The sequence below is a fragment of the Aureimonas ureilytica DSM 18598 = NBRC 106430 genome (genome assembly GCF_000382705.1).
GTDB lineage: Bacteria > Pseudomonadota > Alphaproteobacteria > Rhizobiales > Rhizobiaceae > Aureimonas > Aureimonas ureilytica.
The window spans coordinates 57,052-114,098 of the sequence record NZ_ARQE01000005.1 but is presented as its reverse complement, the minus strand read 5'-3'; the positions used below and the strand labels follow the sequence as shown (position 1 = coordinate 114,098).

Genomic DNA, 57,047 nt, shown 5'->3' with positions numbered 1-57,047 from the left:
GCCCAGATACGCCGCGCTGGCGACGCGCCCGTCCAGACGGTCGGGCCGGGGTTCGCCCAGCGTAATGGCGTTCGGGCGGATCGCAAGCTGGGCCGCGCCCTCGCGGGCCGTTGCCGCGCGGATCGGGTGGCGCAGGCCCCCGAGCCGCGCTTCCAGCCCGCCATCGCCGGCCCGCGCGACCTCGCAGGGCACGACATTGGCCTCGCCGATGAAGTCGGCGATAAAGGAGGAGGCGGGCGTCTCATACAATTCGCGCGGCGAGCCGGCCTGCGCGATCTCGCCGCTTTTCATCACCACGATCCGATCGGACACGGCCAGCGCCTCCTCCTGATCGTGCGTCACGTAAACGGCGGTGAAGCCGAGGCGCTGCTGCAATTCGCGGATTTCGGTGCGCACATGGCGGCGCAGCCGCGCGTCGAGATTGGAGAGCGGCTCGTCCAGAAGCAGGACCTGCGGCTCCAGGACGAGCGCGCGCGCGACGGCCACGCGCTGCTGCTGGCCGCCCGACAGTTCGCTCGGCAGGCGCTCGGCGAAGCCTTCGAGGCCGACCAGCGCCAGACCATCCTTCGCCCGCTCCAGCGCCTCGCGCTTGGAGCTTCCGCCCGAGCGCAAGCCATAGGCGACGTTCTCGCCGACGCTCATATGCGGAAACAGCGCGTAAGACTGGAACACCATCGAGACGTCGCGCTCGTTGGCGGGCAGGTTGGTGACGTCCCGCCCGCCGATCAGGATGCGCCCGGCGGTCGGCTGTTCGAGCCCCGCCAGCATCCGCAGCGTCGTGGTCTTGCCGCAGCCCGAGGGGCCGAGCAGCGTCACCAGCGTTCCCGGCTCGATGTCGAAGGACAGGGAGCGGATGGCGACGACGGAGCCGAAGCGCTTTTCGACGGCTTCGAAACGGACGGAGCCCTTGGCGGCGGTCTGGGTCATGCGACCTTCTCCTGCGAAAGCGTGGCGGCACTCGTGGGGGCTGCGGCGGCCGGCGCGGTGTTGCGCGTTTCGCGCCGCAGCGTTCGCTTGCCGACCAGAAGCTGGAACAGGCCGATGACGACGACCATCACCGCGATCAGCATGGTGGAATAGGCGATGGCGACGCCGTATTCGCCGTTTTCCGTCAGGCCGACGATATAGGAGGTCGCCATGTTGTACTGCGCGCTGACGAGGAAGATCACGGCGCTGATCGAGGTGATCGAGCGCACGAAGGAATAGACGAGCGCCGCCACGATGGCGGGCTTCAGGAGCGGCAGCACGACGCGCCGAAGCGTGGTGAAGGAATTGGCGCCCAGCGTCAGCGAGGCCTCGTCGAGGCTCCGGTCGAGCTGGCTCATGGCCGCGATGCCGCCGCGCACGCCCACCGGCATGTTGCGGAAGACGAAGCAGATCACGAGGATCATCGCCGTGCCCGTCATCTCGATCGGCGGCAGGTTGAAGGCGAGCACATAGGACACGCCGATCACCGTGCCGGGAATGGCGAAGGAGAGCATCAGCACGAATTCCAGCATCTCGCGGCCCGCAAAGCGCTGGCGCACCAGAAGATAGGCCGAGAGAAGGCCGACAAGGGCGGTGAGTGGCGCGGCGATCAGCGCGATCTCCATCGTCGTCCAGAACGAGTTCCAGGCGACGCCCGTCCAGCGCAAGCCGCTTTCGCCCGAGGAGACCGAGAAGGCCTTGGCGTAGTGGTCGAGCGTCAGCGTGTTGTCGAGGCCGAGCGTGCGCACGAAACTGCCGAAGACGATCATGGCATAGACGGTGAGCGTGAAGACGACCCAGACCGAAACCGCGCTGACGACGATGGCGCGCAATTTGGGGTCGAGCGGCACATGGCGGCCGGAATCGCCCTTGCCGGTGACGGTCGTGTAGGAGCGCCCGCGCAGCCAGAGGCGCTGGAGGAAGAAGGCCGAGAGCGTGAAGGCGAGAAGCACGAGGGCGAGCACCGCCGCGCGGGCCGGGTCGTTCTGCGCGCCGACGACCGCGAAGAAGATTTCCGTCGAAAGGACGCCATGGCTGCCGCCGAGCACGAGCGGATTGCCGAAATCGGCCATGCTTTCGATGAAGCCGACGAGGAAGGCGTTGGCGAGGCCGGGGCGCATGAGGGGGAAGGTCACGGTCCAGAAGGTGCGCCAGCGGTTGGCGCGCATGGTCTGCGCGGCCTCTTCCATGGCGGGGCTGATGCCTTCCATGACGCCGATCAGCACCATGAAGGCGATCGGCGTGAAGCTCAGCATCTGCGCGATCCAGATGCCGGGCAGGCCATAGAGCCAGCGCCCGCCATCAAGGCCGGTCAGGGTCAGGATCGCTTGCGTGACGACGCCCGAGCGCCCGAACAGGAGGATGAGCGCCAAGCCGATCACGAAGGGCGGCGTGATGATCGGCAGGATCGTCAGTAGCCGCAGGAGGCGCTTGAAGGGAAAGCCTGTGCGCGTCGCCACCAGCGCGAAGGCAAGGCCGAGGATCGTCGTGCCGAGGCCCGTGCAGATCGCGAGCGTCACCGTGCGCCAGGCGAGGCCGCAATTGCCCGAGCCCGTCAGGCAGCTGAGCGACCAGATCGACGGGTCCTGAATGTTGGTGAGGAAGCTCGTGGCGTCGAACGAGCCGTCGAGCGCCTGGAACGCGCCCGCAAACAGGCTCGCCAGAGGATACAGAACGAAGGCCGTGACCAGCGCGACGACGAGCGCGATGGCCGAGAGCACGAAGGCGTCGCCCCGCAGGCGACCGCGCTCGGCAAGGCCGAAGGAGAGAAACAGGAGAAAGGCGAGCGCGAGGGCGAAGGCGCCGAGGCCGAAGGGCGGCTGTCCGTCCTCCAGCGGGCCGAAAAGGGATTCCCAGCCGCTCCAGTTCCAGCCGCCATAGCCGATCGAAAGGCCTTCCACGACGAGACAGGCAAGGCCGATGCCGCCCACAGTTGCGAGCCACCGGCCGCGCCGCTCGCCGGGCGGCGTGAAGCGCAGGGCGAGCGCGGCACCGATCGTGAGCGCCAGCGGCACGAGCCAGAACGCCGAGCGCACGCCGATCTGCGCGAGGCCGGGCGCGGCCTCCGGCGCGAGCGGCCAGGAGGCGAGCCAGCGTCCGTTCCAGATGCCGCCTTCCAGCCCGTACCAGGGCAGGAGCGCGAAGGCGACGAGAGCGAGGATGAGGGCGCCGTCGAGCCGGCGAACGCGCGAATCCATGGAGCCGAATCCTCCCGAACGATGGAGCCGGCGCGCGCCACGGCGACGCGCGCCAGGACGGGATCAGTTGGCGGAGGCGCCGATTTCGCGGTCCCAGCGCTCCAGAAGCGCCTTGCGGGTGTCGGCATTGCCGTATTTGGCGAAGTCGTAGTCGATCAGCTTGATCTCGCCGAGCTTGGGTGCCTCGGGCGGCACGGTGGCGCTCTTGTTGGAGGGCAGCTGGAAGCTGTCGGCCTCGGCGGCCTTGGACTGCACCTCGGCCGAGAGCGCCCAGTCGTAGAAGATCTTGGCGTTCTCGAGATTCTTGGCGCCCTTGACGATCGACATGGAGCCGACCTCGAAGCCGGTTCCCTCGCACGGGGCGACGGTCTTCACCGGGAAGCCCTGCTTGGTCATGGCCACCGCGTCATGCATGAAGACGATGCCGATGCCGGTTTCGCCGCGCGCTGCCGCCTTCACCGGGGCCGAGCCGGACTTGGTGTATTGCGTGACATTGGCGTTCAGCGCCTTCTGATAGGCGAAGGCTTCGTCCTCGCCCATCAGCTGCACGAGCGTCGCGAGCGCCGTATAGGCGGTGCCCGACGAGTTCGGGTTGGCGATCTGGATCTCGCCCTTGTACTTCGCGTCCGTCAGGTCCTTCCAGCAGGCCGGGGCGTCCAGGCCCTTCTTGGCGAGGATGTCGGTGTTGTAGCCCCAGCCGAGCGCGCCGGAATAGATGCCCACCGTGCGGTAGCCCGAAACCTCGGCCTGTTTCTGCGCCCAGGGCTGGAGCTGGTCCAGCATGGGCGACTTGTATTCCACCGTCAGCTTGTCGTCGGCCGCCTGAAGATGCGGGTCGCCCGTGCCCGCCCACCAGAGGTCGGTCTTGGGGTTGCGCGCTTCGGCGCGAAGGCGGGCATAGGCCTCGCCCGAACTCATGCGCACCATGTTGACGTCGATGTCGTGGCTGGCCTCGAACTCCCGCTCCATCAGCTCGCACCATTTCACGTCGGCGGCGCAGATGAGGTTCAGCGTCCCGGCCGCCTGGGCGGGAAGGGGAGCGAAGGCCGCTCCCAAGAGCATGGCGGCGGTCAGAAGTTTGGTGCGCATTGTCGAGCCTCCCAGCATCGTTGGTACTTTGCACTCCTGTGCAAGCTCGACGTTTGCAGGATGATTGTCAACTGTCGGGCAGCCTGCCATTGTTGCGCGGGTAAGGGTGCACGGCTTTGCAGAGCGAAACATGACGGAACACAAGGGAAGGCCGGAGGCCGGGCGGCCGGTCGCCTTTGCGAGCGCGCAGGAAGTGGCGCGGCTGGCGGGCGTCTCGCGCTCGGCGGTGTCGCGCGCCTTCACGCCGGGCGCCAGCATCTCTCCCGACACGCGCGCCAAGGTCGAGGCCGCCGCGGCCGAGCTCGGCTACCATGTCAACCATCTGGCGCGGGGCCTGATGCGCCAGCAGACGGGCATCGTCTGCCTCATCGTGGCCGACATCCACACGCCCTACCTGTCGAGTCTCATCGAAACCCTGTCGCGCGTCCTGCAGGAAGCCGGCAAGGTCGTCATGGTGCTGAACGCGGGGCGGGCCTCCGGCAATGTGGAAGCGGCGCTCCGCCAGACGCTGAACTACCGGGCCGACGCCACGATCGTGCTTTCGGGCACGCCCTATCGCTCGATCGCGCAAAGCTGCCTCGACAGCGGCCAGCGGCTGATCCTCCTCAACCGCGACGATCACCTGCCCGGCACGATCAACCTGTCGGTGGACAATGCGCGCGCCGCCCGCACCGCCGCCAACCTGTTTCTGCGCGCGGGCTATCGGCGCCTCGCGCTCGTCACCTCCGCGATCGGAACCCCCAGTCTGAAGGCCCGGCGGGACTGTTTCCTCGCCGCCGCGCGCGAGGCGGGGCAGGAGGTCGCCGTCTGGGAAGGCGGGGCCACGGCCTATGAAAGCGGCCTACAGGGCGGAACCGAGCTTTTCGCGTCCGACGATCCGCCCGACGCCGTCTTCGCCGTGACCGATCTTCTGGCCTGCGGCGTTCTCGACGCCGCGCGCCATCGCTTCGGCCGCAGCGTGCCGCGCGAGGTCGGGGTGATCGGGTTCGACGACATCGAGCAGGCGGGCTGGGCCTCCTATGATCTCACGACCTTCGCGCAGCCCGTTTCCGCCATCACCGACTGGATGGTGCGCCTCGTCGCCGATGGCGTCGTCGAGGAGCCGGCGGACCGGGTGTTCGACGTCTCGCTCGTCTGGCGATCGTCGGTTGCACGCGCTCCCTGACGAAGCATCGACAGCCGGCCTGTGCGTCCGCGTTTCGCGGATCGACCGCGCAACGCTGCCTCAGCTGTAGAAGATACCTCCGTCGACATTCAGCGCCTGTCCCGTGACGAATGCGGAATCGTCGGAGGCGAAGAAGGCGACGGGGCCGACCACGTCTTCCGGCTGGCCGAGGCGATGAACGTCGGTGATCTTCTCGAAATAGGCGACGCGCTCGGGATCGCGCAGGTTGTTCTTGCCCATCTCGGTGAGGATGATCCCCGGGCACACCGCGTTCACGGTGATGCCGTGTCCGGCGAACTCCATCGACGAGACGCGGGTGAAGCCGACAACGGCCGATTTCGAGGCCGAGTAATGGGCCTGACCGGGGCCGCCGGTGCGCGCGGCGAGCGAAGCGATGTTGACGATGCGGCCGTAGCGGCGCTCCTTCATGTGGCCGATCACGGCCTGCGTCATCTGGAAGACGCCCCGCGTGTTGACCGCGAAGGTCTGATCCCAGGTCTCGGGCGTCATCTCCTCGATCATCGCCAGGCGCAGGATGCCCGCATTGTTGACGAGGACGTCGATATGGCCGAGCCCTTCGACGGCTTCCCGAACCGCCCGGCGGCAGTCCTCCAGCTGGCTGACATCGGCGAGGACGCGCACGCAGCGTCGGCCGAGCGCTTCGATCATCGCTGCGGTTTCGCCGAGATCGCCGTCCTGCGCCGCGATGTCGTTGAGCGCGAGATCGTAGCCGCGCTCCGCAAGGCCGAGGGCGATGGCGCGGCCGATGCCGCGGCTGGCGCCCGTCACGATGGCATGTCTGGTCATGGCTGTTGCTTTCGGTTGGATGGCTCGACGGGGTGAAGGGCCTGTCTCAGGCGCCCTTCACCGGCAGCGTGTTCATGGCGTGGACGGTTTCTTCGAAGGACACGAGATTGGCGCCCGAGCCGACGCCCGTCGCCACGATCGCCGAGGTCGCGGTGGCAAGTCGGGCGCAGTCGAGAAGATCCCAGCCGCGCACGAGGCCGGCGATGAAGCCGCCCGTGTAGGAATCGCCGCAGCCCGACGTGTCGCGAACCGTGATGTCGAAGGCGGGCACGGTGAAGCTTCGCCCCTCGCGCGTCTGGATGTAGGAGCCGTCGGCTCCCAGCGAGATCGCGCAGGCGCCGGCCCCCTTGCCGATGAAGAACTCTGCGCAGGCTCGCGGATCGGGGCTTCCCACCATCACCGCCGCCTCGTCGATGCTCGGCATGAAGAAGTCGGTGAAGGGCAGGAGCGGCTCCACGAGCGACAGCGTCTCGTCGCGCGCCGAGATGAGGTCGAGCGTCGTGACGCAACCCTTGGCCTTTGCCATCTCCAGAAGCGCGCGGGAGGGCTCGCCATCCATCGCCAGGATCGAGCCGACACCACCGAGATGCAGCACCTGGGCTTGGCAGGCCGCCTCCTGCACCTCGGGGGAGATGCGCCAGCGGGCCGAGGCGCCGCGCGCGTGCAGCGCCGGGCGTGAGCCGTCGGGGCGGATCGGCAGGATCGTCGCCGAGGTCGGCACGCCCGCCATGCGCTCCATCCGGGACACGTCGATCCCGTCGCGGCGCATCGCATCCAGCACCCAATCGGCCTTTTCGTCCGATCCGACCGCGCCCACCGCCAGCGCCTGGAGGCCGAGGCGCGCGCAGGGAACCACCGTGCCGCCGGCCGTTCCCGCCACCGACAGGCGGATTTCCTCGATCAGGGCGCGCCCGCCGCCCGCCGGCGTTTCCGTGACCGGAAACCCGCAGATGTCGAGAATGTAGCTGCCGCAAACGCTGACGTCGTGGGTGTGCGCCATGAAGGCCGCTCCTGCTGGATGAAGGGGGAGGGGAAAGGGTCGCCGTCAGGCGGCCTCGATGGCGGGCCTGTCGCGCAACCCGTACTGGCCCCAGCGTTCGAGGATGCTGTCGATCTCGGCATCGGGCAGAAGCGGCGGTTCGCCGATCTGGAGGCAGCCGTGATACTGGCGCGCGAGCGTCTCGACCTCGACCGCCAGCCACAGCGCCTTGCGCAGATGCGGGCCGGTCGCGATCAGGCCGTGATGGGCCAGGAGGCAGGCCCGCCGTTCGGTCAAGGCTGCGACGGCCGCATCGGAAAGCTCCGACGTGCCGTATTGGGCGTAGGGCGCGCAGGGGATGTCGTTTCCCCCGCCGACCGCGATCATGTAGTGGATCGCGGGGATCGGCCGGTTGAGAATGGCGAGGATCGTGCAATAGGTCGGATGGGCGTGAACCACCGCGTTCACCTCGGGCTTGGCCCTGAGGATGTCGAGGTGAAAGCGCCATTCGCTGGAGGGAACGTTGCCGGGCGTCGCATCCCAGGAGCCGTCCCATCGCATGAACACGATATCCTCGGGCTCCATCTCGTCATAGGCGCGGCCGGACGGGGTGACGAAGAGGCCCCCCTCGACCCGGACGCTGATATTGCCGGATGTGCCCTGGTTGATGCCGAGCGCCGTCATCTGGCGGCAGGCCGCGACGATGTCCCGTCGGTGCTGGAGGTCCGTTTCGCTCACCCCGGTCATGCGGGCTCCCTTTGCGTCAGGAGGGCGGACAGCTTTTCCCCATAGATGTCGATCGCGTCGCCGGCGTCTCCCGCGAAGGGCTCCACGTGAACGAGACAGGTATGGGCCGAGCAGCCCTGGCCGAAGCGCGAGGTGCCGACATCGAGCGTCAGAACGTTCGGGTTGCCGGCGATCTCGAGGCCGCTATTGCCGGTCGGGGTGAACCAGGCGCCGGTCGGCAGAACCACGACGCCCTCGCGAACCGTATCGGACAGGTCGGCGGTGGCGAGACACGCGCCGCGCTCGTTCCACAGGCGGATCGCCTGCCCGTCGCCGATGCCGCGCCTTCGCGCGTCGTCCGGATGAAGGCGCGCCGTTTCGCGGCCGTCGCGCTTCTGCGCCATGCTGGCCGCGCCGGTTTCGAGCTGGCTGTGAAGGCGGCCGGGCGGCTGGTGCGAAATGAGATGCAGCCGGTCGTCCTCGGACCCGGACCGCAGCCACTCGGCCGGTTCGATCCAAGCGGCATGGGCGCGGCAATCCTCGTAGCCGAGACGCTCCAGCGTCTGGCTGCCCAGAACGATCCGACCGCTTTCGGTGGCGAGCGGATGCTCGTCCGGCCGGGCGCGGAATTCCTGAAGATAGACATTGTGCGACTTCACCGGGCAGCGGGCGTAGCCCTGTTCCCAGAACGTGTCGAAGTCCGGCATGTCGAAGTCGAGGCGCTCGCGCGCATCGGTGCGGCTCGCCTCGTAGAGATGGCGCAGCCAGCCCATCTCGTCGCGGCCCTCGTTGAAGGCCGCGCCGACGCCGAGCTTTCCGGCGATCTCGTCGAAAATGTCGAAGTCGGAGCGCGACTGGCCGAGCGAGGGGATCGCCCGGTGCATGGCGATCACGAAATCCGAGCGCTTGTTGCCGGCCAGATCGTTGCGCTCGATCGACGTGTTGGCGGGCAGCACGATGTCGGCGCGCTGGGCGGTCGCGGTGAACATCGGGTCCTGGACGATGATCGTCTCGGGCCGGGTCCAGGCCTCCGACAAGCGGTTCAGATCCTGGTGGTGGTGGAAGGGATTGCCGCCCGCCCAATAAACGAGGCGCGCATCGGGATAGGTGCGCGTCTGCCCCTCGTAGGTGAACTCGGCGCCGGGATGAAGCAGCATGTCGCTGATGCGGGCGACGGGAATGAAGCTGTCGATGGGCTTGCGAAGCTGCGAGATGGCGGGCGACTTGCCGAGATTGATGGGCGCGCCGTTGCCGCCGAGCGATGCGTAGCCGAAGCCCATTCCGCCGCCCGGCAGCCCGATCTGCCCGACGATCGAGGCGAGGCTCAGCGCGGCCCAGAAGGGCTGCTCGCCATGGTGCGCCCGCTGCAGGCTCCAGCTGACCGTCAGCATGGAGCGCGTTTCGACGAGTTGCCGGGCAAGGCCCGCGATCTTCCCGGCGTCGAGCCCGGTGATGCGCGCGGCCCAGGCCGCGTCCTTGCACTCGCCGTCGGTCGAGCCGTCGAGATAGGCGAGGAGCTTGTCCGCCCCGCTGGTGCAGCGATCCAGAAACGCCGTGTCGTGGCGATCGGCCTTCACGATCTCGCCGGCCAGACCCAGCATGAGCGCGGTATCGGTGTTGGGGCGGATCGGCCACCATTCGGCGTCCACGAAATCGGGCAGATCGTCGCGCAGGGGCGACACGAGAACCACCTTCACGCCGCGCTGGGTGAGCTGCTTGAGATAGATTTCGAGGGAATGGGTGGCGATGCCGCCCGCTTCGCTCTGGGCCGTGCGCGGCGAGAGCGAGCCGAAAACCACCAGTGTCTCGGTGTTCTCGGCCACCGTGTCGAGCGTGTTGGCCTGACCACCGCAGGCGCGATCGTCGCCGAGCGTGTGCCGCAGGATCACCGGTCCGGCGGCGATCGAATAGGTGTCGACATGGCCCGTATAGCCGCCCGACAGGTTCATCATGCGCTTCAGGAGCGACGAGGCGTGGTGGAAGCGCCCGCAGCTCGTCCAGCCGTAGGAGCCGGCGAAGATCGATGCGTTGCCGAACGTCCCCGCGACCCGCCGGATCTCGTCGGCGACGAGCGTCGTCGCCTCGTCCCAGCTCACCGGCACGAAGCTCTCGGTGCCGCGTCCGCGCCGGTCGCTGCCTTCGCGCTTCGCCAGCCAGCCGGCGCGCACCATCGGCTGGAGCACGCGGCGTTCGGGGCGGGCCCATTCGCGCACGGAGTGGATGATGGGCGAGGGCGCGGGATCGAACGCGAAGGGCTCGACGCCGGCGATCGTCTCGCCGTCCATCAGGATGGTGTAGGCGCCCCAATGGCTGCAATGGGGGACGCGCTTGATCGTGGCCATGGTTCCGCCTCCTGTCAGATCGCCGCTTCGATAAGGAACGGGCCGGGCCGCGAAAAGGCGATTTTCAGAAGATCCTCGAAGGTCTCGACCGTTTCGGCCCGCGCGGCTTCGACGCCCATGCTTTGGGCCAGCGACACCCAGTCGATCGCGGGATCGTCGAGATCGAGCATCCGGCTGGCGTTGCGGCCCGGTGCGCCCGCGCCGACATTCGCCAACTCGCCCAGGAGAATCTGATAGCGCCGGTTGGAGAAGACGATGGTGCAGATGTCGAGCCGCTCCCGGGCATGGGTCCAGAGCGCCTGCACCGTGTACATGCCGCTCCCGTCCGCCTGCAGCACCACGACCTTGCGATCGGGGCAGGCGATCGCGGCGCCCGCCGCCAGGGGCAGGCCGATGCCGATGGCCCCGCCCGTCAGCTGCAGGAAGTCGTGGGGCTCGGCCCCGTGCGTGACGTTGAAGAAATCCCGCCCCGAACTCACCGACTCGTCGCAGACGATGCTGTCGGGGGGCATGTGATGCGCCAGAACGGCGGCGATCGCATCCGGGGTCAGCTTGCCCTGCGGCACGGGCGGGCGGTGGCGGACCCCCAAGCGCGGCGCGATGCCGGAAATGCCGACTTCGTCCGCGAGCGCCCGGATCGCGGCGGAGAGATCGGCGCCCTCATCCGTGAGATCGAGAACCACGCAGCCTTCCGGCAGCATGCTGCTCGGCTTGCCGGGATAGGCGAAGAAGCCGACCGGGGTCCTGGCGCCCACCAGAACGACCTGCTCGGTTTCGCGGAAGGCCGCCAGCGCCTTGTCGATGACATAGGGAACCCGGTCCACCGACACGCGGCCCGCGCCGCGATGCATGCGGCCGTTGGACTGCTGGGCCATCAGCCGGGCGCCGGTTCGCGACGCGATCCGGTCGAGAAGCGCCAGTTCCTCCTCGCGGAGCGCCCGGCCGCTCGCCAGGATCGTGGTGTTGCGGCCGAGCGCCAGGGCGCGGGCGGCGGCCGCGATGCGCGCGCCGTCGGGAGCGGCGGGGGAGGGAGGCGCCGAGGGCGTCGGCACGCTCGCCCGGGTCTCGGTCCAGGCCGCGTCGGCATGGAGGATCAGCGTCGAGATGTGGCCGGGCGCGGAGCGCGCGGCGCGGATCGCCTCCTGCGTGCGCTGGCCGATGCCGTCCGCCGTCTCGGCGCGGCCGACCCAATGCGACATGGGCTTTGCTAGCGACTCGATGTCGGAGGTCAGCGGCGCATCAAAGGGCAGGTGATCGACCGCGTGGTCCCCCACGACGTTGACGATGGGCGAGCGGGCCCGGCGCGCGTTGTGCAGGTTCGCCAGACCGTTGGCGAGCCCGGGCCCGAGATGCAGGAGCGTGGCCGCCGGCTTGTCCGCCATGCGGGCGTAGCCGTCGGCCGCTCCGGTCACGACCCCCTCGAAGAGGCCGAGAATGCAGCGCATGCGCGGCTGGCGGTCGAGCGCCGCCACGAAATGCATTTCGGACGTGCCCGGATTGGCGAAGCAGATGTCGATACCGTCGGCGAGAAGCGTCTCGCATAAAAGGTCGGCGCCATTCATGGTGGCTGGTCCCCAAAAGAGCTGACACGGTCGCGAGTGGGCGCCCCATCCTCGCGGGCGGTACGGAAACGTCAGGCGATCCGGGCGCGGGGCTTGTGCGCAAGGCCCGGCAGCACCGCTCGGTAGCCCTCCGCGTCGATCGACGCTTCCGCGAGGATCGCATCCGTGTGCTCGGCGAATTGCGGCGGCGCGCGGCGATAGGAAGCCGGGGTCCGCGCCATCTTGATGGGCGTTCCGGTGCCGCGATAGGCGTCGATGTCGACCACCATCTCGCGATGGATCGTGTGGGGATCGGCCAAAACCTGGTCGATCGTGCGCACCGCCCCGCAGGGAACGCCCGCCTTGATGAGGCGATCGGCCAGCGGCGCGCATTCGAACGCGCTCAGGGCGCTTTCCAGCTCGATCTTCAGGGCGTCCCGGTGGACGTTGCGCGTGCCGTTGGTGGCAAAGCGCGCGTCGTCCGGCAGGTCGGGCCGCCCCAGGACCGCGCAGAGGCTCGCGAACTGCCGGTTGTTTCCGACCGCCAGGAAGATCTTGGCGTCGGCCGTCGCGAACGTGTCGTAGGGGCAGATGTTGGGATGGGCGTTGCCGGTGGGCTTGGCGACCTTGCCGGAAAGGTAGTGATTGGGCAGATGGGGATGGAGCAGCGAGATGGCGCAGTCGTAGAGCGCCGCCTCGACGAACTGGCCCCGTCCGCTGGTCTGGCGCTCGTTCAGCGCCATCAGGATGCCGATCGCGGCGTTGAGGCCGGTGACCATGTCCACCACCGGCAGACCGACGCGCAAGGGCTCGCCCCCGACCTCGCCGTTGACGCTCATGATGCCGGCCGAGGCCTGGATGGCCGCATCATAGCCGGGCATGCCGCCCATCGGTCCGTCGGAGCCGAAGCCGGACACGCGGCAATGCACGAGGCGAGGAAAGCGGCGCTCCAGTTCCTCGCGCGTCAGGCCCCAGCGCTCCAGCGTGCCGGTCTTGAAGTTCTCGATGAAGACATCGGCCGTTTCGAGCAGGGTCAGAAGGAGCTCCTGACCGGCGGGCTGCGACATGTCGAGCGCCATGCCTCGCTTGTTGCGGTTGAGCCCGAGGAAGTAGCTTGCCGTGCTGTCCAGAAAGGGAGGGCCCCAGCCGCGCGTCTCGTCGCCGGCCGGCGGCTCGATCTTGACGACGTCGGCGCCATGGTCGGCGAGGATCTGTCCACAATAGGGGCCGCCGAGCACGCGACTGGCGTCAATGACCCGGATGTTGGCGAGCGAGCCGTGGTTCGACATGGATCGGTTGTCCTCTCAGGAGGCGAGCGAGCGGGACGCCGCAAGAGCGTCGATGTCTCGCGACATCTGGCCGGCGAACTCGGGATAGGTTTCGGAAAGCTCGTCGAGCACGCGTGTGCGAAGCAGCGCGAGCGTCGGCGCGTCGGGCCGTTCGGTCTCCCGGGGCGTTTCGTCATGGGCGAAGCGAAAGCCGGTGGCCGCCCGGATGTCGGCGAGGCTGTGGCCGGGATGCGTGCTTTCCAGCGCGAAGCGGCCTTCGCTCCGGTCGAAGCGGAACAGGCCCATGCCGGTGAGAAGGGCATGCGGGCCGCCGGTCCGGGGCACGTTGGCGGGGCTGACGCCCGGCGCGCTCACGAAATCGACCGCCTCCACGAGGACGCGGGGGCTGTGTTCCTCGCGGAACAGGATGACGCGCGGCACCACGAAATAAAGATAGGCCGATCCGAAGGAGCCGGGCCAGCGCACCTTGGAGCGCGGATAGTCGCCGACGCCGACGAGATTGATGTTGCCCTGGCCGTCGATCTGCCCGCCGCCGAGGAAGAAGGCGTCGATGCGTCCCTGGCCGGCACAGTCGAACAGCTCGGCCGAACCGTTGGTGAAGAAGTTGTGCTCCACCGAACCGAGGATCGACAGGCGCACGGGCGGGGCGCCGGACGTCTCGTTCAGGGCGCGGCGCAGCATGGCGCCGGCGGCGGGAATGGGCGAGGACGCCCCGACCGCGACGTGGCGCACGCCCTCCAGCAGCCGGGCGATGGAGACGATCAGGATTTCGCGCGGCAGGATCAGCATGACAGGGCAGGCTCCGTGCCGGGCCGATCCGCGACGGGGCGATCCGCCGGGGAGCGATCCACCCCGGGGCGATCCACGATGGAGCGATCCATGTAGCGGGCAAAACCCTCCGGCGTGCGCGCGGCGGCGGCATAGGCGGCGAGCTCCGCCGCGTCGGGCGCATATTCGCCCCACAATCCGTAGGGCCAGGCGCCCTTGGGGGCCTCGGCCACCGCGTCGACATAGAGCGACGGCAGCACGCCGGCGGCCGTCGTCTCCTGCGCGAGGAGGTTCGTTTCCACGACGCGCTCGACGGTGACGAGGGTGCGGCGGGCGGCATAGGCCATGGCGGCCAGTTCGCGCCGCCGTCCGATCCAGACATTGCCGAAGCGGTCGGCCATCGGCGCATGGAAGATGGCGACATCCGGCAGGATCGCGGGGATGAGGACGATCGGCTCGGGCGTCGGCGCGAACGGATCGTCGATCACGCGCCAATCCGGCCGGTGTTTCAGGATGTCCGTGCCGATCAGGCCGCGAATGGGGATGAACGGCACGCCCTTCTGGGCGGCCATCAGGCCGGCATGAATGGCGGGACAGGTCGCGTCCATCACCTGGACCGTTCCGTCCTTGACCGCCTGGTTGAAGCACGGCGCGCCGCCGGCCTCTCCCAGCGACACGGCGCTCGTCTCCACGGTACGCACCAGGCCGGCGCCGATCAGCTGATCGACCTGCAGGCCGCCGGTCGGCACGCACACGAGATGCAGGTCTCGCGCGCCGGTCTCGATCAGGGGGCGGGTGAGGGCCATGGAGACGCCGGCATAGTCCACCGGCAGCGCCACCTGCATGCCCGAACGCACGAAACTGGCCATCGATCGCAGATCCGTCAGCACTCGCACCTCCCTGCAAGACTTTCGAGCTGTCGCCACAATGTTCCACAATTTGGAACACTATTCTGAATTGCAGAATATCGGCGGGGGAATGGCTTGACAAGAGAAATTCGCAAGTAGAACATAAATTCGAAAAGCTGTTCTAAATAATAGAACATCGGGAGGAGAGACATGGCTGACGGTTCCGCTTGGCGCAGCGAGCGCCAGGAAGGCACGTCCGATCGGACGGCGCCTTCTCGCCAGGTCATAGGCAGCAGCATCGCGGTGCGCGACGTCGTCAAGACCTACGGGAGCTTTCGGGCCGCCGACAACATCAGCCTGGACGTGCAGCCCGGCGAGTTCATCACGCTGCTCGGGCCGTCCGGCAGCGGCAAGACCACGCTTCTCAACCTCGTGGCCGGCTTCCAGAAGATCAATGGCGGCGAAATCCTCGTCGACGGCAGGCCCATCCACAACGTGCCGACCCATCGGCGCGGCTTCGGCATGGTGTTCCAGAGCTACGCTCTCTTCCCGAACATGACGGTGACGCAGAACGTCGCCTTCCCCATGCGCATGGCGGGGCTCGACCGCCAGACGACCGAACGGCGCGTGGCCGAGACGCTGGAGATGATGCGTCTCTCCGAACACGCGGCCAAGCTGCCGACGCAGATGTCCGGCGGCCAGCAGCAGCGGGTGGCGATCGCCCGCGCCATCGTCATGCGGCCCAAGGTCGTTCTGATGGACGAGCCGCTCAGCGCCCTGGATCGGCGCCTTCGCGAGTCCATCCAGATCGAACTGCGCGATCTGCATCAGCGGCTCGGCAGCACCATCCTGTTCGTCACGCACGACCAGGGCGAGGCGCTCACCATGAGCGACCGGATCGCGGTCCTCGACGGGGGTCGCATCGTTCAGGTCGGCAATCCCGTGGACATCTACCGCCACCCCGCCAATCGCTTCGTGGCCTCCTTCGTCGGCGAGAGCAATCTGATCGACGCCGAGATCATGCAGAAGCGCGGGTCGACGATGACCCTCAGGACGAGGGGCGGATACGTGTTCGCGGCCGAAAGCGCGAGCGGGATCGACGTCGGCCGCGCGACCGTCCTGGTGCGGCCCGAGCGGATCGTCGTCGGCGACGCGCCGCTCGCCAACACGATGCCGGTCACGGTGACCTCGGCTCTGTTTCTGGGCGAAATCCTGCGCATCGAGGCGCGCACGGCGAGCGGCGAGACGCTTCTCATCCGCAGCGCCGACGGCGCCGACCGGCGCCTGCCCTCCGTCGGCGAGACGCTCCACGTGGGCTGGCGCGCCGAAGACTGCTGGGTGCTGGCATGAGCAGCCTGACCCGCACGTCCGAACGGCGCGGCATCGACCTGTCCGACTGGCGCCAAAGGGTGAAGAGCCCCGCCTGGCTGCTTCTGCCGGCCGCCTTGTTCCTCGGTTCGATCTACCTTCTGCCGTTGATCGATCTCGTTCGCATCAGCTTCGCCGGCGCGACGCCCTGGGGCTATTTCGAGCGCATCTTCGCGACCTCGCTCTACTGGGACGCGCTGGTTCGCACGATGCAGATCGCGCTCACCGTTTCGGGGCTCTGCCTCCTGTTCGGCTATCCCGCCGCCTTCCTGATCCACCGCACCCGGGGCCTCACGCAGCTTCTCGTCGCGACGGCGGTGGTTCTTCCCTATTTCATCGCGATCCTCATCCGGACCTATGCCTGGATGGTGCTGCTCGGCCGCAACGGGCCGATCAACAAGCTCCTCGTCCAGATCGGCATTCTCGGCGAGCCGGCCCAGCTTCTGTTCAATCGCGGCACGGTGCTTCTCGGCATGACGGCCGTGCTCCTGCCCATCATGGTCCTGTCGATCTATTCCAGCGTGTCGCGGCTGGACCCCGCCCTCACGCGGGCCGCGCAGGCCTCGGGCGCGGGCCCGCTCGCGACCTTCTGGCGTGTGCTCCTGCCCTTGACGCTGCCGGGCGCGGGCGCTGGCTTCCTTCTCGTCTTCGTGTCGGCGATCGGCTTCTTCATCACGCCGACGCTGCTGGGCGGTCCGGGCGACATGATGTTCGCCATGCACATCACCCAGCAGGCGGACTTCGCGACGAGCGAGGGCTTTCTTCAGGCGCTGGCCGTGGTGCTCCTGACCATCACGCTCATTGTGGTGGCGATCGCCGGCCGCATCCTCGGATTCGAGTTCATCTGGGGCGGCGCCAAGCTGGAGGAGGCGGCGTCCAAACCCGTCGCCTCAGCCAGGACGGCGGAGCGAACGCGGACCTCCGCGCGCTCCCGGCTCGGCATGGCCCTTGCGGACCGCCTGGGCTGGCCGATCCTGCGCGCCCTGTCGGCGCTGCCCGGCTGGGTCGGATCGCTGACCATCCGTGGCATGGGCGGTCTCGTGATCGCGACCCTCGTCCTGCCGATCGTCATCGTGGGGATCATCTCCTTCTCGAGCGCCATCTATCTCACCTTTCCGCCGCCCGGGTTCTCGGTCCGGTGGTACGCCAAGTTCTTTTCCGATCCGCAATGGATGGCGGCCTTCCGCAACTCGGCGATGATCGCCTTCCTGTCGGCGGCGATCGCGGTCACGCTCGGAACGGCGGCGGCGATGGGCGTGGTGCGCAGCCGCATCCCGGGAAAATCGGTCGTCATGCTGCTTCTGGTCAGCCCGGTGATCGTCCCCCCCGTGGTGCTCGGCCTGTCGCTCTACTCTCTCTTCGTGCGCTGGGACCTGGTCGGCTCGGTCTGGGGCCTGGCGGGCGCGCACGCGATCGGCGGCCTGCCCATCGTCGTGGTGATCCTGTGCGCCTCGCTGCAGGGCGTCGACACGCGCCTGGAACAGGCAGCCGCCGTTCATGGAGCCTCGCCGCTCACCGTGTTCCGCACCGTCACGCTTCCGTCGATCGCGCCGGGTCTCGGCGCCGCGGCCTTCTTCGCCTTCCTTCATTCCTTCGACGAGCTGGTTCTGACCATGTTCCTGTCGAGCCCCTACCTCCAGACCCTGCCGCTGCGCCTCTGGGCCGACATCAACTACCAGCTCAACCCTGTGCTGGCGGTGGTCTCGACGCTCGAAGTGCTGCTGGTGATCGGCGGGATCGCGCTGGCCCGGCCCGTGCTCGCCCGCTCGCGCGGCGTCGCCTGACGGGCGGCGCGCCACGAGAAAGCCGGGTGCGACTCCATGAAGCCGCACCCGCTTTGCCCGGTGGGCCACGACGCCGCCGGCTACAGCCCACCCGCGTCCGCGTGGCGCGATGATGTCCATGTCACCATTGTTCTGGGAGAAACGATGATGCGAATGAACTCGGGCCTCAAGCCCTTCGCCGGCGGGATCGTCGCGGCGGCCCTCTGGATGGGAGCGGCGTCCACGGCGCTCGCGCAGAGCGGCGAGGTCGTGATGCAGGACCCCGGCGGCGGCTATGGCGAGGCGCTGCGCCAAGTGATGTACGGCCCCTTCGAGAAGGAAACGGGGATCAGGGTCGTCACCGTGCAGGAGGCGCGCAGCGGGCCGAAGATCAAGGCGCAGGTCGAGGCCGGCAAGACCGAATGGGACCTCACCTTCATCTTCGATCAGGAAACCAAGCTTCTGGGCGACTGCTGCCTCGCCGACATCGACTATTCCAAGCTGTCGGATACGGCCCAGAAGACGCTGGCCGCCATGCCCGACAATCTCAAGCGCCCGAAGGGCGTCGCGCTTCAGGTGATCGGCGTCAGCCTCGCCTACAACACCGAGAAATACTCCGGCGACGACGCGCCCAAGAGCTGGGCCGACTTCTGGAACACCGAGAAGTTTCCCGGCCGCCGCTGCCTGCCGGCCTGGCCGCGCTTCGTGATGGAAGCGGCGCTGATGGCCGATGGGGTCGAGAAGGACAAGCTCTACCCGATCGACATGGAGCGCGCGCTCAAGAAGGTCGCCGAGATCAAGCCGCAGGTGGTGAAGTGGTGGACGACCTCGGCCCAGCCGCCGCAGCTCCTGCTCGACGGCGAAGCGGACATGTGCATGGCCTACACGGGCTCGATGAGCAAGCTCGCGCTGGACGGCGCGCCGCTGGAGGTCGAGTGGAACCAGGGCTTCGTGTATTACGACTTCTTCTCGATCCCGAAGGGCGCGCCACACTACGACAACGCGCTGAAGCTCCTGTCCTGGCGCCTCGACGCCGAACGCGCCGCACGCCTGACGGAGGCCTATCCGGTCGCCCTGCCGTCGCCCGTCGTGTTCGAGGCCGCCAACAAGGACCTTTCGATCTACTGGGCCAACAATCCGACCAACCTCGCAAAGGCCATCGAGTGGAGCCCGGACTATTGGGGCGCCGTTTCCCCGGACGGGAAGTCCACCAACGAGGAATATGCGCAGGAGAAGATCAACGCGCTTCTCGCGCAGTAAGGCGATGCGCCACGCCCCCCGAACGCGGCTCGGGGGGCGCCGGCACGGCTGCCCGTCAGGGATCGCAGGGCGGGGCAAGCATTTAGCCGTCTCCGTTCCTATGGTAGAGGCGGGTGACGAGGTTGACCGCCAGCGGTGGATTGAAGCAGCGGCATGGACAAGACATTCATCAAGGGCCTCCGGCTTCTCGAGATCCTCGCCTTCAGCGAAACGCCGCGCGGCGTGACGGATCTCGCCAAGGAACTCGCCTTCACCAAGAGCAATGTCCACCGGCTGCTGACGACCCTTGTCGGTCAGGGCTACGTGCGTCAGGTCCCGGTCACGAACGCCTACGAGCTGACGAACAAGATCCTGGAACTCGGCAGCGCCGCCAATCGGCGCCTCGACCTCGTGCAGGTGGCGCGACCGTCGCTCGTGACGCTGGCGCAGACGACGGGCGAAACCGTTCACCTGTCGGTTCTGGACGAGACGGATGTCGTCTATATCGACAAGATCGAAAGCGCTCATCACATCCGCGCCCATACGAGCGTCGGGATGCGGGCTCCCGCCTTCACCATGGCGACCGGCAAGGCCATGCTGGCCCATATGCCCGACGCCTATCTCGAACGCTTCGTGCCCTTGTTCAAATCCTATACGAGCACGACGCGCACCAACCTCGAGGACCTCAGGGCGGATGTCGAACTGGCGCGCCGCAAAGGCTATGCGGCGGTCGCCCATGGCGAATGGCGCGAGGGCATCGCGGCCTGCGCCGCCGCGATCCGCAACCGATCCGGCGAGGTGGTCGGCGCCGTCGGCCTGTCCGGGCCGGACTCGCGCGTCAAGCGCAAGCAATTGCGCGAGTTCTCCGATGACGTGATGAACGCCGCCCGGACCATCAGTCTGGCTCTCGGTTTCGTGCCCCGCTAGGGGCGGGTGATCGAGACGCCTCCGGATCGGGCGGCCCTGACCTTCGCCTCCCGCGTCGCGCCGGCCGGCCGCCAGGCCCGGCGGGCGGTCGCACGCCTCCATCGTCCTATCGACTGGAATTGGAATTTCCGATGACAACGACCTATCCCGACACGCAGCTCTTCATCGCCGGGCAATGGCGCGGCGCCCGCGACGGCCGTTCCATCGAGGTTCAGAACCCCGCGACGGGCGAGGCGATCGGCCGGCTGGCCTATGCCGGGCGGGACGATCTCGACGCGGCGCTCGAAGCCGCCGAGGCGGGCTTCGAGGTCTGGAGCCGCACGGGCGCGCTGGAACGCTCGCAAGTGATGCGGCGTGCCGCGGCGCTCCTGCGCGAGCGCGCGGACGCCATCGCCCCGATGATGACGATGGAACAGGGCAAGCCGTTGGCCGAGGCGCGCGGCGAGGTCCTGAGCGGGGCGGACATCATCGAATGGTTCGCCGAGGAGGCGCGCCGCACCTATGGGCAGATCATCCCCGCGCGTGCGCCCGGCGTCCTGCAGATGGCCGTGAAGCTGCCGGTCGGCCCGGTGGCGGCCTTCACGCCCTGGAACTTTCCCATCAATCAGGTGGTGCGCAAGCTGTCGGCCGCGATCGCGGCCGGGTGCTCGATCATTGTGAAGGCGCCCGAGGAGACACCGGCCGCGCCCGCCGCCTTGATCCGGGCCTTCGCCGATGCCGGACTGCCGTCGGGCGCCGTCAATCTCGTCTTCGGCTCCCCGGCCGAGATTTCGGACTATCTCATCGCCCATCCCACGATCCGCAAGATCTCGTTCACGGGATCGACGCCGGTGGGCAAGCATCTGGCGGCGCTGGCCGGCCGGCACATGAAGCGCGCCACGATGGAACTCGGCGGCCACGCCCCGGCGATCGTCTGCGCGGACGCCAATATCGACAAGGCCGTGTCGCTGCTGGCGGCCTCGAAGTTCCGCAATGCGGGACAGGTCTGCATATCTCCGACCCGCTTCCTGGTCGAGGACGGCGTGTTCGATCGCTTCCTTCAAGGTTTCACGCAAGCCGCGCGCGCGATCAAGGTCGGCAACGGTCTCGACGAGGCGAGCCGCATGGGGCCCTTGGCCAACGAGCGGCGCATTCCCGCGCTCGAAGGCATGATCGCGGATGCGGTGGAGCGTGGCGCGAAGCTCGAGACCGGCGGCAACCGGATCGGCAACCAGGGCCATTTCTTCGAGCCGACGGTTCTCTCCAACGTGCCGGTCGAGGCGCGCATCATGAACGAGGAGCCTTTCGGCCCGGTGGCGGTGGTCAACCGCTTCGCAACGCTGGGCGAGGCGATCACCGAGGCCAACCGGCTGCCCTATGGTCTGGCGGCCTACGCTTTCGCCGGGTCGGCCGCCAGTGTCGAGGCGATCGGGTCGCGGGTCGAGGCCGGCATGACGACGATCAACCACATGGGCCTCGCCTTGCCCGAGGTGCCGTTCGGCGGCGTGCGCGACTCCGGCTACGGAACCGAGGGCGGATCGGAAGCGATCGAGGCTTATCTCGTCACCCGCTTCGTCACGCAGACGAGCGCCTAGGAGCCGCCGAGCCGGCTGCCGGAGCGGCGGTCCTGCCGCTCCTTTTTCCCCGAAGGTCGAAGGTGACGCCGCCATGTCCGTTTCCCGAGCGAAGGCCTCCGTCGGACAAGGGCCCGACGGGCCGCTCCTGGATCGATTGTCGTCCCTCTTGCCCGCCCAGGCCCTCCTGGTGGGCGACGCGATCGGCGCGGGCTATCGCGAGGACCTGCGCGCGAAGCCCTCGGCGGTGCCTCGCTTCGTCCTGCGGCCGGGCACGACGCAAGAGGTCGCGGCCTGCCTCAAGCTCTGCGATGCCGCCGGCCAGCCGCTCGCCGTTCAGGGCGGTCGGACCGGGCTTTCGGGCGGCCACCGGATCGTGGAGGGCGAGGCCGTCCTGTCCACCGAGCGGATGACGGAGCTCGGGGCGATCGAGGAGGCAGGCGCCACGGTGCTGGCCGCTGCCGGCACGCCCTTGCAGCGGGTGCAGGAGGCGGCGCAGGCCGCAGGCTTCCTCGTCGGGGTGGATCTCGGCGCGCGCGGCACGGCGACGGTCGGCGGCAACATCGCCACCAATGCCGGGGGCATCCGCGTGCTGCGCTACGGCATGTTCCGGGCGCAGGTGGCGGGGCTGGAGGCTGTCCTCGCCGACGGCACGGTTCTGTCCTCGCTGCGGGGGCTGGCGAAGGACAACACGGGATACGATCTGAACCAGCTCTTCATCGGCAGCGAGGGCACGCTCGGGGTCGTCACGAGGGCGCGCCTGCGTCTCCACCCCCTGCCGCGCCGCGAGGTCGCCGCGCTTCTGGCCGTTCCCTCAGTGGAGGCCGGGCTCGCGCTTCTGCACCGGCTGCGAGCCGCGTTCGGCTCCAGCCTGTCCGCCTTCGAGTTCATGGGCGCGGCGATCTTCGAGGGGATTCTCGGTTTTCTCGGCAGGGCCGCGCCGCTCGAAACCCGCGCGCCGATCTACATCCTGACCGAAATCCAGGCCTTCGGCGAGGAAGGCGTCGTGGACGGGTTCGAGGCCGCCTTGATGGCGGCGATCGAGGATGGGGTCGCCTTGGATGCGGTCGTCTCGCAATCCCAGCGCGAGTTCGCATCCCTCTGGACGATCCGCGACAGCGGCAGCGATTTCGTCCGTACGATGGACCACATCATCAGCGGCGACGTCAGCGTTCCCGTCGATCGAACGGCCGTCTTCCTGGAAGAAAGCCAGGCGGCGGTTCGACGGATCGACCCGCACACGGACTTCTTCCTCTTCGGCCATATGGGGGACGGGAACGTGCATTACGTGATCCGCACCCCAAAGGGCCTCGAGGCCATGGACGCGGTCTATCGCTGCGCGGCGGCTTGCGGCGGCTCGATCTCCGCCGAACACGGCATCGGTTTCGACAAGAAGCCCTGGCTGCATCTCACGCGCAGCGAAGCCGAGATCGAGGCGATGCGCCGGCTGAAACGGGCATTCGATCCCAACAACATCCTCAACCCGGGCCGCATCTTCGACAGGGCGTCACCCGCCTGAGGCGGCAAGCGATCGGGGAGGGCGCCTAAGGGCGGATCGGCTCGCTCCCGGACGCCTCCTCAGCGATCGCCTGGAAGATCGCGCGGACGGACGCTTCCAGCACCGTGGACCGATGGTTGACATGCTCGATCAGGGAGAGACGACGCGACTGGGCGGGCGCGCCGAAGGGGAGACACTGGAGCCGGTCGCCCAAGGGCTGTGACAGGAGGCGCTGCGGAACGACCGACACGCCGAAGCCCTCCGCCACGAGTTCCTCGATCGTGTCGAGGGAATCGACGTCCATGCCCTCGCGAAGAGGGATCGCGCGCGACTGCAGCTCGGCGGCGATCTTCTGTCCGAGCCAGGCGCGCTTGTTGAAGGAGATGAAGGGCAGGGCGGCGAGGAGTTCGGCGTCCGAGCCGATGTGACGGAGCGACAAGGGGCCGATGGCGACGAGCGGCTCGCGCGCGATCTCGTGGACCGAGACGTTCTCGATCGGTCCGGGCGGCGCGGTGATCAGGGCGAAGTCCATCTCCCGTCGCATGACGGCGGCTGCCAACTCGCCCGACAAGCCGGACTTGATGTTGATCTGAAGCTCGGGATAAGCCTCGCGCAAGCGGCCGACGACCCTTGGCAGGATGCGCGTCAGCGTCGTCGGCACGAAGCCGATCGTGATGCCCTGCGCGATCGTCTGCCCCCGCGCGATGCGGCGGATGCGCTCCTCCAGCTCCAGGATTTCCCGCGCGACCCGCGCGATCTCCACGCCCTGCGTCGTCAGCGTCGGCGGGCGCGTCGAGCGATCGAAGACCGCGATGCCGAGCTCGGCCTCCAGCCGCAGCATCTGGATGCTGATGGCCGACGGGCTGAGACCGACGCGATCGCTCGTCGCCGCGAAGCTCTGCTGCTCCAGAAACGCCGCCACCGTCCGCAGCTGTCGCATATTCATCGATGGCCTCCCGCACCGCCCTTATTAGCGACAATTTCTGTCACGTAACAATCCATCAATATCCGCTTTCGCCACTTCCGTTCAGCTTCTAAGCTTTGGTCATGAGCGATCTTCCTCCCATGCCGCACCGACCGGGGCCTCTCGACGGGGTCCGCGTTCTCGACCTGTCCCGCATTCTGGCCGGCCCGACCTGCACCCAGCTTCTGGGCGACATGGGCGCCGACATCCTGAAGATCGAGCGGCCCGGCGAGGGCGACGACACGAGAAGCTGGGGTCCGCCCTTCGTTCGCGATCACGCCGGGCGGCCGACGCAGGAGAGCGCCTATTATCTCTGCGCCAACCGCAACAAGCGCTCGCTCGCCCTCGACATCGCCGACCCCGCCGATGCCCAGACGATCCGTCGTCTGGTGCGCGAGTGCGATATCGTGATCGAGAACTTCAAGGTCGGCGGCCTCGCCAAATACGGGCTCGACTACGAGAGCCTCGCCCGCGAGAAGCCGGACATCGTCTATTGCTCGATCACCGGCTTCGGGCAAACCGGCCCCAACGCGGCCAAGCCCGGCTACGACCTTCTCGCCCAGGCCTATGGCGGCATCATGAGCCTGACCGGCGTGCCGGAGGGAGAGCCTATGAAGGTCGGGGTCGGCATCGCCGACGTCGTGTGCGGCCTCTACGCCTCCAACGCCATTCTCGCCGCCCTTCGCCATCGCGACCGGACGGGCGAGGGTCAGCAGATCGACATCGCGCTGGTGGACGCGCAGATCGCCTGGCTGGTGAACGCGGGAACCAACTATCTCCTGTCGGGGCAGGCCCCGCGCCGGCTCGGCAACCAGCATCCCAACATCGTGCCCTATCAGGTCTTCGAAACGCGCGACGGCCACGCCGTCGTGGCGGCCGGCAACGACCGGCAATATCGCAGCTTCTGCGATCTCATCGGACGCCCGGATCTGGCGAGCGATCCGCGCTTTTGCACCAACAACCAGCGCATCGAAAACCGCGAGGCGCTGATCGACCTGATCGCGGGCGAGTTGCGGCAATGGGAGAAGGCCAAGCTCGTCGAGGGACTGGAGGCGGCCGGCGTCCCCGGCGGACCGATCAACCGGCTGGACGAGGTCTTCGCCTCCGATCAGGTCGCGAGCCGCGGCATGAGGGTGACGATTCCCTATCCCGACGCAGAGACCGGCACGGTGGAACTGATCGGCAATCCGATCAAGTTCAGCCGCACCCCCGTCACCTACCGCCGCCCGCCGCCCACCTGCGGGCAGCACACGCAAGACGTTCTCGAGGAATTCGGCCTGACCACCAGGGCCACGGCAAGCGCCGCAGAATAAGGATACGTGTCGCGATGAATGCTGCAACCCCTGTGACCAGCGACCTGATGGCGGCCGCGCGCGACCTCGCCGAGCGCGAGTTCCGCCCCCGCGCGGCGGAGGTGGACCGGACGGAAGCCTATCCGTGGGAGAGCGTCGGAAAGCTCGCCGAAGCCGGCTTCATGGGCATGACGATCCCGCAGGCCTATGGCGGCCGGGGCCTGTCCTATGCCGACACGGTGATGGTGATCGAGGAAATGGCGCGCTGCTGCGGCGCCATGGGCCGCATCACGGTGGAAGCCAATATGGGCGGAATCGGTGCGATCATGCGCTACGGCTCGGAGAAGCAGAAGCGCTTGGCGGCCGAACTCGTCCTGTCCGGCGACAAGCCCGCCATCTGCATCACCGAACCGGAGGCGGGCAGCGCCGCCACGGAGATGACCACCGTCGCGGTCAGGAAGGGCGACCGATACGTCATCAACGGAAAGAAGCACTGGATCACCGGCGGCGGCGTGTCCAAGCTGCATCTCGTCTTCGCGCGGCTGATGGAGGACGGACGATCCAGGGGCATCGCCGGCTTCATCGCGGTGCGCGACGAAACGCCGGGCCTCGTGATCGGCCGGCGCGAACCGGCCATGGGCCTGCGCGGCATTCCCGAAACCGAGGTCCTGTTTCAGGACATGGAGGTCGGCGAGGACATGATCGTGGTCCCGCCCGAGGGGATCGAGCGGGGCTTTGCCGGGCTGATGCGGGCCTATAACGCGCAGCGGGTGGGGGCGGGCACCGTGGCGCTCGGAATCGCGCAAGGCGCCTACGAGGCGGCGGCCGACTATGCCATGACGCGCGAGCAGTTCGGGCGCCCGATCGGGGAGTTCCAGGGCCTTCAGTGGATGATCGCCGACATGTCGATCGCGCTGGCCGCCGCGCGCGGCCTGCTGCGCTCGGCCGCCGCGACGCTGGTGGACGGCTTCCCCGAAATCCGCGCGGCGGCCCAGGCCAAGATCCTGGCGTCCGAGTCGGCCCAGACCGTGACCAACGCCGCGCTTCAGATGCATGGCGCGATGGGCTATTCTCGCAATCTGCCGTTGGAGCGCATGGCGCGCGACGCCCGCATGTTCACGATCGCCGGAGGCACGGCCCAGATCCTGCGCACGCAGGTCGCCGGTTCGATCCTCGGCATCAAGACGCCCCAGACGCGCCATGGCTATGCCGAACTCGAGAGGGCGGCGGCGTCCCGCCCCGAGCTTCGCGTCGCCAACGCGCATTGAGGATCATTCCATGCAGCAATTTGCCAATGCGGACGGACTGCAATTCACGGCGTCCTCGCCCGACAGCGCGGCCCGGCTGACGGAGTTCGGCTCGGCCTATATGGGGTTTCGGCGCGACACGGGCGCCATCCTGAAATCCCTGCGCGAAAGCGACCCCGACATGCCGATGGCCCAGTGCGCCACCGGATATCTCGCCAAGCTCTTCGGCAGTTCCAACCAGTCGACCAAGGCCAAGGCGATCTCCGACGGCCTGCCCGATCTCCTGGCGCGCACCGGGGCGAACGACCGCGAGCGGGCGCATGCGGCGGCGCTCGCGGCCTGGTGCGATCACGATCTGGAAGCGGCGACCGATCTCTGGGAGGGCATCGTCCTCGATCATCCGCAGGACAGCCTCGCGCTGCGCCTGGCACACTTCACCCATTTCTACTCCGGCGACCCTCGTCGCATGCGCGACTCCATGGCGCGCATCCTGCCGCTCTGGTCGCCCGAGCACCGCGACTACGGCTTTCTCCTGGGGATGTACGCGTTCGGCCTTGAGGAAAGCGGCGAATACGCCAAGGCGGAAGACTACGGCCGCCGGGCGGTGGAGCGCAATTCCGCCGACGCCTGGTCGATCCATTCGGTTGCCCACGTCCTCGAAATGACCGAGCGCATGGAGGAGGGGATCCAATGGGTGTCGGGGCTCGAGGAGAGCTGGTCCGGCGTCAACAATTTCCGCTTCCACCTCTACTGGCACCGCTGCCTCTATCATCTGGAGCGGGGCGAGTTCGAGACGGTCCTGAAGCTCTACGACGAGCAGATCGTCTCCGACATCGACTCGAACTTCTATCTCGACATCTGCAACGCCTCCTCGCTCCTGTGGCGGCTCGAGATGTTCGGCATCGACGTGGGGAACCGCTGGAGCCGGCTTCTCGACGTCTCGCGCAAGCATGTCGAGGACACCGACCTGATCTTCGTCTCGCTGCATTACCTGATGGCCCTCATCGCCGGCGGGGACGCGCAGGCCGCCGACCGGATGATCACCAACATCCAGCAATGGTCGACCTTGCCGGGAACGCAGGCGCGCGTCTGCGCGGAATCGGGTCTCGCGCTCGCAAGGGGCCTCAAGCTCGCGCGGGCCGGCCATCACCGGGAGGCGCTCGAGATCATGGGGCCGGTGCGCTACCGGCTCGACCGGATCGGTGGCAGCCGCGCGCAGCGCGACGTCTTCCACATGATCCTGCTCGATGTCACCAAGGCCAGCCGGGACGCCCTGCGCGCTCGCGGCCTGTTTGCCGAGCGGCTCGGCCACAAGGCCCATTCGAGCTGGTCGTGGAAGGGATACGGCGATATTCTCGAAACGCTCGGGCAGGACGATCAGGCCCGGGAAGCCCGCGCCCGCGCGGCGGCGCTCCTCGCGCGAAACTGAGCCCCGGTCGGGATTCTCGGCGTTCGGCATGAGCGAGCGGCAAGGCGCAAGGGCTCGGGTCCCATGCTCCATCGAATCGGGGACGGTCGATGGACGCTATGTCATTGAGATCGCCGCATGATCGCGCGAGGGCGAGGCATGCGGTCGGATACCAGCACAGGAGACCGCGCATGGCGCATGAGCATCCGCATTCCCACGGCGAGCCGCGCTGGAAGCACGACGGGGTTCGGGTCATCCGGGGCGATGCGCTCGATTCCAACACGCCGCAGACGCCCGGCATGTTCCGGCAGGCCGCGATCAATGCCGCCCGAGTCGGCGCACAGCGCATCTGGGCCGGAACGGTGCAGATCGCGCCCGACGCCAAGACCGGCGTTCACCATCATGGCGAGCTCGAGAGCGTCATCTACGTCGTCAGCGGTCGGGCGCGCCTGAGATGGGGCGACCGGCTGGAATTCGTCGCGGAGGCGGGTCCGGGCGACTTCATCTTCGTGCCGCCCTTCGTGCCCCACCAGGAAATCAACGCCGACCCCTCGCAGCCGCTCCAATGCGTGCTCGTGCGCTCCGACAACGAAGCGGTGGTGGTAAACATCACCGATGTCGATCCGGTGGAGCAGCCGGAAGAGGTGTACTGGGTGGATCCGATCCACAAACACCCCTGAGGCTACAGCCTCAGGGCCAACAGGGTCGGCCCTATCGGAAAGCGCCATTCCGAAGCGATGACGCTGGGAAACGCTGCGGGGTCGGCGCCGGAAGCGGGGCCGGCCCCGCTGCCGCTCGCCCATCCGTTGCCGGCGATCTCGCCCTGCGCCCCACTCGCCCGGAAAGCCGAACAGCGATGCGGACGATCCAAACGCAGCCGACCGACTGGTGCGCCCTCGCGACGACAGGGCGCTCCTTTCTGGTTGGCGGGTTCTCGGCCAGACGGCCGCCGTGTCTACAGGAACACCACGCCACCCAGCGCCACGAGACTGATGAAGACCCAGCCGAACGCGCCGAGAGCCAGCGGGCGCAATCCCTTGGCCCGGAGCTTCCGAAGGTCCGTCGTCAGCCCCATCGCGGCGAGCGCCATGGCGAGCAGGAAGGAGGTTCCCGGCACGAGCACGCCGCGGGCGGCCTCCGGCAGGGCGACGAGGCTGTTGAGGACGACCATGGCCATGAAGCCGAAGACGAACCAGGGCATCGGCGCGCGTCCACCCTGCGAACCCCTGGCGCGCGAGGCGAGCGCGCCGATCAGCAGGATCATCGGCGCGAGCAGGAGGACGCGGCTGAGCTTGGCGACAGTGCCGAACTGGCCGGCCTCGTCCCCGCCCTGGAACGCCGCGCCCACGACCTGCGCCACTTCGTGAACGGAGGCGCCGACCCAGAGCCCATAGGAGGCGGCATCCAGCCCCAAAGCCTGGTTGGCCAGAGGCAGCAGGAGCATGGACAGCGTTCCGAACAGGGTCACGCAGGCGATGGCATAGGCGACATCCTCGTCGCGCGCCCGCGTCACCGTGTTGGTCGCGATCACCGCCGAGGCGCCGCAGATCGACGTGCCGGCGGCGATCAGCTCGGCCAAACCGCGCTCCACCCCCAACAGGCGGCCCGCGAGCTTGATGGCGAAGAAGGTCCCGATGAGAGACAGGACGATCACCGCGAGCGCGCCGAGCCCGAGATCGCCGATCTGCCGGACGGTCAGTTGCAGCCCCAGAAGCACGATCGCAAAGCGTAAGATTCGCCGCATCGAAAAGGCGACGCCCTCCGCGCTCCCCTCGACCGGCCCCAGAAGGTTTCGCAAGCCGATCCCGATCACCATCGCGACCACGAGCGGGCTCAACGCGGGCAGGCCGAGGAGGCGGGGAAGGAGAACCGCGACGGCCGCGACACAGGCGGTCAGCGCGACGCCCGGCAGAATGCGCCGCGCCGATACAAGCACGGTGTCGACAGGACTGACATGGAAGGGGATCGACATGGGGCACGACGCTGATGAGAAGGGGAAGGTCGCCGTTTCGCTGGCGACGCCCCGACTATCCGCCTGGCAAGCATGTTTGATCCAATTTATTCCTCTTGTTGAAACGTTTCGTTCTCGCGATCGATGATCCATGACATTCGAACAGCTCCGCATCTTCCTCGCCGTCGCCGAGCGCCTCCACGTCACGCAGGCCGCCAGCCACCTCAACCTGACCCAATCCGCCGTCAGCGCCTCCATCGCTCAGCTCGAAAGCCAGCATGGCGTCCGCCTCTTCGATCGGATCGGTCGTCGCATCGAGCTGACGGAAGCGGGGCGTCTCTTCGCGGCGGAAGCGCGCGCTCTTCTGGAACGGGTCGCACAGACGCGGCGCACGCTCGATGAACTGGGGGAAGAGGTGCGCGGTCAGCTGCGCATCCATGCCAGCCAGACGGTCGCCAGCTACTGGCTGGCGCCCCGTCTTCTGGAACTGCGCACGCGCCATCCCGCGCTCGAAATCGCGCTGACCGTCGCCAACACGGCGCTCGTCTCCTCCGCCGTGGCCGAGGGCACGGCCGATATCGGCTTCGTGGAAGGGGCCGTCCGGCAGAACGATCTCATGCAGCGCGTCGTCGCGCGCGACGAGCTGCACCTCGTGGTGGGGCGTGACCATCCCTGGGCGGCTCGAACCATGGTGGACCCGGCGGACTACGCCTCGCAAGCCTGGGTGCTGCGCGAGCCTGGGTCGGGCACGCGCGCCGAGTTCGAAACCCATGCCGCAAGCGCGGGCGTCGCGATGGAGAGCCTGCGCATCCTTCTGGAACTTCCCTCCAACGAGGCGGTTCTGAGCGCGGTCGCGACGGGCCTTGCCGCCAGCGTCCTGTCGCGCCGCGCCGTGGCGAGCGCGCTGGCGGCCGGCGAGGTCCGGTCGATCCCGGTCGACCATCCCGCCCGACCCTTCACCGTCCTCACCCATCCCGAACGCCATCGCACGCGCGCCGTCGAAACGCTTCTGACGATCGTCGCGGCGTGAGCCGTTCGGGTTCGCCAGAGCGCCGCATGGCGCCGAGTTCGCCGGTGGGGGACGTGCGCATCACGCTGATCAAGACCGACGTGGCGACGGTTCGACCCCTCTGCCGGGCCGGCGCCTGATCGACGAGTTCGAGCGGGTTCCGAAGGACATCACCGCGTAAGCGGTGCTCACCGGGCGAAAGTCGGATCGGCCGGGCCGAGTGTAAGGGCGACCGTCTGTTGCTTGTTGTGAAATCGGGAGCAGCGTGTCGAGGACAGCAATTTCACGCTCGCGCACGGCGAACCCCGGCGGTTCGCAGTTCTGTGCCGAAATGGCGCACCCGACAGGATTCGAACCTGTGACCTTCGCCTTCGGAGGGCGACACTCTATCCAGCTGAGCTACGGGTGCCCGACCTTGCGGCCTGGTTCCGAGACTGGTTCGGAACCTGATGCGATGCTTACAGGAGGATGGGCGGGCAGGCAAGGCGGGTTTGGTTGGTTTGGCGGTGCGATGGGCGCGACCTGCATTCAGATGACGCGGGCGAGGCGGGTTTCGAGCCAGGACAGGGCGTCGTGCAGGAGGATGGCGAGCGCGCCGACGATGGCGCCGCCCTGGACCACGAAGGCCAGATTGTCGGACAGGAGCCCGGCGATGACGACTTCTCCGAGCGTGCGCGCGCCGACCGTCGAGCCGATCGTGGCGGTGCCCAAGCCGATCACCGCCGAGAGGCGCACGCCCGCAACGACGAGGGGGAGGGCGAGCGGCAGTTCCACGCGCAGGAGGCGTTGCCAGGGCGTCATGCCGACGCCGCGCGCCGCTTCCAGAACGGGGCCGGACACGCCGGTGAGGCCGGCGATCGTCGTCTCGAAGATCGGCAGGAGGCCGTAGAGAAAGAGCGCGACGAGCGTCGGTGCCTCGCCGAAGCCGATGGCCGGCACGGCCAGGGCGAGCACGGCGACGGGTGGGAAGGTCTGGCCGACATTCACGATCGAGCGCGACAGCGGCAGGAAGTCCGCGCCCGCGCGCCGCGTCACGAAGATCGCCATGGAGACCGCCAGCAGCGCGGCGGCGAGCGTCGCGAGCCCCGTGATCTTCAGATGCGACAGGGTGAGCGACAGGAGATCGCCCTTGTCGTAGATCGCCGGCGCGCCGTTGCGCGTCAGCGGCTGGAGCAGCGGCGCGAACAGGCCCGGGCGGATCAGGAAGGTCAGAAGCAGGGCGAAGAGGGCGAGGCGCCAGAGCCGCGCCGGAAGTCGTGTCACGAAGCGGGCCTCGCGGCGGAGCGCAGGAGGGTGGAGGTGCGCACGATGCCGAGCAGCCGGCCGGTCGCGTCCGCCACGGGCGCGGCGCCCCGGTTGGACCAGAGGAGATCGGCGAGCGCGTCGCGCCGGTTGGTGTCGGTGGAGAGCGGCGCGCCCGAGGCCGCGCCCGGCTCCACGAGATCGGCGAGGGTCCCCAGCGACAGGAGCTTGAAGGCGCGGTCGTTGGAGCCGAGCATTTCCTCGACATAGGCATCCGCCGGCCGCGCCAGGATTTCGGCCGGCGAGGCGCATTGGCGCAGCCGCCCGTTTTCCATGACGGCGATGCGGTGGCCGAGATGCACGGCTTCTTCCATGTCGTGCGTCACGAGGACGACCGTCGTGCCCGTCGCCTTCTGGACGGCGAGGAGATCGGCCTGCGCGCGGGCGCGGATGATCGGATCGAGCGCGCCGAAGGGCTCGTCCATCAGGAGAATGGAGGGACGGGCCGCAAGCGCGCGGGCAACGCCAACGCGCTGCTGCTGGCCGCCCGAAAGCTGATGCGGGTAGCGCGCGGCATAGTCGGCCGGATCGAGGCCGAAGAGATGGAGAAGCTCTTCCACGCGTGCCTCGACGCGGGGTTTCTCCCATTTTAGGAGAAGCGGCACGGTCGCGATGTTTTCGGCGACGGTGCGGTGGGGAAACAGGCCGTGGTTCTGGATCACGTAGCCGATGCGGCGGCGCAGCTCCGGCCCCTTGATCGTGCGGTTGTCCTCGCCGTCGATCAGGACCGCGCCCGCGCTCGGCTCGGTCATCCGGTTCACCATCCGCATCAGCGTCGTCTTGCCCGACCCCGACGTGCCGACGATCGTGCAGATCGTGCGCGGCTCGACCGTGAGGCTGACGCCGTCCACCACGCGGTGCCCGTCATAGATTTTCGAGACGTCGCGAAACTCGATCATACGGACGATCCTTGGCTGGGAACTTGGGCGAGTTCGACGGCGGCGTCGAGCAGGACGGCAGCGGAAAAGGCGAGGGCGACGGTCGGCAGCGCGCCGAGAAGGACGAGGTCCATCGCGGTCTGCCCGAGGCCCTGGAACACGAAGACGCCGAGGCCGCCGCCGCCGATCAGCGCGGCGACCGTGGCGAGGCCGATATTCTGGACGAGCGTGATGCGCACGCCCGTCAGGATCACCGGCAGGGCGAGCGGCAGCTCGACGCGAAACAGGCGCTGGCGGCCGGTCATGCCGAGACCGCGCGCCGCGTCGTGCGCGCTGAAGGGTACGGCGGCAAGGCCCGCGACCGTGTTGGCCGCCATGGGCAGCAGCGAGTAGAGGAACAGCGCGACGAGCGCTGGCGCCGCGCCAATGCCGCCGATGCCGATTTCGCGCGCGCCCGGCACGTTCAGCGCGACCCAGCCGAGCGGCGCGATCAGAAGGCCGAACAGGGCGATGGACGGGATCGTCTGCACGACGTTGAGCGTGCCGAGAACGGGCTCGCGCAGCGCGTCGACCCGGTGGCAGAGAATGCCGAGCGGCAGGCCGACGGCGACGGCGGCCGCAAGCGAGCCGAGCGCCAGAACCACATGCGTGCCGGCTTCGCGCGCGAAGCTGTCGGCGCGGGGGCGGTATTCCTTCATCACCGAAAGCCCGTCCCAGACGCCTAAGCGAAAGAAGACGAAGAGCGCGGCGCCGGCCGCGAGAAGCAGCGCGACGCGTGCCAGCGGCGGCGGGCGCATTCGCGCGAGCGCATCGGTCGCCAGAAGCGCGAGGGCGAAAACGAGGAGCCAGAAGCCCGAGCCCGGCGCGACGCGGGCATAGCTGTTGCCGGCCGGCGTGAGATGGGCGGGCGCCGCGCCGATCGCGGCGAGGAGGAAACCGAGGCCCCCGAGCGCCACGACGAGACGCGGCAAGGGGGGGCCGCGCAGGAGAGCGACGAGAGCCACCAGCGCCAGCGCTGCCGCGAGCGTCGAAGCGAGCGCGGGCGAAAGCGCCTCGAAAACGGAATGGCCCTGACCCGGCACGATGCGATTGGCCCGAAAGGTCGCGAAGGGCAGGAAGAGAAGCGCCGCCGCGCCGATGCCGACGAGGAGAAGCCCGAGACGATCGAGGCCCGGCGCGAAGGCGCGGCCGGGTTCGTCCATCTCCGCCTCGGTGGAAGTCATCGGCTGCTCGGTCTCCGTTCCGCGAGCCGGCGGAACATGCAACGGATTTGTGATCCGCGCATTTCCTTGTGTGGCTCGTTCCTTGAGATTATGGGGCGGCAAGCGCGCGCGTCAGCGCCTCCGCGTCAGAATCCATCGGTCGCGACGAAGGACAGAGTGCCGCGCCAATGGCGCTCCGCCAAGTGCTTGACGCGGCTCTCCCCGATCCTCACGTCACGCCAAGGCCGTTCTTTGCGCCTAGTGGCTGGCTGCGTCTTTTGAAATTCGGGTAGAGTTGGCATGGCCGGAAGGCTCCGCACAGGTTTGATCGTGGTTCTCCTCGCGGGAGGTCTGGCCGGCGCCATCGGGTGGAGCCGCGCGCGCGAGGCCGCTCCGCCCACCGCTCAACAGGCCTCGCAGGCCCCTGTCGCGGCGGGTGTCGAGCTGGCGGGCGCCGAGGTCTCCAAGGTCGCGCCGCAGACGCTGACGCGCACGGTGCGCGTGTCGGGCTCGGCCGAGCCGCGCCGCGTCGGCGCTGTGAACGCGCAGGTCTCCGGCCAATTGGCCGAGGTGAGCGCCGAGGTGGGCGACAAGGTGACGGCAGGCGAGGTGATCGCGCGTTTCGACACGGTGGTCTTGCGATCGGCCCTCGCCGCGCAGGAAGCGACGCTGGAGGCCAAGCAGGCACAGCGGCGTCTCGCCGCCTCGACGCTGGAGCGCAGCCGCAGGCTCGGCTCGGCCGGCATCTCCTCCGAAGCGGCGCTCTTGCAGGCCGAGGCCGAGCTTCTGTCGCTGGAAGCGGAAGTGCGCGGCTTGGAAGCGGGCGTCGCCGACGCGCGCAAGGCGCTTGGCGATGCCGAGGTGAAGGCGCCTTTCGACGGAACCGTGTCGCAGCGCTCGGTCGAGCCGGGGCAGAGCGTACCGGTGAACACCGAACTGTTCCAGGTCGTGGACCTCAACGAAATGCAGATCGAGGCGCTGGTGCCGACCAGCCGCATTTCCGAGGTGCGCGTCGGCCAGCGGGCGCAAATGCGCATCGAGGGCTCTGCGGGCCGCGTGGTGGAAGCCAAGGTCGCGCGCATCGCGCCGGTCGCCGTCGCCGGCTCGCGCGCCGTGCGCGTGTTCCTGAGTGTCCCGAACGGAGAGGGGCTGCTGCGCGGCGGATTGTTCGCCACGGGGGAGATCGAGGTCGAAAGCTACCCGGACGTGATCGCGCTTCCCTCCGCCGCCATCCGGCGGGACGAGGAGGGCGCCTTCGTGCTCGCCGCGCGCGGCGGTCGCCTGCACCGCCAGCCGGTCCAGCTCGGCGCCGCGTTCGCCGATCGCGGGCTCGTGGAAGTGGCGCGCGGGCTGGCGGAAGGCGATGTGATCGTCACCGCGCCCTTGCCTGATCTGAAACCCGACACCGACGTCACCATCGCGGATCTGGGCTAGACATGTTCCTCACCCGCATCAGCGTCGCCCATCCCGTCTTCGCGACGATGATGATGGCGGCGATCGTCGTGATCGGCCTGTTCGGCTATTCGCGCCTCGGCGTCGAGCAGTTCCCTGAGGTGGACCTGCCCGTCGTCGTCGTCTCGACCAGCTACACCGGCGCCTCGCCCGAGACCGTGGAATCGGAGGTGACGCGGCCGATCGAGCAGGCGGTGAACACGATCGGCGGCGTGGACACCGTGTCGTCCCAGACCTTCGAGGGGCGCTCGCTGGTCATCGTGGAGTTCACGCTGGAAACCGATTCCGGCGTCGCCGCGCAGGAGGTGCGCGATCGCGTCTCCCGGCTCGAAGCCGGTTTCGCCGATGGCGTGGACACGCCGCAGGTCACGCGCTTCAACCCCGACGACCAGCCGATCCTCTCGCTCGCCATCTCCTCGGCCACCCATTCGCTGACCGATATCACCACGATCGCCGACCAGATCGTCACCAAGCGGCTGAACGTCGTGGCGGGCGTCGGCCAGACCTCGATCGTTGGCGGCGCGAAGCGGCAGGTGCAGGTTCTGCTCGATCCCGAGCGCATGGAGGCGCTGGGCGTCGGCACCTCGGCCGTGCTCGACGCCATCCGCCGCGAGAACCAGGACATCGCCGCCGGTACGCTCGTCTCGGGCATCGACGAGCGCACGGTGACGGTGGAGGGCCGGATCGACGACGTGGCGGGCTTCGAGCGCATCATCGTGGCGACGGAGGGCGGCGCGCCGATCTATCTGGCTGACCTTGCGACCGTGCGCGAAGGCGGCGCGGAACTGACGAGCCGCGCGGCCCGCAACGGCGTCCAGTCGCTCGGCGTCGACGTCGTGAAGGTGCAAGGGGCGAACACGGTTCAGGTCGCCCAGGCGCTCCGCGCCGAGATCGCCAAGCTCCAGACCGAGCTGGGGCCGCAGGGCTATGATCTCGCGGTCTCGCGCGACAATTCGCGAGCCATCTCGGCGCAGGTCTCCGAGGTGCAGCGCACGCTGATCGAGGGCGCGTGCCTGACGGTCGCGATCGTCTTCCTCTTCCTCAACTCCTGGCGCTCGACCGTCATCACCGGCCTGACCCTGCCGATCTCGGTGATCGGCACCTTCGCGATCATCTACGCGCTCGGCTTCACGCTGAACACGATGACGCTTCTGGCCCTGTCGCTCGCCATCGGCATCCTGATCGACGACGCGATCGTGGTGCGCGAGAACATCACGCGCCATCTTGCCATGGGCAAGAGCCACCGGCAGGCCGCGCTCGACGGCACGAACGAAATCGGCCTCGCGGTTCTGGCGACGACGCTGTCCATCGTCGCGGTGTTCCTGCCCGTCGCCTTCATGGGCGGCATTATCGGGCGCTTCTTTCTCCAGTTCGGCGTCACGGTTTCGGTTGCCGTCCTCATCTCGCTCTTCGTCTCCTTCACGCTCGACCCGATGCTCTCCAGCGTCTGGTACGATCCGCACGCCCATCCCGGCGCCAAGCGCGGGCCGGTCGGGCGGCTGGTGGCGCGCTTCGACCGGGGGTTCGAGCGCCTGTCGGGTGGCTATGCGCGCGTCATTCGCTGGAGCTTCCGGCACCGCATCCTGACGGTGTTCGCGACGCTCGCGATCTTCGTGGCGAGCCTCATGCTGGTGCCGCGCATTGGCGCGGAGTTCCTGCCCGAGGGCGACAATGGCGAGTTCACCGTCTCGCTGGAAGCGCCCGAGGGCTCCTCGCTCGAATACACGGCGATGAAGGTCGCGCAGGTCGAGCGCGTGCTTCGCGCCCAGCCCGAGGTGATGACGACCTATTCCACCATCAATTCCGGCGGCTCGCGCGGCTTCAATGCGGCCAATGTCGCCGTGACGCTGAAGCCCATCGCGGAGCGCACGCGCTCCACCGCCGATGTGGTCGAGCCGCTGCGCCCGGCGCTCTCGCGCATCGCGGGGCTGACCGTTTCGATCAACCAGAGCGCCATGGGCGGCGGCGGGGGCGGCGGCGCGTCCGCCAAGCCCCTGCAATTCTCGGTGCTCGGCGAAAGCCCGGCCGAATTGAAGCGCCTGTCCACCCAGTTGACCGCCGCGCTACGCGCCATTCCCGGCGCGATCGAGGTCGAATCCTCCATCGAGGACGAGCAGCCGACGCTGGCGATCCGCGTGCGGCGCGAGGCGGCGAGCGATCTCGGCATCACGCTGACCCAGATTGGCGACACGCTGCGCCCCCTCGTGGCGGGCGATGCCGTCTCCGTCTGGAACGCGCCGGATGGAGAAACCTATGATGTGATGGTGCGCCTGCCCGAAGAGGGTCGTGCAAGGGCGGAGCAGCTTCGCGCGCTCACCATCGCCACCGGCCGGCGCGACGCGGAAAACCGGCCCGTCACGGTCGCGCTCGATCAGGTGGCCGATGTCGTGGACAGCGTGGCGGCGAGTTCCATCAACCGGCGCGATCTCCAGCGCGAAGTGCGCATCTCCGCCAATGTCTCGGGCCGGGCGCTGGGCGAGGTGACGTCCGATCTCCAGCGCGAGATCGCCAAGCTCCAGCTGCCGCCGGGCTATCGCATCTCCTTCGGGGGCGATGCCGAGAACATGGCGGAAAGCACGGGCTATGCGCTCCAGGCGCTGGGGCTCGCGGTGATCTTCATCTACCTGATCCTCGCCTCGCAGTTCGGCTCCTTCCTCCAGCCGGTGGCGATCATGATGTCGCTGCCGCTCTCCCTGATCGGCGTGCTGCTCGGCCTCTACGCCACGGGCTCGACGCTCAACATCTTCTCCATCATCGGCTTCATCATGCTGATGGGCCTTGTGACCAAGAACGCGATCCTGCTGGTGGACTATTCCAACCAGGCGCGGGCAAGGGGCGTGGAACTGCGCGAGAGCTTGGCGGAGGCGGGCGCGGTGCGCCTGCGGCCGATCGTGATGACGACGCTCGCCATGATCTTCGGCATGGTGCCGCTGGCACTTGGCCTCGGCGAGGGGGGCGAGCAGCGCGCGCCGATGGCCCATGCCGTGATCGGCGGGCTGATTTCCTCGACCATCCTCACGCTGATCTTCGTGCCGGTGGTGCTCACCTATATCGAGGGCTTCAAGCGCCGCACGCGCCGTTTCCTGCCGCGCTCGGCCGATGATCCGGCTTTGGCCGAAAAGCTGGCCTCAGAGCGCTGAGGGGGCCTTGCGCCGACGTGGCGGCTTAGCGGCCCCCGCGCGCAAGGCCGCTTCGAAGGCGAGCCTGACCCAGTGCGCCAGCGCCTCGGGGTCGTCCAACGCCTCGTCGGGGATCGACCAGTAGGGCATGAGAACCGGTCGCCCGGTCTGGCCCTCATAAGTCCATTGGCGCGCGCCGGCCTCTGCAAAAAGCGGGGCGCTCGTCGCGTCGGCCTTGAGAAGAATCTCGTCGCGAAAGTCGACCGCGACGATCAGGCCGGCGTGATAGACGCCCTTGCCGCCGAACATGCGGCGGATGGTCACGGGTCCGAGGCCCTCGAACATCTCGGCTATGTGGTCCTCGTCCATCGCGCTCCATGCTCCCTGCGTTGCGCGCCGCCACGTCGGTTCGTTCTCAACCGCGCCCGGTCTTGCGAAAACGGGCAGGGCGAGCATAGCGCGTCCTCTTTCCGCGGTGCAGAGCGAAGGAAAGGACCTTGAAAGCCGGCTGGGTCTCGGTCCTGATAAGCAATCGATAAGGCGTCCCGACGACGGCCTTCCAGAATCGAGGTTTTTCGATGCTCCGTTCCGCCCGCTTCGCCGTCGCCGCGCTCGCCGCCGCCGTCGCGCTTCCAAGCGCCGCCTTCGCCGCCGATCCGGCCGCCTGCAAGATGGTGCGCATGTCGGACCCCGGCTGGAGCGACATCACCTCCACCAACGCGCTGGCGAGCACCGTTCTCGACGGCCTCGGCTACACCGCCAAGATCGAGACGCTCGGCGTGCCCGTCGGCTATCAGGCGCTCGCCAACAAGCAGACCGACGTCTTCCTCGGCAACTGGATGCCGGCGCAGAAGAAGTTCCGCGACGAGCTGGAGGCCAAGAAGGCGGCCGACGTTGTCACCAAGAATCTGGAAGGCGCCAAGTTCACGCTGGCCGTGCCGAACTATGTGGCCGAAGCGGGCGTCAAGGACGTGAAGGACCTCGCGGCCAACGCCGACAAGTTCAAGTCCGAGGTCTACGGCATCGAGCCCGGCGCGCCGGCCAACACCAACATCCAGTCGATGATCGATGCGCCGGCCTATGGCCTGAAGGGCTGGAAGCTCGTCGACAGTTCCGAACAGGGCATGCTCGCGCAGGTGCAGCGCGCCGAGCGGTCCAAGGACTGGATCGTGTTCCTCGGCTGGGCGCCCCATCCGATGAACAATATGGGCATCACCTATCTTTCGGGCGCGGACGAGTTTTTCGGCCCGAACTATGGCGGCGCCGAGGTCTATACGCTGGCCCGCACGGGCTATGCGAGCGAATGCCCCAACGCGGCCAAGCTCTTCTCGCAGATGCATTTCACCGTCGAGATGGAAAACGAGATGATGGCCGCGCTCGCCGAGGGCACCGACCCGAACAAGGCGGCCAAGGCCTGGCTCGCCAAGAACCCGGCCGTTCTGGAGCCCTGGCTCGCCGGCATCACCACGCTGGACGGACAGCCGGGTCTGGCCGCCGTCAAGGCCAAGATCGGCGCCTGATCGACCCCATCCTGTTTCGCGGCGGCGCTTCTCGAAAGGCGCCGCCGTTTCTTGTGTTTTGAGACCTGAGAGAGCGCCATGACCGACGCCCGCCGCCCCAACATCCTCGTCATCATGGTGGACCAGCTCAACGGCACCTTCTTTCCCGACGGGCCGGCGCCTTTCCTTCATGCGCCGAACCTCAAGGCGCTGGCTGAGCGCTCGGCGCGCTTCGTCAACACCTATACGGCGAGCCCGCTCTGCGCCCCGGCCCGCGCCTCCTTCATGAGCGCGCAGCTTCCGTCCAAGACGCGCGTCTATGACAATGCCGCCGAATTCGCCTCGGATATCCCGACCTTCGCGCATTATCTGCGCCGCGCGGGCTATCGCACGGCGCTGTCCGGCAAGATGCATTTCGTCGGGCCGGACCAGCTTCACGGCTTCGAGGAGCGGCTGACGACCGATGTCTATCCCGCCGATTTCGGCTGGACGCCCGACTACACCAAGCCCGGCGAGCGGATCGACTGGTGGTATCACAATCTCGGCTCCGTCACCGGGGCGGGAGTGGCCGAGATCACCAACCAGCTCGAATATGACGACGAGGTCGCCTATCACGCCAAGGCCAAGCTCTATGACCTCAGCCGTGGTCACGACGAGCGGCCCTTCTGCCTGACCGTGTCCTTCACCCATCCGCACGACCCTTACGTCGCGCGCCGGCGCTTCTTCGATCTCTACGAGGGCGCGCCTCATCTCCTGCCCGAAATCGGCCGCCTGCCCGACGAGGCGCAGGACCCGCATTCGCGCCGTCTCATGGCCGCCTGCAACGATCAGGACTACGACATCACGGACGAGATGATCGCCCGCTCGCGCCGGGCCTATTTCGCCAATATCTCCTATATCGACGAGAAGGTCGGCGAGCTGATCGAGGTGCTGGAGGCCACGCGGCTGGCCGACAACACCGCCATCCTCTTCGTCTCCGACCATGGCGACATGCTGGGCGAGCGCGGTCTCTGGTTCAAGATGAACTTCTTCGAAGGCTCGGCGCGCGTGCCCATGATGCTGGCCGCGCCGGGAATGGCCGGCGGCACCTTCCGCCAGCCCGTTTCGACGCTCGACGTCCTGCCGACGCTCGCCGATCTTGCCGGCATCGATCTCGGCTCGGGCGCGGACTGGATCGACGGCGTGTCGCTGATCGACACGATGGCGCGCGGCGAGCGGCGCGAGGCGGTTCCGATGGAATATGCCGCCGAAGGCTCGGTCGCGCCCATGGTCTCGATCCGCGAAGGGCGCTGGAAGTTCAACCGCTGCGCCGCTGACCCGGACCAGCTTTTCGATCTCGACGCCGATCCGCACGAGCTGACCGATCTGGCCGGCGATCCGGCTCAGGCCGAGACGCTCGCAGGTTTTGCGAAGAAGGCCGAATCGCTCTGGGATCTCCCCCGCTTCGACCGCGAGGTGCGCCAGAGCCAGGCGCGCCGGCACGTCACCTACGAGGCGCTGCGCAACGGCGCCTATTACCCCTGGGATTTCCAGCCGCTCCAGAAGGCCTCCGAGCGCTACATGCGCAACCATATGGACCTGAACATTCTGGAGGAAGCGCAGCGCTTCCCGCGCGGCGAGTAGAATTGCTTTCGTTTTGGGCAGAATGCCTCAACTGAGGCAGGGTCTGCCGGCTCTTCGCGCTTGCTGCGGCATGGGATGTCGCGTATCTGTAAGTCCATATCGCTGCATGCGGGAGAGACCGGCATCTGCCGGCGCCGAAGGAGCAACCGCCCCGGAAACTCTCAGGCAAAAGGACCGCGCAGCGCGAACACACATCCGGAGAGTGACGGCGATTCCACGCAGCCGTCCGCCGAAGGAGAAAGCGGCGAGGGGGCTGATCCTCGTGCCGTGAAACTCTCAGGCCAATGACGGAGGGGCACGACCAGACCCGATGCGATCGGGCGAAGGATGATCGTGACCTCTGTTGCCGTTATTGGCGCCGGTATCACCGGCGTGACCACTGCCTATAAGCTCATGTCCCAGGGCCTCGACGTGACGGTCTTCGACCGCAACGCCTATTCGGCCATGGAAACCTCCTTCGCCAATGGCGGCCAGCTTTCGGCCTCCAATGCCGAAGTCTGGAACTCGCCTTCCACCTTCCTGAAGGGCATCAAGTGGATGCTCAAGAAGGACGCGCCGCTGCTCGTTCATCCGAGCCCGACCTGGCACAAGCTGTCCTGGATGGCGGAATTCGTGCTCGCCGCGCGCTCCTACGAGGAGAACACGGTCGCGACCGTGAAGATGGCGATCGCGGCCCGCCAGCATCTGATGGACATGGCCGAGCGCGAGGGCTTCGACTTCGACTGCGTGAAGCGCGGCATTCTCCACGTCTATGAGACGGAATCGGAGTTCCGCCACGCGCTCCGCGTCAACGATCTGTATGCCAAGGGCGGCCTGCACCGCGACGTGCTCGACAATGCCGGCATCCACCAGATCGAGCCCGCGCTTGCCGGCAAGTTCCACGGTGGCTTCTTCACCGAGAGCGACTTCACCGGCGACATCCACAAATACACGCGCGGTCTTTCGGCCGCCTGCGAGCGCAAGGGCGTCTCCTTCCGCTACGAGGCGAATATCACGCAGCTTTCCACCCGCGAGGGCGGGGGCGTCGCGGTCTTCTCGCGCAAGGCGGGAACGGAGGACGAGGCGGTCCGTCAGGATTTCGACGCGGCCGTGATCTGCGCCGGCGTCGGCTCGCGCCGCTTCGCCGCCATGCTGGGCGACCGCGTGAACGTCTATCCCGTGAAGGGCTATTCGATCACCGTCAATCTCGAGGACGAGGCGAGCCGCGAGGGCGCGCCCTATGTCTCGCTGCTCGACGACAAGGCCAAGATCGTCACCAGCCGCCTCGGCCCCAATCGCCTGCGCATCGCCGGCACGGCGGAGTTCGCGGGCGAGAACCGCGACATCCGCATGGCCCGCATCAAGCCGCTGGTGGACTGGTGCCGCTACCGCTTCCCCGGCGTGTCGACCGCCTCGGTCGTGCCCTGGGCGGGCCTGCGCCCGATGATGCCGGACATGATGCCGCGCGTCGGCCGGGGCAAGGCGAAGGGCGTCTATTACAACACCGGCCACGGCCATCTCGGCTGGACGCTCTCGGCCATCACGGCCGACACGATCGCCGCCGAAGTCGCGGGCGACTACAAGGCCTCCGGCACGCCCGTGCGCGGCGAGCTGAAGCCGGTGGACACGGTTCGCGCCGAGGCCGAACGGTTGACCGAAGCGGCCTGACCGGACTTCTTCCGGCCTCGCGCGAGCGGCGCCGGAAAGCCCATATCTCCGCAATCTGTCCTCATTTTATCCCCGCCCGCTGGCGAGCCCCCATCCTGGGGCTCGTTCAACGGGCGGGGTTTTTCATGTCGATCTCCAGAGACGTTCTCGATGCCGCGCGCGAGGTCGAACGCGCGACCGGCACGCCGGCCGCAGCGCTCGTCGCCATCGCCATCGTGGAAACCAATGCGCGCGCCTTCGCGCCGGTGGGCGAGAAGCGCGAGCCGCTGATCCGCTTCGAGGGCCATGTGTTCGACCGGCGATTGAGCGACGACAAGCGCCGGATCGCGCGCACGGCCGGCCTGTCCGCCCCGCGCGCCGGCCAGATCCGCAACCCGGCGGGGCAGGAGGCGCGCTGGCGCCTCTTGGCCCGAGCGGCGGCGATCGATGCGAACGCCGCCTATGAGGCGACCTCCTGGGGCTTGGGCCAAGTGATGGGCCTGCACTGGCCAAGGCTCGGCTATGCGAGCGCCGCCGCGCTGGCCGAGGACGCGCGCCGATCCGCCGAGGGGCAGTTCGCGCTCGTCGCGCGCTTCCTCAAGACCGGGCCCTTTGCGGAGCGGCTGGAGCGGGGCGACTGGGCGGGCTTCGCGCGGCTTTACAACGGCCCGGGCTTTGCCGCCAACGCGTATGACCGAAAGATCGCCGGCGCCTTCCGGCAGGCCTCGCGCCTTCTGGCGAACACGGTCTGATCGGCAAAGCGGCGCTTTTGCGGCGCCCGCATGTTCCCGAATCGGCGGGGGGGCCTATGTCGGGTGGCATGAACCTTCCGCCTCCGATCGACCCCGCCCGCCACGCGCTGTTCATCGACTTCGACGGAACGCTCGTGGACCTCGTGGACGACCCGACACGGGTCGCCATTTCGCCCGAGGCCGTCCAGCGCCTCGGCGAGTTGCAGAGCGAATGCGACGGCGCCTTCGCCGTCGTCAGCGGTCGGCGCATCGCCGATCTCGACCATTTCCTCCGGCCCCTCCACTTCGCGGCCGCCGGCGTCCACGGGCTGGAGCGGCGCGACAGGCCGGGCGAGCCGGTGGTTCCGCTGGCCGGGCCGGAAGGGTTGGAGCCGATCCGCCTCGCGCTCAGCGCCGGCGTCGTGGAGGAGCCGCGCCTGCGCCTGGAAGACAAGGGAACGGCGCTCGTCGTCCATTATCGCGGCTTTCCCGAGTTGCAGGAAGCGGCGGTGCGCCTCGTCTCGGCGGCGGTGAACGAGCAGCCGGGCTTTGCGGTCATGCAGGGCGACCATATCGTCGAGGTGCATCTGGCCGGCATGGACAAGGGCAAGGCCATCGAAGCGCTGATGGCCCATGCCCCGTTCCAGGGCCGCGTTCCCATCTATCTCGGGGACGACACGACCGACGAATTCGGCTTCTATGCCGTTCGCAAACTGGGAGGAGTTTCGATCAAGGTCGGCGAGGGGCCGACGGAAGCGGAGTTTCGCCTGGCCTCGGTGGATTCGGTCCATCGCTGGCTCGGCGTCGGGAGGCAGGAGGCCTCCGGGGAAACGGAAGGGGAATGACATCCATGGCGGACACCAACCAGCGGCTTGTCGTCGTCTCGAACCGGGTCGGACCGCTCAGCGACGAGGGCAAGGCCGGGGGGCTGGCGGTCGGTCTGGCCGACGCCCTGAGGCGGCGCGGCGGTCTATGGTTCGGCTGGAGCGGGGAAACCTCGGCGGAGGGAACCGGCAGCGAATATCGCACCGAAACCCACGGCCACACCTCGCTGACCACGATCGACATGAGCGTCGAGGAACTGGACGGCTTCTACTACGGCTACGCCAACCGCTCGCTCTGGCCGCTTCTGCATTACCGGCTCGACATCGCCTCCTTCGACCGGAGCTCGGCCCGCATCTATCGCGAGGTGAACCGCCGCTTCGCCGAACGGCTGAACCCGCTTCTGACGCCCGACGATCTCGTCTGGGTCCACGACTACCACTTCTTCTTCATGGGCCAGGAGCTGCGCCGCTGCGGCTATGACGGGCGCCTCGGCTTCTTCCTCCATATTCCCTTCTGCCCGCCCGATCTCCTTTCCGCGCTGCCGGGCAGCCAGGACCTCGTGCGCGCCATGCTGGCCTATGACGTGATCGGCTTCCAGACCGATGGCGACCGGCGTAATTTCGTGGCCTTCTGCGTGCAGGAACTGGGCGCCGAGGACATCGACGGCGACCGGGTGCGCACGCAGGACGGGCGCATCGTGCGCGCCTCGGCCTTCCCGATCGGCATCGACGCGCATGGCTTTGCGGAATTCGCCCAGTCCGACGAGGCGCGCGAACACGAGGCGATGGTGCGCGACATCTCGCACGGCCGCCACCAGATCGTCGGCGTCGATCGCATGGACTATTCCAAGGGCCTGCCGGAGCGCTTTCGCGGCTTCGAGCAGCTTCTGGAGGACGAGCCGAACCAGCGGGGGAATGTGCAGTTTTTGCAGGTCGCGCCGCTCTCGCGCTCCGAACTCGAAGCCTATGCCGAGTTGCGGGTGGAGCTGGAGGGGCTCGCCGGCAACATCAACGGCCGCTTCGCGACGCTCGACTGGAACCCGATCCAGATCATGGTGAACGGCTTCACGCGCCGCGCGCTCGCCGGCATCTACCGCGCCGCGCAGATCTGCATGGTGACGCCGCTGCGCGACGGCATGAACCTCGTCGCCAAGGAATTCATCGCCGCGCAGGACCCGGCCGATCCGGGCGTCCTCATCCTGTCGCGCTTTGCCGGCGCGGTGGCCGAGCTGCCCGAGGCGCTGATCGTCAATCCCTATTCCACCGACGAGATCGCCCACGCCCTGTCGCGCGCCGTGGCCATGCCGCTCGAGGAGCGGCGCGAGCGGCACGAGGCGATGCGCGCGCGCGTCTTCGCCAACACGGCGCAGCAATGGTGCGAGAGCTTCCTCGCCGTTCTCGACGACGGGCACGAGCGCGATCTCCAGCCGCGCTCCTGGTGGCATCGCCTCGGCTTCGGCGGGCCTCAGACGCGCTTTCCCTCGATTTTCTGAGCGCTCATCCGCGTCAGTCGGCCCCAAACGCCTTTCCGAGGGGCGTTCGGGCGGCCAAGCGGCTGCGGGGGAGTTTCGAGCGCCGCGTCGATGGTCTATGGAAGCCGCGACACTTCCCGACCTGCCGCCCGAAGGGACGCGACCCCGATGACCCAGAAGACCCATGCGCTGCTCGAAATCCTGGAAGTCCAGCCGGTCATGCCGGTGGTGGCGGTGGAAAGCGCCGCGGATGGCGTGAAGCTCGCCCGCGCGCTCGCGGCGGGCGGCCTGCCCGCCATCGAGGTGACGCTGCGCACCCCGGCGGCGCTCGACGCGATCCGCGCCATCTCGGCCGAAGTGCCCGAGGCGATCTGCGGCGCGGGCACGATCCTGACGCCGCGCCAGTTCGACGAGGCCGTCGAGGCCGGTTCGCGCTTCATCGTCTCGCCCGGCACGACGCATGAAGTGCTCGACGCCGCCAAGTCCTCGGACGTGCCGCTTCTGCCGGGCGCGGCGACGCCGAGCGAGCTGATGGCCATGATCGAGGAAGGCTACGAGATCCTGAAGTTCTTCCCGGCCGAGCAGCTCGGCGGCATTCCCTATCTGAAGTCGCTCGCCCCGGTCTTCCCGAAGATCCGCTTCTGCCCGACGGGCGGCGTGTCGCCGAGCAATGTCGGCGACTATCTGGCGCTGCCGAACGTCATCTGCGTCGGCGGTTCCTGGGTCGCGCCCAAGGACATGGTGGCGGAAGGCCGCTTCGACACGATCACCCAGCTCGCCCGCGAGGCCTCGGCGCTGCGCGCCCGCTGACGGACCGGACCGCCGCCCTCCCGCATCGGCCCAAGAGGCCAGGGGAGGGCGGCGGTTTCTTCCCGGCTGACGGGAGTGTGCTCGCTTTCGCCTGAAGGCGCGCCATGTTCTGCGCCGGGCTCTCCAGCGGATCGGTCATGTCGCGCTTTCTTCCTCGCCTTCTCGGCCTCGTGTCCTTGTGCGTTCTGGCCGGCTGCTCGGCGCCGGCCTTCCTCAACGCCGTCACCTCCCGCGCCGGTTTCGAAACCGTGCGCGATCTGCGCTACGCCCCCGGCGAGCGCGGCACCTACGATCTCTACGTGCCCGACGGGGCGAGCGCTCGGACGCCGATCGTCGTCTTCGTCCATGGCGGAAGCTGGGACGGCGGCTCCAAGGCGCTCTATCCCTTCGTCGGGCAGTCGCTCGCCTCCGCCGGCTTCGTCGTCGCGATCCCCAATTACCGGATCTATCCGCAGGTCACCTTTCCGGGCTTCGTGGACGATGGCGCAAGCGCCGTCGCGGCGGTGGCCAAGCTCGGGCGCGACGGCGGCCCTGGGCTGCCGGCGGGGCGGCATCCGCTCTTCCTGATGGGCCATTCGGCCGGCGCGCAGATCGCGGCGCTGCTCGCCTTCGACGAGCGCTATCTTCGCCGCGTCGGGCTGAATGCGCGCGACCTCTCGGGCTTCGTGGGCCTTGCCGGCCCCTATGATTTCCTGCCGATCCAGGAGGAGCGCTACAAGCGCATCTTCCCGGCCGCGACGCGCGAGGCGAGCCAGCCGGTGCGCTTCGTGGACGGGCGCGAGCCGCCCGCGCTTCTGATCTCGGGTCTCGCCGACACGACCGTGAACCCCGAGGAAACGCGCTCCATGGCGCGCGCGATCGTCGCCAGGGGCGGGCGCGTCGAGACCCGCTATTATCCCGGCCTCGACCATGTGGGTGCGGTCAGCTCCCTTGCCACGGCGCTGCCGCTCGGCAACCCTGATCTGCGGGACACCGTGATTCGTTTTCTGAAAGCGCACGCAAGATGACGCAGACGCCCCTCGCGAACTGGCAGCCGAGACCGCTTCCCGGAAACGAGCCGCTGATCGGGTGCCATGTCCGGGTCGAGCCCCTCGTGGACGAGCGGCATTTCGCCGATCTGGAGACCGCGTTTCGCGGCCACCACGCGCTCTGGGATTATCTCGCCTATGGCCCGTTCGACGGGGCGGAGGCCTTTCATGGCTTCGCGGCCGCGACCTATCTCGCCCCCGATCCGAAGTTTCATGCGATCATCCCGGCCGGCTCCGGCAAGGCGGAGGGTGTCGCGGCCCTGATGCGGCTCGACCCCGTGCATGGCGTCGCCGAGATCGGCCATATCTGCCTCGCGCCCTCGCTCCAGAAGACGCGCGCATCCACGGAGGCCTTCGCGCTTCTCTACGGGCGCGTCTTCGACGAGCTCGGCTATCGCCGCCTCGAATGGAAATGCGAGAGCACCAACGCGCCCTCCCGCCGGGCCGCCGCGCGCTACGGCTTCCAGTACGAGAGCCTGTTCCGCCAGCATATGGTGGTGAAGGGTCGCAACCGCGACACGGCGTGGTTCTCGATCATCGATTCGGAATGGCCGAGCGTGAAAGCCGGGTTCGAGCGCTGGCTGGCGGACGAGAATTTCGACGGCGAAGGCCGGCAGCGCCGATCCCTTCAGGCCTGCCGCGAGGGCTGAAACGACAAACGGCGCCGAAAGGCGCCGTTTCGATTCATGGCACGGGCCGAACTCAGCTGCGCGCCGCGACGATCGTGATCAGCGCATTGTTCGGGTAGACGCTCTCGAAGAGCACGCCGTCGCCCGGCATGAACTCCAGAACCGTTTCGCCCTTGTGGTCGGTCATGACCAGCGAACCATCGTCCTTGGTTTCCCAATAGGCGACGCGGGCGAGGTCGGGCGACTTGGCGCAGGCCGGGCCGATCGGCAGGCGCTGCGGGCCATCCTCGTCCATGGACGCGTTGACCTTGCAGGTCGCGCCGTTGCGAAGGTCGATGAGGCGGACGGTCTCGGCCTGCGGAGCGGCCGCCTCGGCGGCGATGGAGGCGGTGATCTCGGGCGAGGGGGACATGGCGGCGACCAGACTGTCGGTCGAGGCGACGGCCGGCCCCTGAAGATAGGAAGCCATGATCGTACCCGCGAATCCGACAACGAGCGCGACGGGGGCGAACCTCATATTCGATCTCCTGCGGCACAGGCCCCGCCGGCAGGCCATTGGCCATGCTCGATCGGGTGTCCTGAAAATCGAGGCGGATGGGGATCGCATCCGAACCCCGCCCGCTGGAGGACCACTATCACTCCATTAATCTTACCTGAAGGTTAACGGATGGAGTTTTCGGCGAGTTTTTCGCAAATGCGAAGGATCGGTTGGGCGTCCGGGCGCGGCGAGGCGGCTCTTTTAGAACTTCCCGCTGATCTTCATTTCCAACGAGGACTGGGCTGACGCATCCTCCCAGACGGTCTTGTGCTCGATGCGGGCGCTCCAGTCCGGCGCGATGTCGGCGCGGATGCCGGGGGTGAAGGAGAGGCTGGCGAGACCGGACCGGCCGAAGATATCGTCCGCGCCCGACATCTGCGTGCGGGCGAGATCGCGCGTCAGCTCGACGCGCAGGCCCGGCTTGAAGGAGAAGCCGTAGGCCTTCATCGCATAGTCGGTGCGCAGGCCCGCGATGGCCGAGGCCCGGCTGGCGCCGACGCCGTTCAGCCCGCCGCCGAGCGCGGGCAGAAGATCGGCGCCGAGCCGCGACACCTGCGCGCGACCATAGGGCGAGATCATCCAGGGTCCGCGCCGATGCTCGTAGCCGAAGGTCAGCGCGCCGAAGCCCTGCAGGAGGCCTCCGACGAAGGCGGGCGCCTCCGCGCTCCGCGTCTCGGCAAGGCGCGAGGCCCCGGCCACCATGTCGACGAAGGTGCTCGCGGTCGGATGGAAGCTGCCATAGGTCGCAAGGCTGAGCGCGCTGACGGTGGAGTCGCCGATGCGCTGGTCGAGGCCCAGCGCCATGCCGAGCGAGGTGCGGTTGGAGGGGGAGAGGTCGAACCCGCCCGAAAGGCCGGCGAGGCTGCGCCGCCCGTCGAGCATGCCCGATCCGTCCCGCCCGACCTCGACTTCGCCTGTGGTCCAGAGGTTGAGCGGCGTCTCGCTTTGCGCGCTCCGCCGGATTTCCAGCGAACGGTTCGGCGCCTCGCGCGCCTTGAACTCACTGTCGAGATAGAGACTCGGCAGCTCGGGCATGGGCACGGCGTCGAGGATCGGCGCGAGCGTGCGGTCGGCGTCCATCGGGGCGATGCGCAGCGTCAGGTCGAGATCGCTGTTGGCCACTTCGCCGGGGTCGCGAATGTCCTCCATCCGCTCGCCCAGCCGCGCGATCGTGGCGGTGGCGAGATCGCCCGCAAGACCGGTCGAACCTTCCACGCTCTGTGCGGCGGCGGCGGGCAGGACGGTGGACAGGCCAAGCACAGCCGCACCCGAAAGGGCGCGCCAGGGCAGGGGCCAGGACAGTGGCCAGAACAGGGAAGGAACGGAGCGCAACGCAAGGGTCGAGCGTAAGGTGTCGGTCATCAACCGCCTCCTTGCGTTTCGAGGGCCGCTATCTATCGCAGTGCAATATGGATCGAAGCTGGCAGCGGCACCAGCCTCGCGTCGCGCGGGTCAGCCATGCCGATCCCGGGGGATCGACATGGGCTTTGTGGGAAGCGGGGGTCAGGCGCGGCTCGTCAGGCCGGCGTCCTGGCTTTCCGGCACCGGCGTTTCCAGAGCCTCGCCCGCGAACCAGCGCGACAGGTTGTCGGCCACGAGATTGCCCATGAGAATGCGCGTGTCGCGCGAGGCGGAGGCGACATGCGGCAGGAGCACCGTGTTCCGCAGGTTTCGCAGCCGCTCGGGGATGCGCGGCTCGTCGGCGAAGACGTCGAGTCCGGCCGCCGCGATCGTGCCCTGTTCCAGAGCGTCGATCAGCGCCGGCTCGTCCACGGTCGAGCCGCGCCCGACATTGATCAGAATCCCGTCCGGCCCGAGCGCCCGCAGCACCCCCGCATCGATCGCCTTGTCCGTGCTGGCGCCGCCGGGCGCCACGTTGAGAAGGATGTCGGACGATTGGGCGAGGGCTTCGAGGCTCGGATCGTAAGGATAGGCGACGTCGGTGCGCTCGGAGCGATTGTGGTAGCGGATCGCGACGCCGAAGCTTTCGAGACGCCGCGCGATGGCCAGGCCGATCCGGCCGAGACCCATGATGCCGACCGTCTTGCCGCGCAGCGAGAAGCGCGTGAGCGGATAGGCACCCTTGCGCTCCCATTCGCCCGAACGCGCATGGGCTTCGGCATGGTGCAGCTCGCGCACGGTCATCAGCACCAGCGCGACGGCCGTGTCGGCGACTTCCTCGGTGAGGACATCCGGCGTGTTGGTGACCGCGATGCCGCGCTCTGCTGCGTGACGCGCATCGACGCCGTCATATCCGACGCCGAAATGTCCGACGATCTCCAGCGCCGGCAGCGCGTCCATCACCGCGTTCGGCAGGTGGCCGGCGACCGCCACGGCCCGAACCTCTCCGCGTTCCGCTTCGGAAAGCTCGCCCGGATCGCGCGAGGCGAGGTGGCGCACGTCGAAGCGGCGGCCAAGCTCGGCCAGACCGTCCGCATTATAGGGGCCGTAGACGAGAACGAGGGGCTGGGTGCTCGTGGGCAAGGGGTCGTCCTTCAGGTCGTGTGCGGGTCGGTGCCGCTGAGGCCGAGGCGGCTGGAGCGGCGGATGCGCAGCTCGGGCTTGATGAGTTCGACGCGTTCCACCGCCGGTTCGCCGTTGAGCCGGGCAAGAAGGGCGCCGGCGGCGCGCTCGCCCACTTCGCTCTGCCCGTTCGACACGGTGGTCAGCGGCGGCATGGCGATGGCCGCCTCGTCGATATCGTCATAGCCGCAAACGGCGAGATCGACGCCTGGCCTCAGGCCCGCGCGCGACAGGCCGTACATCAGGCCGAGGGCCACGAGGTCGGAAAAGCAGACCACGGCGTCCGGCCGGTCGGGCAGTTCGAGAAATTCGGTGGCGGCGTCGAAGCCGGAATGGCGCGAGCGCGGCCCGCGAATCCACCATTCCGGACGGACCTCGAGGCCCGCCGCTTCCAGCGCGTTCTGGTAGCCGCGCTGCCGGTCGCGCCCGGTCGAGGTCTGGTCGGTGCCCCCGATCAGGGCGATCTTGCGATGCCCTTCCTCGATCAGATGGTTCACGACGAGGGTCATGCCGTAGGTGTCGTCGCCCCGGAAGGAGGTGACGCCCGAGCCCTCCACCGTGCGCGCGATCAGCGTCACCGGCAGGTCGTTGGTTTCGGCGAGATGGATGTCGGAGGGCGGGGTGCCGATGGCCGGCGACAGGATCAAGCCGTCCGCGCCGAGCTGCAGGAGCGTGTCCAGAAAGGCGCGCTGCTTGGCGAGATCGTCGTAATGGTTGCACAGAATGAAGGTCTGGCGATGGCGGCCGAGCTCGTCCTCGATCGACTTCAGAATCTCGCCGTAGAACGGGTTCATGATGTCGTGGACGCAGACGCCGACGATGCCTGAACGGGAGGTGCGAAGGCTCGCCGCGCGCCGGTTGTAGATATAGCCGGACTGACGCGCCTCTTCCTTGATGCGCTCGCGGGTCGCTTCGGCGACGAGCGGGCTGTCGCGCAGCGCGAGCGAGACGGTCGCCGTCGACAGACCGAGCGCATCGGCGATCGTGGAGAGTTTGACCTTCTGAGCCACCTATTCGCCGTTCCGCATTCGTCCGCTTCTCCCTCGTCTCATCGGTTTAAGGATTGGCCGGGCGGGGCGCAACAGGGGGCGAGGCGCTCCGGTCTCCGACGCGGGCGCGTCGAACGCTTCGTTCAATCGTCCTCGCCCTCCGCCGGCGTCAGTTCCGCCGCGCCGAGATTGCGCTGGATGCGGCGCAGGAGCTTGCCGAGCGTCTTGCGCTGTTTGGCCGAGAGACCCGCGAAAGCCAGCCGCTCGGTTTCGCCCTGCGCGCGGCGCACGCCTTCCACCAGCGATTCGCCCCGCTCGGTCAGATGCACCGTGCTGCCGCGCCGCTCGGCGGTGCCGGGGCGCTTTTCCACGAGCGACTGGGCGGCGAGGCGGTTGGTCGTCTTGGTCACGGTCGGCGGGCGCACGGCGAGCTTTTCGGCGAGCTCGCGCAGGGTGATGGCCTTGCCTTCCGCGATGGCGAGAAGCGCCGCGTCCTGCCCCGGATGGAGCCCCTCTTCGGCCAGGCGCGCCGACAGGCTGGTGCGCGCGGCACGCGAGGCGAGCGTCAACTGGCCGAGGAGATGCCGCTTCTTCTTCTTGCCCGCCATGCCGCGCCCTTGCTTTGCCGGGCGCAGAATGACCCGGAGGCAGCACCCGAGTCCATGGCGAAAGCCCGCGCGTCCCCGGTTTGCAGGCCGCGCGCCGCGCACGTAAGACCTGAGGAGACAAGGGCTGCGCAGGAGCAACGAACCGCCATGGCGACGCTGGCACGACGCTTCGAGGAGAACACCAGCGCGGATCTCGCCGCGCTCGGGGGCGCGCTGGCGGAGGCCGTCGCCGTCCTGCCCGTCGCGGCGATCGAGCAGCACGGTACGCATCTGCCGCTCGGCACGGACGCGATCATCGCCGACCATATGGTGGCGCAGGCGCTGGCGCTCCTGCCTTCGTCGCTCGAAGCGACCTTCCTGCCCGTGCAGCGGATCGGGACCTCGGACGAGCATTCGAGCTTTCCCGGCACGCTCTCGCTCGACTGGCGCACCGGCGTCGAAACCCTGCTGCGGATCGGCGAAGGGCTGGCGCATGCCGGGTTCCGGCGCCTGTGCATCGTCTCCTCGCATGGGGGCAACACGCAGGCCATGGAGCTGGCCGCGCTGGATCTGCGCCGCCGCTTCGGCCTCCTTTGCGCCACCGCCGGCTGGCAGCGATTCGGCCTGCCGGACGGGCTGGTGCCGGATGCCGAGCGCGCGGTCGGCATCCATGGCGGGGCGGTGGAAACCGCGCTCATGCTCGCCTTCCGCCCCGATCTCGTGCGCAGCGAGCGGGTGGCCGACCAGCCCTCGCGCCAGAGCGAGATAGCGGCGGACTTCACCCATCTTCGCGCCCATGGCCGGCTCGGCTTCGGCTGGCTCGCCGAGGACCTGAACCCGGTCGGCACGGTCGGCGACGCGCGGCTCGGCACGGCGGCGATGGGCGAGGCGATCGCCCGGCATCAAGCCCGAGCCTTCGTGGAGTTTCTCGGCGAGATCGCGCGCTTCGATCTTCGCGCCGGCCCCGTGCAATCGGCGGCGGGCGGGACTATATCGGGCGCACCTTTCATGGAGTGACCTCGATGTCCGAAACCGCTCGCGGCTCCGAAAACCAGATCCCCGTCACCGTCCTCACCGGCTATCTCGGCTCTGGCAAGACGACGCTTCTCAACCGCATCCTGTCCGACAACCATGGCCAGCGATACGCCGTGATCGTGAACGAGTTCGGCGAGATCGGCATCGACAACGACCTCATCGTCGAGACCGACGAAGAGATCTACGAGATGAACAATGGCTGCGTGTGCTGCACCGTGCGCGGCGATCTCGTGCGCGTGGTGGAGAACCTCACCAAGCGCCCCGGCCGCTTCGACGCGATCATCGTGGAGACGACGGGCCTCGCCGATCCGGTGCCTGTCGCGCAGACCTTCTTCATGGACGACGACGTGCGCGCCAAGACGCGGCTCGACGCCGTGGTGGCGCTGGTGGACGCCAAGCACCTGCCGCTGCGCCTGAAGGACTCGCGCGAGGCCGAAGACCAGATCGCCTTCGCCGACGTCGTTCTCATCAACAAGACCGATCTCGTGTCGCCCGAGGAACTCGCGCGCATCGAGGCGACGGTGCGCGCCATCAACCCCCATGCCGTGATCCATCGCACCGAGCGCTCCTCGATCGATCCGACGCGGGTTCTCGGCCAGGGCGCGTTCGACCTGAAGCGCGTGCTCGATCAGGACCCGGAATTCCTCGAGGAAGCCGCCCACGGCCATGACGACCATGTCTGCGGCCCGGACTGCGATCACGACCATCACCACCACGGCCACGATCATCACGCGCACGATCATGACCACCATGGGCACGATCACCATGGGCACGATCATCACGGGCATGACCATCATCACGACCACCACCATGGCGAGGCCTCGCCGATCCATGACGTGACGGTGAAGTCGGTCTCGCTGCGCGGCGGCGAGGTGGACCAGCGCAAGTTCTTCCCCTGGATTCAGAACCTGACCCAGACGGAAGGCCCGAACATCCTGCGCCTCAAGGGCATCATGGCCTTTGCGGGCGATCCCGACCGCTATGTCGTGCAGGGCGTCCACATGATCATCGAAGGCGATCACCAGCGCCCCTGGCGCGAGGGCGAGGCGCGCGAAAGCCGGCTCGTCTTCATCGGACGCGAGCTGGACGCCGCGCGTCTGGAACGCGAGTTCCAGGCCTGCTTCGCCAAGACGCCCGCTTCCGCCTGATGCCGCAGGTCGTTCCCTACGAGTTCGACAATCATGTCGAAACGGCGCTCTTCCTCGGTGACGCGCCGGTCTTCGCCCTGTCGGACGGCACGATCCGCTTTCCGGCGGGCGGCGAGCGGGTGGTCGAGGCCCATAAGGGCGGTCTCGTCACCGCCCGCTTCGACGCCTTCTCCAACCGTCTCCTGACGGGCGGCGAGGACGGGCGCGTCACCGCCGTTCTGCCCGACGCCACGTCCAGCGAACTCGGCTCGGCCGGTCGCAAATGGATCACGGCGGTGGCGGGCGGTCCCGGCGGCGCGGTCGGCTTTGCGGCCGGTCGTTCGGCCTTCGTGCGCGAGGCGAAGGGCGCGGTGCGCGAGTTCGCCCATCCGCGCACGGTGGAGGATGTCGCCTTTGCGCCGAAGGGCCTGCGCCTCGCCACGGCGCGCTATGACGGGGCCAATCTCTTCTTCGTGGCCACCGACGCCAAGCCGCAGGAGCTGGACTGGAAGGGCGCCCATACGGATGTGTTCTTCTCGCCCGACGGGCGCTTCCTCGTCACCGTCATGCAGGAAAACGCCCTGCATGGCTGGCGGCTGGAAGACGGCAAGCACATGCGCATGACCGGCTATCCGGCCAAGGTGAAGAGCTGGTCCTGGTCCGCCAAGGGCAAGTTCCTGGCGACCTCGGGCGCGCCGGCCGCCATTCTCTGGCCCTTTTCTGCCAAGGACGGCCCGATGAACAAGGCGCCGCTGGAGCTTGGCACGCGCGGCGACACGATGGTCGTGTCCGTCGCCTGCCACCCGACCGACGACATCGTCGCCATCGGCTATGCCGACGGCATGGTGCTCGCCGTGCGCTTTGCCGATTCGAAGGAAGCGCTGCTTCGGCGCGGCGGGTCGAGCGCGGTGCGCACGATGGGCTGGGACAAGGCCGGCCGCTTCCTCGCCTTCGGGACGGAAAGCGGCGAGGCGGGCGTCGTGGACATCGCGGCCTGAGACTTGGGGCCGGCCGCGCCTCCGGGTTTCGCACCTGAGCGACGCGACGGGGCGCATTTTGGAAGGCAAAACGGCCGCCGGAGCGATCCGGCGGCCGTTTTCGATTCGATCGATGCGA

49 protein-coding genes, 1 tRNA gene and 1 riboswitch (1 of these 51 running past the window's edge) are annotated in these 57,047 nt (G+C 68.2%); of the genes, 27 read left to right on the top strand and 23 right to left on the bottom strand.

Translation table 11 applies throughout. The features are described 5' to 3' along the window. The 3 genes from B146_RS0112645 to B146_RS0112635 all read right to left on the bottom strand — a co-directional run. A protein-coding gene (locus B146_RS0112645) for an ABC transporter ATP-binding protein (RefSeq protein ID WP_019996812.1) crosses the window boundary here: on the bottom strand, positions 1-927 show its 5' portion. It extends 138 nt beyond the left edge of the window; 927 of the gene's 1,065 nt are visible here — the first part of the coding sequence; the start codon lies at positions 925-927; its stop codon lies beyond the left edge, outside the window. Beyond that, on the bottom strand, positions 924-3,164 hold the full coding sequence (locus B146_RS0112640) for an ABC transporter permease (protein ID WP_019996811.1): 2,241 nt from the start codon (positions 3,162-3,164) through the stop codon (positions 924-926). The genes B146_RS0112645 and B146_RS0112640 overlap by 4 nt, the downstream gene beginning before the upstream one ends. A gap of 63 nt (positions 3,165-3,227) precedes the next feature. Continuing rightward, the gene (locus tag B146_RS0112635) at positions 3,228-4,253 is read right to left on the bottom strand and encodes an ABC transporter substrate-binding protein (protein WP_019996810.1); all 1,026 of its coding nucleotides are present in this window, start codon (positions 4,251-4,253) and stop codon (positions 3,228-3,230) included. A 130-nt stretch (positions 4,254-4,383) separates the two neighbouring features. Here B146_RS0112635 and B146_RS0112630 point away from each other — a divergent pair, with 130 nt between their 5' ends. Next, positions 4,384-5,418, top strand: a complete 1,035-nt coding sequence (locus B146_RS0112630) for a LacI family DNA-binding transcriptional regulator (protein ID WP_019996809.1) — start codon at positions 4,384-4,386, stop codon at positions 5,416-5,418. Between the two features lie 60 nt (positions 5,419-5,478). On the opposite strand, the gene B146_RS0112625 is transcribed toward B146_RS0112630, so the two are convergent. From B146_RS0112625 to B146_RS0112590, 8 genes are all read right to left on the bottom strand, one after another. Next, a complete protein-coding gene (locus tag B146_RS0112625) occupies positions 5,479-6,225 on the bottom strand; it encodes an SDR family NAD(P)-dependent oxidoreductase (RefSeq protein ID WP_019996808.1) in 747 nt (248 codons plus the stop codon). A gap of 46 nt (positions 6,226-6,271) precedes the next feature. After that, positions 6,272-7,225, bottom strand: a complete 954-nt coding sequence (locus B146_RS0112620; RefSeq protein ID WP_019996807.1) for a sugar kinase — start codon at positions 7,223-7,225, stop codon at positions 6,272-6,274. 45 nt (positions 7,226-7,270) lie between these two features. Continuing rightward, positions 7,271-7,951, bottom strand: a complete 681-nt coding sequence (locus tag B146_RS0112615) for a class II aldolase/adducin family protein (RefSeq protein ID WP_019996806.1) — start codon at positions 7,949-7,951, stop codon at positions 7,271-7,273. After that, positions 7,948-10,272 (bottom strand): molybdopterin-dependent oxidoreductase, encoded by a 2,325-nt coding sequence (locus B146_RS0112610; protein WP_019996805.1) that lies wholly within the window; start codon positions 10,270-10,272, stop codon positions 7,948-7,950. Before B146_RS0112610 ends, B146_RS0112615 begins: the two co-directional genes overlap by 4 nt. A gap of 14 nt (positions 10,273-10,286) precedes the next feature. Next, the gene (locus B146_RS0112605) at positions 10,287-11,834 is read right to left on the bottom strand and encodes an acetolactate synthase large subunit (RefSeq protein ID WP_019996804.1); all 1,548 of its coding nucleotides are present in this window, start codon (positions 11,832-11,834) and stop codon (positions 10,287-10,289) included. A 71-nt stretch (positions 11,835-11,905) separates the two neighbouring features. Then, complete coding sequence (locus B146_RS0112600; RefSeq protein WP_019996803.1) at positions 11,906-13,102, bottom strand: CaiB/BaiF CoA transferase family protein; 1,197 nt, start codon at positions 13,100-13,102, stop codon at positions 11,906-11,908. Positions 13,103-13,117: 15 nt separating this feature from the next. Beyond that, complete coding sequence (locus tag B146_RS0112595) at positions 13,118-13,891, bottom strand: CoA transferase (RefSeq protein ID WP_019996802.1); 774 nt, start codon at positions 13,889-13,891, stop codon at positions 13,118-13,120. Then, positions 13,885-14,739 (bottom strand): CoA transferase subunit A, encoded by an 855-nt coding sequence (locus B146_RS0112590; protein ID WP_081630989.1) that lies wholly within the window; start codon positions 14,737-14,739, stop codon positions 13,885-13,887. Before B146_RS0112590 ends, B146_RS0112595 begins: the two co-directional genes overlap by 7 nt. A gap of 189 nt (positions 14,740-14,928) precedes the next feature. Here B146_RS0112590 and B146_RS0112585 point away from each other — a divergent pair, with 189 nt between their 5' ends. From B146_RS0112585 to B146_RS0112560, 6 genes are all read left to right on the top strand, one after another. After that, positions 14,929-16,068 carry an ABC transporter ATP-binding protein gene (locus B146_RS0112585; RefSeq protein ID WP_019996800.1) on the top strand — a complete coding sequence of 380 codons (1,140 nt, stop codon included), beginning with the start codon at positions 14,929-14,931 and terminating at the stop codon, positions 16,066-16,068. Then, positions 16,065-17,870, top strand: a complete 1,806-nt coding sequence (locus tag B146_RS0112580) for an ABC transporter permease subunit (RefSeq protein WP_019996799.1) — start codon at positions 16,065-16,067, stop codon at positions 17,868-17,870. Before B146_RS0112585 ends, B146_RS0112580 begins: the two co-directional genes overlap by 4 nt. Positions 17,871-18,023: 153 nt before the next feature. Next, on the top strand, positions 18,024-19,109 hold the full coding sequence (locus B146_RS0112575; RefSeq protein WP_192843338.1) for an extracellular solute-binding protein: 1,086 nt from the start codon (positions 18,024-18,026) through the stop codon (positions 19,107-19,109). Positions 19,110-19,262: 153 nt separating this feature from the next. Beyond that, positions 19,263-20,015 (top strand): IclR family transcriptional regulator, encoded by a 753-nt coding sequence (locus B146_RS0112570; protein ID WP_019996797.1) that lies wholly within the window; start codon positions 19,263-19,265, stop codon positions 20,013-20,015. A gap of 131 nt (positions 20,016-20,146) precedes the next feature. Beyond that, the gene (locus tag B146_RS0112565) at positions 20,147-21,589 is read left to right on the top strand and encodes an NAD-dependent succinate-semialdehyde dehydrogenase (RefSeq protein ID WP_019996796.1); all 1,443 of its coding nucleotides are present in this window, start codon (positions 20,147-20,149) and stop codon (positions 21,587-21,589) included. A 73-nt stretch (positions 21,590-21,662) separates the two neighbouring features. Beyond that, the gene (locus B146_RS0112560) at positions 21,663-23,087 is read left to right on the top strand and encodes an FAD-binding oxidoreductase (RefSeq protein WP_019996795.1); all 1,425 of its coding nucleotides are present in this window, start codon (positions 21,663-21,665) and stop codon (positions 23,085-23,087) included. Between the two features lie 25 nt (positions 23,088-23,112). Here B146_RS0112560 and B146_RS25920 read toward each other — a convergent pair whose 3' ends face one another. Then, the gene (locus tag B146_RS25920; protein WP_019996794.1) at positions 23,113-24,012 is read right to left on the bottom strand and encodes a LysR substrate-binding domain-containing protein; all 900 of its coding nucleotides are present in this window, start codon (positions 24,010-24,012) and stop codon (positions 23,113-23,115) included. A 101-nt stretch (positions 24,013-24,113) separates the two neighbouring features. Here B146_RS25920 and B146_RS0112550 point away from each other — a divergent pair, with 101 nt between their 5' ends. The 4 genes from B146_RS0112550 (at position 24,114) to B146_RS0112535 (ending at position 28,657) form a co-directional block, all read left to right on the top strand. Next, positions 24,114-25,343: a CaiB/BaiF CoA transferase family protein gene (locus tag B146_RS0112550; RefSeq protein ID WP_244498217.1), complete on the top strand. Its 1,230-nt coding sequence runs from the start codon at positions 24,114-24,116 to the stop codon at positions 25,341-25,343. 14 nt (positions 25,344-25,357) lie between these two features. Beyond that, a complete protein-coding gene (gene acdA, locus B146_RS0112545; RefSeq protein WP_051091563.1) occupies positions 25,358-26,590 on the top strand; it encodes a 3-sulfinopropanoyl-CoA desulfinase in 1,233 nt (410 codons plus the stop codon). A 10-nt stretch (positions 26,591-26,600) separates the two neighbouring features. Beyond that, positions 26,601-27,998, top strand: a complete 1,398-nt coding sequence (locus tag B146_RS0112540) for a tetratricopeptide repeat protein (RefSeq protein ID WP_019996791.1) — start codon at positions 26,601-26,603, stop codon at positions 27,996-27,998. Positions 27,999-28,168: 170 nt separating this feature from the next. After that, positions 28,169-28,657, top strand: coding sequence for a cupin domain-containing protein (locus B146_RS0112535; protein WP_019996790.1), 489 nt, complete (start codon positions 28,169-28,171; stop codon positions 28,655-28,657). Between the two features lie 275 nt (positions 28,658-28,932). Here the strand turns inward: B146_RS0112535 and B146_RS0112530 are convergent, their stop codons facing one another. After that, positions 28,933-29,949 (bottom strand): YeiH family protein, encoded by a 1,017-nt coding sequence (locus B146_RS0112530; protein ID WP_019996789.1) that lies wholly within the window; start codon positions 29,947-29,949, stop codon positions 28,933-28,935. A 130-nt stretch (positions 29,950-30,079) separates the two neighbouring features. Here B146_RS0112530 and B146_RS0112525 point away from each other — a divergent pair, with 130 nt between their 5' ends. Next, positions 30,080-30,958 carry a LysR substrate-binding domain-containing protein gene (locus B146_RS0112525; protein WP_019996788.1) on the top strand — a complete coding sequence of 293 codons (879 nt, stop codon included), beginning with the start codon at positions 30,080-30,082 and terminating at the stop codon, positions 30,956-30,958. Continuing rightward, on the top strand, positions 30,955-31,077 hold the full coding sequence (locus tag B146_RS30075; protein ID WP_280512692.1) for a hypothetical protein: 123 nt from the start codon (positions 30,955-30,957) through the stop codon (positions 31,075-31,077). Before B146_RS0112525 ends, B146_RS30075 begins: the two co-directional genes overlap by 4 nt. Before the next feature lie 192 nt (positions 31,078-31,269). On the opposite strand, the gene B146_RS0112520 is transcribed toward B146_RS30075, so the two are convergent. The 4 genes from B146_RS0112520 to B146_RS0112505 all read right to left on the bottom strand — a co-directional run bounded on the left by B146_RS0112520 (position 31,270) and on the right by B146_RS0112505 (position 34,340). After that, a tRNA-Arg gene (locus tag B146_RS0112520) sits at positions 31,270-31,346 on the bottom strand. Positions 31,347-31,465: 119 nt separating this feature from the next. After that, a complete protein-coding gene (locus B146_RS0112515) occupies positions 31,466-32,200 on the bottom strand; it encodes an ABC transporter permease (protein ID WP_019996787.1) in 735 nt (244 codons plus the stop codon). Beyond that, entirely contained in the window at positions 32,197-33,138 is a 942-nt protein-coding gene (locus B146_RS0112510; protein WP_019996786.1) for an ABC transporter ATP-binding protein, read from the bottom strand. Before B146_RS0112510 ends, B146_RS0112515 begins: the two co-directional genes overlap by 4 nt. Beyond that, positions 33,135-34,340, bottom strand: a complete 1,206-nt coding sequence (locus B146_RS0112505; protein WP_019996785.1) for an ABC transporter permease — start codon at positions 34,338-34,340, stop codon at positions 33,135-33,137. Before B146_RS0112505 ends, B146_RS0112510 begins: the two co-directional genes overlap by 4 nt. Positions 34,341-34,619: 279 nt before the next feature. Between B146_RS0112505 and B146_RS25915 the strand changes: the two genes are divergently transcribed. Both B146_RS25915 and B146_RS0112495 read left to right on the top strand, forming a co-directional pair. After that, positions 34,620-35,753 carry an efflux RND transporter periplasmic adaptor subunit gene (locus B146_RS25915; RefSeq protein ID WP_081630979.1) on the top strand — a complete coding sequence of 378 codons (1,134 nt, stop codon included), beginning with the start codon at positions 34,620-34,622 and terminating at the stop codon, positions 35,751-35,753. Between the two features lie 2 nt (positions 35,754-35,755). Further along, on the top strand, positions 35,756-38,911 hold the full coding sequence (locus B146_RS0112495) for an efflux RND transporter permease subunit (RefSeq protein ID WP_019996783.1): 3,156 nt from the start codon (positions 35,756-35,758) through the stop codon (positions 38,909-38,911). Here the strand turns inward: B146_RS0112495 and B146_RS0112490 are convergent. Next, positions 38,900-39,259, bottom strand: coding sequence for a TfoX/Sxy family protein (locus B146_RS0112490; protein ID WP_019996782.1), 360 nt, complete (start codon positions 39,257-39,259; stop codon positions 38,900-38,902). The genes B146_RS0112495 and B146_RS0112490 overlap by 12 nt on opposite strands. Before the next feature lie 209 nt (positions 39,260-39,468). Here B146_RS0112490 and choX point away from each other — a divergent pair, with 209 nt between their 5' ends. The 9 genes from choX to B146_RS0112445 all read left to right on the top strand — a co-directional run bounded on the left by choX (position 39,469) and on the right by B146_RS0112445 (position 49,153). Then, positions 39,469-40,410, top strand: a complete 942-nt coding sequence (gene choX, locus B146_RS0112485; protein ID WP_019996781.1) for a choline ABC transporter substrate-binding protein — start codon at positions 39,469-39,471, stop codon at positions 40,408-40,410. Between the two features lie 78 nt (positions 40,411-40,488). Beyond that, positions 40,489-42,012, top strand: a complete 1,524-nt coding sequence (betC, locus tag B146_RS0112480; RefSeq protein WP_019996780.1) for a choline-sulfatase — start codon at positions 40,489-40,491, stop codon at positions 42,010-42,012. A 99-nt stretch (positions 42,013-42,111) separates the two neighbouring features. Next, positions 42,112-42,199: riboswitch (glycine riboswitch) on the top strand. 140 nt (positions 42,200-42,339) lie between these two features. Continuing rightward, entirely contained in the window at positions 42,340-43,659 is a 1,320-nt protein-coding gene (locus B146_RS0112475) for a D-amino acid dehydrogenase (protein ID WP_019996779.1), read from the top strand. Between the two features lie 125 nt (positions 43,660-43,784). Further along, entirely contained in the window at positions 43,785-44,390 is a 606-nt protein-coding gene (locus tag B146_RS25910; RefSeq protein WP_019996778.1) for an N-acetylmuramidase domain-containing protein, read from the top strand. 68 nt (positions 44,391-44,458) lie between these two features. Further along, positions 44,459-45,214, top strand: a complete 756-nt coding sequence (gene otsB, locus B146_RS0112465) for a trehalose-phosphatase (protein WP_244498218.1) — start codon at positions 44,459-44,461, stop codon at positions 45,212-45,214. A 5-nt stretch (positions 45,215-45,219) separates the two neighbouring features. Then, entirely contained in the window at positions 45,220-46,686 is a 1,467-nt protein-coding gene (locus tag B146_RS0112460; protein WP_019996776.1) for an alpha,alpha-trehalose-phosphate synthase (UDP-forming), read from the top strand. 147 nt (positions 46,687-46,833) lie between these two features. Beyond that, positions 46,834-47,475, top strand: coding sequence for a 2-dehydro-3-deoxy-phosphogluconate aldolase (locus tag B146_RS0112455; RefSeq protein WP_019996775.1), 642 nt, complete (start codon positions 46,834-46,836; stop codon positions 47,473-47,475). A 137-nt stretch (positions 47,476-47,612) separates the two neighbouring features. Then, positions 47,613-48,482 (top strand): alpha/beta hydrolase, encoded by an 870-nt coding sequence (locus tag B146_RS0112450; protein ID WP_155897483.1) that lies wholly within the window; start codon positions 47,613-47,615, stop codon positions 48,480-48,482. Next, positions 48,479-49,153: a GNAT family N-acetyltransferase gene (locus B146_RS0112445; RefSeq protein ID WP_019996773.1), complete on the top strand. Its 675-nt coding sequence runs from the start codon at positions 48,479-48,481 to the stop codon at positions 49,151-49,153. Before B146_RS0112450 ends, B146_RS0112445 begins: the two co-directional genes overlap by 4 nt. Before the next feature lie 52 nt (positions 49,154-49,205). On the opposite strand, the gene B146_RS0112440 is transcribed toward B146_RS0112445, so the two are convergent. From B146_RS0112440 to B146_RS0112415, 5 genes are all read right to left on the bottom strand, one after another. Then, positions 49,206-49,601: an AprI/Inh family metalloprotease inhibitor gene (locus B146_RS0112440; RefSeq protein ID WP_155897482.1), complete on the bottom strand. Its 396-nt coding sequence runs from the start codon at positions 49,599-49,601 to the stop codon at positions 49,206-49,208. Positions 49,602-49,871: 270 nt separating this feature from the next. Further along, a complete protein-coding gene (locus tag B146_RS27755) occupies positions 49,872-51,032 on the bottom strand; it encodes an autotransporter outer membrane beta-barrel domain-containing protein (protein WP_019996771.1) in 1,161 nt (386 codons plus the stop codon). 141 nt (positions 51,033-51,173) lie between these two features. After that, a complete protein-coding gene (locus B146_RS0112425; RefSeq protein ID WP_019996770.1) occupies positions 51,174-52,154 on the bottom strand; it encodes a 2-hydroxyacid dehydrogenase in 981 nt (326 codons plus the stop codon). An 11-nt stretch (positions 52,155-52,165) separates the two neighbouring features. Next, complete coding sequence (locus B146_RS0112420) at positions 52,166-53,203, bottom strand: LacI family DNA-binding transcriptional regulator (RefSeq protein WP_019996769.1); 1,038 nt, start codon at positions 53,201-53,203, stop codon at positions 52,166-52,168. Positions 53,204-53,325: 122 nt separating this feature from the next. Next, on the bottom strand, positions 53,326-53,790 hold the full coding sequence (locus B146_RS0112415; protein WP_019996768.1) for a MarR family winged helix-turn-helix transcriptional regulator: 465 nt from the start codon (positions 53,788-53,790) through the stop codon (positions 53,326-53,328). A gap of 147 nt (positions 53,791-53,937) precedes the next feature. Between B146_RS0112415 and B146_RS0112410 the strand changes: the two genes are divergently transcribed. Genes B146_RS0112410 through B146_RS0112400 form a run of 3 tightly spaced genes read left to right on the top strand, consistent with a single transcriptional unit; the run spans position 53,938 to position 56,929 of the window. After that, the gene (locus B146_RS0112410; protein WP_019996767.1) at positions 53,938-54,786 is read left to right on the top strand and encodes a creatininase family protein; all 849 of its coding nucleotides are present in this window, start codon (positions 53,938-53,940) and stop codon (positions 54,784-54,786) included. 5 nt (positions 54,787-54,791) lie between these two features. Continuing rightward, entirely contained in the window at positions 54,792-55,952 is a 1,161-nt protein-coding gene (locus B146_RS0112405; protein WP_019996766.1) for a CobW family GTP-binding protein, read from the top strand. Then, positions 55,952-56,929, top strand: coding sequence for a WD40 repeat domain-containing protein (locus tag B146_RS0112400; RefSeq protein ID WP_019996765.1), 978 nt, complete (start codon positions 55,952-55,954; stop codon positions 56,927-56,929). The genes B146_RS0112405 and B146_RS0112400 overlap by 1 nt, the downstream gene beginning before the upstream one ends. The last annotated feature ends 118 nt before the right edge of the window (positions 56,930-57,047 follow it).

Coding starts and splice junctions, on each gene's coding strand:
- B146_RS0112640 (WP_019996811.1), bottom strand. CDS start 3,164: ATGGATTCGCGCGTTCGCCGGCTCGACGGCGCCCTCATCCTCGCTCTC.
- B146_RS0112635 (WP_019996810.1), bottom strand. CDS start 4,253: ATGCGCACCAAACTTCTGACCGCCGCCATGCTCTTGGGAGCGGCCTTC.
- B146_RS0112630 (WP_019996809.1), top strand. CDS start 4,384: ATGACGGAACACAAGGGAAGGCCGGAGGCCGGGCGGCCGGTCGCCTTT.
- B146_RS0112625 (WP_019996808.1), bottom strand. CDS start 6,225: ATGACCAGACATGCCATCGTGACGGGCGCCAGCCGCGGCATCGGCCGC.
- B146_RS0112620 (WP_019996807.1), bottom strand. CDS start 7,225: ATGGCGCACACCCACGACGTCAGCGTTTGCGGCAGCTACATTCTCGAC.
- B146_RS0112615 (WP_019996806.1), bottom strand. CDS start 7,951: ATGACCGGGGTGAGCGAAACGGACCTCCAGCACCGACGGGACATCGTC.
- B146_RS0112610 (WP_019996805.1), bottom strand. CDS start 10,272: ATGGCCACGATCAAGCGCGTCCCCCATTGCAGCCATTGGGGCGCCTAC.
- B146_RS0112605 (WP_019996804.1), bottom strand. CDS start 11,834: ATGAATGGCGCCGACCTTTTATGCGAGACGCTTCTCGCCGACGGTATC.
- B146_RS0112600 (WP_019996803.1), bottom strand. CDS start 13,102: ATGTCGAACCACGGCTCGCTCGCCAACATCCGGGTCATTGACGCCAGT.
- B146_RS0112595 (WP_019996802.1), bottom strand. CDS start 13,891: ATGCTGATCCTGCCGCGCGAAATCCTGATCGTCTCCATCGCCCGGCTG.
- B146_RS0112590 (WP_081630989.1), bottom strand. CDS start 14,739: ATGGCCAGTTTCGTGCGTTCGGGCATGCAGGTGGCGCTGCCGGTGGAC.
- B146_RS0112585 (WP_019996800.1), top strand. CDS start 14,929: ATGGCTGACGGTTCCGCTTGGCGCAGCGAGCGCCAGGAAGGCACGTCC.
- B146_RS0112580 (WP_019996799.1), top strand. CDS start 16,065: ATGAGCAGCCTGACCCGCACGTCCGAACGGCGCGGCATCGACCTGTCC.
- B146_RS0112575 (WP_192843338.1), top strand. CDS start 18,024: ATGAACTCGGGCCTCAAGCCCTTCGCCGGCGGGATCGTCGCGGCGGCC.
- B146_RS0112570 (WP_019996797.1), top strand. CDS start 19,263: ATGGACAAGACATTCATCAAGGGCCTCCGGCTTCTCGAGATCCTCGCC.
- B146_RS0112565 (WP_019996796.1), top strand. CDS start 20,147: ATGACAACGACCTATCCCGACACGCAGCTCTTCATCGCCGGGCAATGG.
- B146_RS0112560 (WP_019996795.1), top strand. CDS start 21,663: ATGTCCGTTTCCCGAGCGAAGGCCTCCGTCGGACAAGGGCCCGACGGG.
- B146_RS25920 (WP_019996794.1), bottom strand. CDS start 24,012: ATGAATATGCGACAGCTGCGGACGGTGGCGGCGTTTCTGGAGCAGCAG.
- B146_RS0112550 (WP_244498217.1), top strand. CDS start 24,114: ATGAGCGATCTTCCTCCCATGCCGCACCGACCGGGGCCTCTCGACGGG.
- acdA (WP_051091563.1), top strand. CDS start 25,358: ATGAATGCTGCAACCCCTGTGACCAGCGACCTGATGGCGGCCGCGCGC.
- B146_RS0112540 (WP_019996791.1), top strand. CDS start 26,601: ATGCAGCAATTTGCCAATGCGGACGGACTGCAATTCACGGCGTCCTCG.
- B146_RS0112535 (WP_019996790.1), top strand. CDS start 28,169: ATGGCGCATGAGCATCCGCATTCCCACGGCGAGCCGCGCTGGAAGCAC.
- B146_RS0112530 (WP_019996789.1), bottom strand. CDS start 29,949: ATGTCGATCCCCTTCCATGTCAGTCCTGTCGACACCGTGCTTGTATCG.
- B146_RS0112525 (WP_019996788.1), top strand. CDS start 30,080: ATGACATTCGAACAGCTCCGCATCTTCCTCGCCGTCGCCGAGCGCCTC.
- B146_RS0112510 (WP_019996786.1), bottom strand. CDS start 33,138: ATGATCGAGTTTCGCGACGTCTCGAAAATCTATGACGGGCACCGCGTG.
- B146_RS0112505 (WP_019996785.1), bottom strand. CDS start 34,340: ATGACTTCCACCGAGGCGGAGATGGACGAACCCGGCCGCGCCTTCGCG.
- B146_RS25915 (WP_081630979.1), top strand. CDS start 34,620: ATGGCCGGAAGGCTCCGCACAGGTTTGATCGTGGTTCTCCTCGCGGGA.
- B146_RS0112495 (WP_019996783.1), top strand. CDS start 35,756: ATGTTCCTCACCCGCATCAGCGTCGCCCATCCCGTCTTCGCGACGATG.
- B146_RS0112490 (WP_019996782.1), bottom strand. CDS start 39,259: ATGGACGAGGACCACATAGCCGAGATGTTCGAGGGCCTCGGACCCGTG.
- choX (WP_019996781.1), top strand. CDS start 39,469: ATGCTCCGTTCCGCCCGCTTCGCCGTCGCCGCGCTCGCCGCCGCCGTC.
- betC (WP_019996780.1), top strand. CDS start 40,489: ATGACCGACGCCCGCCGCCCCAACATCCTCGTCATCATGGTGGACCAG.
- B146_RS0112475 (WP_019996779.1), top strand. CDS start 42,340: ATGATCGTGACCTCTGTTGCCGTTATTGGCGCCGGTATCACCGGCGTG.
- B146_RS25910 (WP_019996778.1), top strand. CDS start 43,785: ATGTCGATCTCCAGAGACGTTCTCGATGCCGCGCGCGAGGTCGAACGC.
- otsB (WP_244498218.1), top strand. CDS start 44,459: ATGAACCTTCCGCCTCCGATCGACCCCGCCCGCCACGCGCTGTTCATC.
- B146_RS0112460 (WP_019996776.1), top strand. CDS start 45,220: ATGGCGGACACCAACCAGCGGCTTGTCGTCGTCTCGAACCGGGTCGGA.
- B146_RS0112455 (WP_019996775.1), top strand. CDS start 46,834: ATGACCCAGAAGACCCATGCGCTGCTCGAAATCCTGGAAGTCCAGCCG.
- B146_RS0112450 (WP_155897483.1), top strand. CDS start 47,613: ATGTCGCGCTTTCTTCCTCGCCTTCTCGGCCTCGTGTCCTTGTGCGTT.
- B146_RS0112445 (WP_019996773.1), top strand. CDS start 48,479: ATGACGCAGACGCCCCTCGCGAACTGGCAGCCGAGACCGCTTCCCGGA.
- B146_RS0112440 (WP_155897482.1), bottom strand. CDS start 49,601: ATGGCTTCCTATCTTCAGGGGCCGGCCGTCGCCTCGACCGACAGTCTG.
- B146_RS27755 (WP_019996771.1), bottom strand. CDS start 51,032: ATGACCGACACCTTACGCTCGACCCTTGCGTTGCGCTCCGTTCCTTCC.
- B146_RS0112415 (WP_019996768.1), bottom strand. CDS start 53,790: ATGGCGGGCAAGAAGAAGAAGCGGCATCTCCTCGGCCAGTTGACGCTC.
- B146_RS0112410 (WP_019996767.1), top strand. CDS start 53,938: ATGGCGACGCTGGCACGACGCTTCGAGGAGAACACCAGCGCGGATCTC.
- B146_RS0112405 (WP_019996766.1), top strand. CDS start 54,792: ATGTCCGAAACCGCTCGCGGCTCCGAAAACCAGATCCCCGTCACCGTC.
- B146_RS0112400 (WP_019996765.1), top strand. CDS start 55,952: ATGCCGCAGGTCGTTCCCTACGAGTTCGACAATCATGTCGAAACGGCG.